The following is a 55,769-nucleotide window of genomic DNA, read 5'->3' on the forward strand; positions in this document are numbered from 1 at the left end:
GCCGTGGATGCCGGCATGCACGAAATGACAGTTGATTCCAAACCGCTGCAAAAGGTCGAGGCCGATGGCCAGATCGATACGATCGACGCCGGTACCGAACGGTTTTCCGTAACTGCGGACAAGTCGCGAAATGTCAAAAAGAACACGCGGCGTTTCGATCGAAAGAGGCCGCATTGAAAGACGATACATGGATGCCTACACGTCGCAAATGCTGTTCAAGGGGCGACCGGAACTCTCTTTGGGTTCCCACTTGCGCCACTTTCGCACATTAAAGCGGTATGGTATAGGCCGCCGTAACTGAAACGGCGGTGGCACTTCATAGGCATTGCCTGAAGCTTTTATCGTAAGCCAGTATGGTGAAATTTGTCGCAAGAACTCATTGATATTATTCGCTCCCAAGCAGCGATCCCGCTCTCGTGGGTTTCAACCCGTAAAGATCAGAATTATCTCAATCTGGGCGACGCGCTGTCTCCCGTCATTGTCTCCATGATGTCGGGTTTGCCAGTCAAGCATGTCGCCACGAAGACGAATGCGGTGAGACTGGCGGCAGTTGGCACGATCGGCCATATGTTCGCCGGCGGCAATGTTTCCTTCTGGGGAACCGGCACCTCTCCCAACGCCAATCCCAATCAATCGGAACAGCCGAAAATCCCCTATGTCCGGCCTGCCGGCACCAAGTTTCATGCCTATGCAACACGGGGGCCCTTCAGCCGGCGGGTTCTGGTGCCCGAGGCAACTGGCCCGGCTGTGTATGGCGATCCCTTGTGGCTTCTGCCGCGCTTTCACGAGGCGCCGAAGGAAAAAACCTACGAACTCGGCGTCATTCTGCACCTGTCGGAACTGGCAGACCGCGAGCATGAAGCGCATCCAAAGGCGGACACCAAGCGCCACATCATCGAGGGCGATGACCGGCAGACCGTGAAGCTGATCAACACGGTAACACCTGTCTCGATCGCCGCCTTGAGAGAAAGGCTCGACGAGATCCTGGCTTGCAAGCGGATTGTATCGACAAGTCTTCATGGCATGGTGTTTGCGGAATCCTACGGCATCCCCTGTCTTTATTTTTCCCCGCGATCCACAAAAGCCGGACTGGGCCGCATCGATCTGACGCTCGAAGAGGGCCTTGATCTGCGATTTGTCGATCTTTACCGCGGCCTTGGCCAGGATCATCTGGATGTCTGGTATCAGCCGCGCAGCCGGCAAACCGATTGGGAAGCGTTGATCCAGACGATCGATCGCGTCTGGGAACAGAAATATCTCGACGAGGATCCACTCATCGAAGCCTTTCCATTGCCGTCCGACATGCTGGAAAAAGGCCCGACCGGTAGCGCGTTCGATCATCCATTGATCCGCGCCGTGCCGGTTGGCCGGGAGCCCAACATTCTCGAACGCGCTAAACTTGGCCCGCTTTCGCGTATTTTCCGGCGCACGCGCTAAAAGGTGGTCGTATCCATGGGGTTGAAAACAGTAAAGCGCTTGCTGCGCTGGGAAACCTCGCCAGCAGCAGGTGCGCTGACCAAGGGACGATCCACGGCCAAACGGGTACGGCTGTCCTGGGTCTGGACCACCAAACAGCATCCGGATGCAAACCTTGGCGATGCGTTGAGCGCAGTCATGGTATCGGCGATGTCCGGCTTGAAAATAGAGCCGGCAGCTTTCGATCATTCTCAGGAACGAATAGCTGCAGTCGGCACGATCGGTCACGCGCAGCGTGGCGGAAAGGTGCATATCTGGGGCACCGGCTTTGATCTCAATCGCGGGCCGACCGGCGCTGTCGGTGCCTATCAGCTCCCCGAAGAGACCGCGCTGGTCGTTCATGCCGTCAGAGGAAAGCAGACGGCGGAGGGCCTGCGCAGGCTTGGCATCGACGTGCCCGACATTTTCGGCGACCCGGTCTGGTTCCTGCCGCGCATCTTTCCCTTTGCCAATCTTCAGAAAAAATACGAGCTGGGCGTCATCGTTCATATTTCGGAACTGGATGAGGCAACGGCGAAAGCCAAGGTTCGCGAAAATCTCGTCCGCTACAATATACCGCCCGAACTTTCCGGAAATATCAAAATAATCAATACCTATACCGGTGCCAACCTTTCCGGCATGCGCGACAAGATCGAGGAAATCGTTTCCTGCCGCCGCATTCTTTCCACCAGTCTTCACGGTTTGGTCATTGCTGAGACCTACAACATCCCCTGTGCCTGGTTCTCAACAAACCGGGGCGAGTCCGGTTTTCTGCCCATCGACGGGTCGCGGGCGATCGATCATCGCATGATCGATTTCTATGGCGGCGCAGGGCGGGATTCGGTCTTGAGCTACCTGCAACCGCTTCATGAAGCGACGGACTGGGAAAAGGCAATGGCATTTGTCGATACGCATTGGCAGCCGCTCGATTATACCGGAGAGGCGCTTTTTAACGCGTTTCCGCTGCCGCGCGCGGTTCGGTTCGAGGACAAAGTCTGGGACTGCTCACCGGAAGTGTTGCAAAAAAATCGTTATTGATGAGTCATCGATGATGTTGTGTGTCGCCTTTAACTCAAACCTGCTCTTTCGTCGGGCAATGTCATTGTCTGCGGGCAGCCGGTGCGATATCCAAAACAGAATCGGAAATTGAGTTTGAAAATGGGCTTGGATACGAGTCGGCAGTACAGGGTTCCCATGGGGCGTTTGAATACATTCACCAGACTTTCGTTGGCTGCGTTATGCGTTGCGTTGTCGTCCTGCACGATGCCAAGCTCCGGGCCAAGCGCGAACAAGATCCAGTCGGGAGCCAAAGAGACGTATGCCCCCTACACGCTGATCAATGTGAACCCCAACGTCGTTTCGGCCCTGGACCAGAATCTGGACCAGCAACTCGCCGTCACGCTGGGAAACAGCAGGAAGCGTAGCTCGGCGCTGATTGGCGTTGGCGATACGGTGGCGATTTCGATCTGGGAAGCGTCCCCTGACGGCCTGTTCTCCAGTGGCGCTGGCCGCGGCGGTGGAACTCAGATACCGGAACAGCCGGTTTCGGAAGCCGGAACCATCAGCGTTCCCTATGCCGGCGTTATCCAGGCGGCAAACCGGACCCCGGACCAGGTCAAGGAAGCCGTCGAGAAGGCCCTCATCCGCATGGCCGTTCAGCCGCAGGTGCTGGTCAGCGTCGTCAAAAACGTGTCCAATACCGTCACTGTGACCGGTGAAGTGGCCAGCAGCGGGCGAATTCCTCTGTCCCCGCGTGGTGAGAAATTGCTGGATGTCATCGCCATAGCGGGCGGTCCGCGTATGGAATCCCACCAGCTTTCCGTGCAGATCACGCGCGGCAGGCGGACGGAAACCATACCGATGGAACGTCTGATTTCCGACCCGACCGAGAACATCTATGTGCAGTCGGACGATGTCGTGGCGCTGATCCGCCAGCCCCGGAGTTTTACGGTGTTTGGGGCATCGACCGCCAACGCATCGGTACAGTTCGACGAATCGCAGCTTTACCTCAACCAGGCGCTCGCCAAGGTCGGTGGCCTGAACGACGAACGGGCCAATGCCAAGGGTGTGTTCATCTATCGGACGGAATCAACAAAGCTGCTTCGCCGCCTGATGCCGGAAAAGGATTTTTCCTCCTACGGCCCGACAGCCAACGTTATCTATCAGGTCGATCTGACCGATCCGAGCGGCTTCTTCCTGTTGAAAGGGTTTACGCTGCGCAATCGCGACCTGATCTATATTGCAAATTCGTCACTTGCCGAAGTTCGCAAATTTGCAACTCTGGTGAGTTCGACGGCAGCACCGATCGCGCAGGCGGCTTCGGTTTCAAACACATTGTCTGATTTGGGACGATAACACTTTAAAAGGCGTGTCATCTCAAAGCTGCCCAGTTGTCGTGTTTAAAGCTCCGTCGGCCATGCCGATGGAGCTTCTCGTTTGGTGGACTTTTTCGGGTTGCAAATCCATGCTATGAGGCTGTCTCAGAGCATACGAGGCTCGATTCAGGAGATGAAGTTTGAAGGACATGTCCGGGGCGGCAAAGCTCGACAAATCGAAAGCACGCTCGGACGATAGCGGCGCGCTGGTTCTCAGGCTTGATGAAGTGCGGCCGGCGCGTCAGCAGCCTGGCGCCGCGCCGTCTGTTCTGCCGAAGCAATTTCCGCGCAAGACGACCATAATCTACAAATCCCAGCGCATAACCGGCATGGTCGCCAAGGCAAAGGGCGGCATTTCCAGTACGGCGGTTTCGTTCTTCCTCATGGTCGTTTTGCCGACGATCATCGGCGCGCTTTATTTCGCCTTCGTGGCATCACCGCAATATATGTCCGAGTTCCGTTTCTCGGTGCGCCCGACGGACGGCAGCGCCATGGCGTCCAGTGTGGCTGCGGATGCGGCACTTGCCATGTCGAACAGCTATATCGTCTCCGACTATGCCTTGAGCCGCGATGCGGTCGAGGCGCTGGAAACAAAGATCGGATTGCGGGAACTCTATTCCGACGGCAGCATCGATGGCTTGTCCCGCCTCCCTGAAGGCGCGTCGCTCGAAAAGCTCGTTGCTTATTGGCGCAAGCGCGTTTCGACCAGCTACGATATCATGACCGGTATCAACGTCATCGAAGTCACCGCCTTTTCGCCCCAGGACGCCCATAAAATTTCCGTCGCTTTGCAAGCTCTGTGCGAGCAGCTGGTGAACGACATCTCCGAGAAGGCGCGCCAGAGCCAGATGGCTTTCTCAAAAGGCGAGCTTGACCGTTCCGAGGCGCGTTTGAAAGAGGTTCGCCAGAGCGAAACGGAATTGCGGTCTGGTCAGAAAAGCATCGACATCAGAAAAGATGCCGAAGGTAAAATCGTATTGAACAATAAATTGCGCGGGGATCTCTCTGAGCTCGAAGCGCAATATTCGGCCCTGTCGAGCTATATGGATCCCACCTCGCCGCGCCTGACTGTTCTGAAGAACCAGATTGCAGCGGCACGGGAGCAGATCGCCAATCTGCAGACGCAGATATCGAATGCCGATGAGACGACACCTGGCAGCATGGACGATGCCCAGAGAATTACGAAATATGATCAGTTGCAGACCGATGTGGACATTGCGACGAAACTCTACACGTCATCTCTGACAAACTACGAACAGGCGCGCATGCGCGCCAACAACAACCAGACCTATCTGGCGACCTATGTCCAGCCGGGCATTGCGCAGATCGCCTCCTACCCGCGTGTTTTTGTCGATACGCTTCTGGTTTTTCTGTCCGCCATCGGTATCTGGGTGGTCCTGACGCTGATCTACTACAGTATCCGTGACCATGCTTGATCAAGGTGGATTGGAACTGAGGCTGCGTCCATGAATACAATCGCGCTCGGTGTTTCCCGGCAGATGCGGATCGTTAGCGCGCTGACGATCCGCGAAGTGCGGCTGCGCAACAGCAAGCATGCATTCTCGCAGCTGTTCGACCTGCTCGAAGCTGTCGTGTTCATCGTTGCCCATTTCATCATTTTCACATTTCTTGGACGGCATCTGCTGATCGGGGACAGTCTCCTGCTGTTCATCACGACGGGTATTCTTCCCGTTCTGTTCTTTCGAAGCATCAGCATCCGGACGGCCTCTGCGCTGGAGGCGGCAAAAGCCGTGACCAGCATCCCCTTTATTGAGGCCATCGACTACGCTATTGCCCGCGCTTTTGTGGAATTTCTATCCTTTACGATGGCTTTCATCGGCTTCTTCGCGCTGATCGCCACGTTCGATCTGTCGCGTTATGCCGTGCCGTACAATCCGATCGCGCTTGTGCAATTCATTATTCTGATTTCGTTTTTTGCGTTCGGAATCGGCTTGATCAATTCTTTCCTGATCTTCCTGTTTCCATTGTGGAAATTCATCTGGGGCATGTTTTCGCGCGTTCAAATTTTCTTTAGCGCCGTGTTTTTCATACCGGAATATATGCCGCCGCAGGTCAAGAATATCTTGGCCTATAACCCGATCATGCATCTTGTGGGACTATTTCGCACCGCATTTTATCCCACCTATCCCACTCATATGCTGTCGCTGACCTACGTATTCGGGTGGACCTGTGCAGTTATGATCCTTGGTCTGGCGCTTGAGAGAACGCTTCGCAATCATCGTGCCCACGGCCATTGAGCCCGCGAGCTGGGTTCAGTGTGTATACTTAATATAGTTTACAGCGCTGACATGATCCGCCGGGCAATGCTGCGCTATCCAAACGGATAGAGGATGCGGCCAATCAGCCGGAACTTTGGATTGGACACTTCCCGGAAGAACAGGATCGGGTCCTGCCGGAACCATTGTGCATCATGGTTGTTTCCGATTTTCGAGATGATGAACGCCAAGGGCGGCGTCAGCAGATGTCTCCAGCCGAGAATGCCGTAAGGTCCCCATGCCCGCCATGGCTGACCAAGCCGGAGCGGTCGCCGCGCAGGCTCCGGCTCCTGTTTTTCCTTAGTGAAGTGCCGCGATATTCCATCTACCGTTTCCTCAAACGAGACGTTCGTTCCACTCACGGGGTCGAAATACCGGGGGTATAGGAGATAGGCACCCGCAAACAACGCCTCGATGCTGAGGTTCCGGCCACGGCGCTCGTTGGGCTGGCGATCATCCGTCAGTCCCCAGCCGGCATAGAATGGGCATCCATAGACAGTGACTGTCAGGCCTCGAAGCAGGGCCTCGAAGCCGGCGAGCGATGTGATCGTGTAGACATGATCGATCGTTTCGAACGCCTGGCCCATGGACAGCGGCTGCGCGATGATCTGGCAAAGATGCTGGACATCCCTTGGATTGGATTGGGCGAGGCGTATGCGGTTGAGAATATCCGGGTGGGGTTTGTAGATGATCTGAGCGCCGGGATTTTCGTGGGCCGCAAGGCGCACCAGGTCGTTGTTGGTGACAGAGGAGAGACATCCAAACTGGATCGATGCGTCATCCTCGACCTGGCCGATCACCAGGATGCGCTTTGTGGATTTTGGGCCGTAGAGGTGATCGATATCGACGCTGGTATCGCTGTTGTATTTGCTAACGCCGGTTTCGAGCAGAAAGCGGATACCGGCGGCTGCCCGTTCCAGAAGCTCCGGTGCGCCCTCGAAATCATAAGTGCATAACAGCCGCTCCAAATCGGAGGGCTCTCGGCAATCGAAATATGCCGTGCGCTGGTCCAAGGCGAGAGACAAGGGCGGCGTATAGCTGGCCGTGGCCACGACCGAACGGATGAACCCATCCTCGATATAGAAGACAGGAATTCCATGCTCTGCCGCAAATGGCTTGAGCTTCTGAGGCGTGCGCAGGCTCCAGACGAAAATCTGCGGATTGTCTTCAAGAAGAATGCGGGCAGCCCAGTCTTCAAAATCGGGTTCGCTCACATACATCGGAACGAAAATAAAGCTGCGGTCCGGAAAATAGCGCTGGAAAATATCCTGCTTCCACTCATGAATGTGGAAGGCGTACGTCGTGATTTTTTTGATAGGGAGAGAACCCCCGTCAGCTACCTGGCTTGACGGTTGCTCTGAACCTGAAGCCGCACCTTGGTGCTGCTCAGACAAGGACATTTGCTCGCGAGGCCATGTTCGGAACTCCACCTCTTTTAGGAGCAGGTTGAACGGCTAACCCGCCCACCAAGCCCTGCATCGTCACATCAAACGACACCGGCGCGCAACAGATCGTGGATGTGAAGGATGCCGCTTGGGGCGCCATCGTCATCCACCAGGAACAGAACGGTCACCTTCTGTGCCTGCATGATTTCCATTGCGGCACTGGCCAATATGCTGCCTTTGATGACACGCGGGTTGTGCGACATGACGGTATCGACGGTCTCGACCAGCAGATCGTGCGACATATGGCGGCGCAAGTCGCCATCGGTAATCACGCCGGCAAGCTTGCCCGCCTCGCCGGTAATGCCGACCACGCCGAAGCCTTTCGACGACATCTGGATGATGGCGTCGCCCATCGGGCTGCCGAGCGGCAGGAGCGGGATCGCATCGCCTTCATGGGCCAGTTCCTGCACGAGAAGCAGTTGAGAACCGAGCTTGCCGCCGGGATGGAATGTCTTGAAATCCTGGGCGGAAAAGCCGCGCCGCTCGAGAAGTGCGATCGCCAGGGCATCGCCCACGGCCAATTGCAGCATTGCAGAGGTGGTCGGCGCCAGACCGTGCGGGCAGGCTTCCACCACTTTCGGCAGGGTCAGGGCGACGCTGGAATTGCGCGCCAGCAGGCTTTCGGCATTGGACGTGATCGACACGACCGGAACATTGAAGCGCTTGGCATAGGCCAGCATGTTTCCAAGCTCGACGGTTTCTCCCGACCAGGACAAAAGAATGAGAAGATCCTCAGAGGTGATCATGCCGAGATCGCCATGGCTGGCTTCGGTCGGATGCACGAAATAGGCGGATGTGCCAGTCGATGCCATGGTCGCTGCGATCTTGCGGCCGATATGGCCACTTTTGCCGACGCCGGAGACAACCACACGGCCCCGGCCGCCGGCAATCAACTCAACCGCATCAACGAGGCTGCGCGAAAGCGCTGGATCGTTGGCAAACTGGGTTGCAAAGGCATTGATCCCGTCAACCGCCGTGGCAATCGAGCGCCGCAACGATTCAAGGACAAGACCTGCCTGCGGAGGGTTCGTATCGACTTGCCTAAGACCCATGCTATTACTCCAAAACCAAAACGGGGCATCCGGTTTCAACCAGAGCACCTCAGATCAAACCAAAAAGGCGGATTTGCGCTCTTTATTGGTAAAATTGGCAAAATCGTCAAGCCTGCAGGCCAAAGCTGTGGGTATATGGGTCAACCTGCCCGCTGCGTGATGATTTCATCGTCGCCAACGCCGATCTGGCCGGGATTGTTGACGAAGGCTTCCAGCGTCATCGTATCGAGAATATCGGCGATGGCATCGCGCACTGTCGTCATCGACCGGCGCACTTCGCAGGTGTCGGGATCGTTGCAATCGTCGCAGACTTCATAGGCCGTGCGACTCGCACAGCGGATCGGCGCCAGGGGGCCGTCCAGCGTGCGTACAACCTGACCAATGCGGATTTCGGAGGCCGGGCGCGAGAGCGAGTAGCCGCCGCCAGGCCCTTTTTTCGAGCGGAGAATGCCGGCATTGCGCAGTTCCAGCAGGATCGTATCGAGAAACTTCTTCGGGATATTGTTGCGGGTGGCAATCTCGGTAATGAAAGCTGTCTCACCCGGATCGAGCCGCGCCAGATCGACCAGCGCTTTCAATCCGTATTTTCCCTTTTTGGTCAGCATCGCAGTTCGCTCTTTTTACAAACAGGCACTGAAAACAGCGCCTATCTGCTGATTGCCCTCATATAATCCGGCATATCACAAGAGAAGCCGGGCCAATATACCGATTTAGGGAAAACATGGCCAAACTGCGGTTTTCATGGATATTTGTGGCTTATGCGACCGCCAATGCGGCTGGAGTGTCCTGAACCCGCAACATTGCCCGCCGCGAAGCCTGCCCTGAGATCAACTGGCGCACTGCCGCCCGCGCCTCGTCGGCGGACCGGAAATGCCGCGAATCAAGATCCCAGACGTGATATTTCACCGCGACAAACTTCAGCCGGCCCGCATCCGGGACCACAACACCGACGGCTTCGCCGCCAAATTCTATTACCTGCTTGCTCATGGGAAAGCGCTCCTACCACGCCTTGGCGCGGATCATTCAAATCGTGCAACATTCAAGGAAAAGACTGCGTCGAGGTCACATTCGCCAGGTGCGAATGCAAAGGTCTTTCGTTGTGCGACAATGGGAATGCGTGCCCCGGAAAGTCGCGATGCGGGCGTTGTCAAACATGGCTCTCTCCTTCGGCAAGGCCCGGCAGGATGCTGTCCGGGCTGGTTCAAGGTCTCCGCTCCGGCTCTTGCCATCTGCGAACAACCACAAGATAGGATAGACCACAAATTTAGTCAATTAAATTTGGCTACCCGCGCAAAATAATACTAGCTCAGTCGTTATTTCTGGCATGTGCAGCAAGGTGTGTTCCCGAAGTAGGATATCCTAGAATGAAAATCTACTTTCCAAGAAGACCACGCATCGCGTTCATGGACTTATGTAGGCGCATCATGAGACAAAAAAAGGGCGGCCGGAGCCGCCCTTTCGATTTTTTGTGATCCGGTCAGTTCTTGGCGAGTTCGGTGCCGGGCGCGCGGGTTGATTCGCGTTCCTTCCACCAGCGGCTGAGGAACAGCAGGATCGGGCCGCCGATATAGATCGACGAGGTCGTTGCGACGATGACGCCGAACACCATCGGCCAGGCGAATGGCTTTACAGGGTCGCCGCCCCAGATCGCCATCGGCAGCAGCGAAGCGAGAATGGCGACCGACGTGAAGATGCATCGCATCACCACCTGGTTGATCGACAGGTCGATCAGGTCGGAGAACGGCATCGACTTGTACTTGCGCAGGTTTTCACGCATGCGGTCGTACACCACCACCTTGTCGTTGACGGAATAACCGATCAGCGTCAGCACGGCGGCAATGGCCGTCAGGTTGAAGTCGATCTGTGTCAGCGCAAAGAACCCAATCATCTTCGTGATGTCGAGAATCAGTGTCACGATCGCACCCACGGCGAAGTGCCACTCGAAGCGCCACCAGATGTAGAACAGGATCGCCACCATCGCGAGACCGACTGCGAGGAAGCCCGAGCGCGCAAGTTCCGCACTGATGGTCGGTCCGACCACTTCCGTACGCTCGAAGGACGCACCCGGGATGGCCTGGCTGACGGCTTCCTTGATTGCGTTCAGCGCCACGGTCTGTTCCGCTTCGCCGCCCGGCTGACGCTGGACGCGGATCAGGACGGCTTTGCCCTGATCGAAATCCTGCAACGCCACTTCACCGATGTTCAAGTCCTCAAGCTTGGGCCGAAGGGCTGCAAGATCGAGCTGCGCCTCGGACGTGGCTTCGACCTGAATACCACCGACAAAGTCGATGCCGTAGTTGAGGCCTGGCGTGAAAAACAGCACGACGGAGCTGATCGACAGGAACGCCGACATGCCGATGGCAACAAAACGGCCGCGCATGAAGGAGAAGGCCGGGATGGCCGGAACCTTGCCAAAGATCGAGTGAATTTCGATCTTCTTCAGCTTCTGGCGCACGACCATTTGATACATCATCAGGCGCACGACGGTGATCGACGTAAACATCGAGATGACGATACCGATCATCATCGTGATGGCGAAACCGCGAACCGGTCCGGTACCGAACATGAAGAGCAGGATCGTGCCGACCAGGGTCGTCACGTTGCCGTCGACGATTGTGGCGAAAGCCTTGTTGAAGCCGACATCCAGCGCCTTCATGGCGCCGGCACCGGCCGCCGTTTCCTCGCGGATACGGGCGTTGATCAGAATATTGGCATCCACCGCCATGCCGATACCGAGAATGATACCGGCGATGCCGGGAAGCGTAAGCGTCGAGCCGAGCATGCCGAGCACGGCGATCGTCAGGATCGTGTGCAGGACGAGACCGATATTGGCGATGACGCCCCAGGATGTGTAGAGCACCAGCATCATCACGACGACGAAGGCAAAGCCGGCAAGACCGGTATAGATGCCCATGCGGATGGAGTCGGAGCCGAGGTTCGGGCCGACGGAACGTTCCTCGATGATGGTGAGCGGAGCCGGCAGGGCGCCGGAACGCAGCAGTGCGGACAGAACCGTTGCTTCCTGAGCGGTGAAGTTACCGCTGATCTGGCCCTGGCCGCCGGGGATCGGTTCGTTGATGCGCGGCGCCGTCAAAACCTTGCCGTCGAGCACGATGGCGAAAGGCAGGCCGACATTGTCGCGGGTGATTTCAGCGAACTGACGCGCACCCTGGCTGTCGAAGGTGAAGGAAACGATGGGTTCGTTGTTCTGCTGGTTGAAACCGGCCTTGGCATCGGCGAGACGCTCGCCGGAAATCGCCACACGGCTTTCGACGGCATATTTCGCGCCGTCATTGGTCCCCGGCAGGATATCGACGCCGCGCGGCGGCGTGGTGGTGTTCGGATCGACCGATGTATCGACCATGTGGAAGCTCATCTGCGCGGTCGAACCGAGCAGCTGACGCAGGCGTGTCGGGTCTTGCAGACCGGGCAGCTGGACGAGAATACGGTCGGAGCCGACGCGCTGGATCAACGGCTCGGCAACGCCGACCTGATCGACGCGGCGGCGAATAATCTCAAGGCTCTGATCAACGGCCGCCGTCATGCGTTCGTTGAGACCAGCCTCCGTCTGCCGGATGGTGATCGTGTCACCGGCGGTGCTGACGTCGATATCGGAGGTCGATGTACCGAAACCGAGCGTGCCAACCGGGGCTGCCAGTTCCTGGATTTTCGGCATCACCTTGTCGCGATCAGCCTGTTCGGGAATCTTGACGGCAATGGAATCGCCGGCAATGCGGGCCGAGGACGTCGGCAGACGCTCGGTGCGCAGCGCGCCGCGGATATCGTCGAGCAGCGTGTTGAGACGCGCCTGGCGCAGGCCAGCCGCATCTACTTCCAGAACGAGATGCGAACCACCCTTGAGGTCGAGGCCGAGCGTGACCGGCTTGACCGGCAGGAAGGAAGCATATTGCTGCTGGACGGAGGCCGGCAGCACGTTGGGCAGCGCCGCGATGATCCCGAAGAGGGTAATCGCGACATAGGCCAGAATGGCCCATTTCGAAGTGCGCATGTTGAGGTTCCATGATAGCCCGCTTTCCTCAGACTATGTCAGAGGACAGCGGATGTGTGCGTAAAGGAAAATATGCGCTGACGCGCAAGAACTGTCAGCAAGGACAGCGATCAGGCGTTTAACGCCGGAGGGCCGCGCGCGCGGGCGATATCGCCGGGAGCGCCTGTGATGACCGCATCGGAAAACGCTGCAATCGGCATGCTGCCGTACGATACGGCGGCAACGAAGACGGGAGCGGGAAGAAGAAAAGGCCCCGGCCCGCCCGGCGAAGCCTTGCCGTCGGCACGGTCCGCTGTAAAGCGCAGATCCGCCACCGGAAAGGCACGCACAGCATGTCGCGAAAGGGCCGTGTCGGACGTGCCGCTTTCCGGAATGGAGAAATTTCCAGCGCTTTGCTGCGTGGAGAACCGCGACGAAAACCCTTGGGCGGACGCGACGAACTGCATGGCAATGGCCGCCGCCAGAATCCACAGCACGGCAAAAAACTTGCCTGCCTGGTTCCGGTCGATGCTGTTGCCATTCATGCCCATAGAGGACATCGTCCTTCCCGTTGGCGTGCCGTTTTCACGGCAAATCACCGAATGCACGCCGATTCAGCGTGCAAGCGGGCCTAAAAACCATCGCCCGCTGCCAAAGTCAAATCTTACCATCAGGCAGGCCCGTTGAACATCCTCAACCCCACCGCTTTCACGCCGTGACGCCTGCCGTGCGCGTCTGGTGAATTTCGATCAGCGAGGGCCCGCCGCGCTTGCGGGCTTCAACCAGTGCGGCCGTCAGATCGCTGGCCTTGGAAAGCCGTACCGCCGGGACGCCATAGGCGCTGGCCGCAAGCAGGAAGTCGGGAGCCGATGGCTTGACGCCTTCCGGGGTGATGCCGGATTCGACCATGAAGCTCTCGATCTCCTGATAGCCGTCATTGTTCCAGACGACGAAGATGACGTTGGCGTTGATATCGGCTGCCGACCCCAGTTCGGCCAGCGAAAACTGGATGCCGCCATCGCCGACGAGGCAGATGACCGGCTTTTGCGGATCGGCCACGGCTGCGCCGACAGCGGCCGGCGGCGCATAGCCGAGTGCGCCAAAACCTGTCGCCGAATTGAACCAGCTCTTTGCCCTCGGCGCATCGCAGTAGAGATTGCCGGCATAGACGGCTTGAGTGGAATCGCCGACGATGACGCAGTCTGGCAGAGCCTGATAGATCGCATCGATGACGCCGATTTCGGCCCGCATCTTCGCCGTCAGCTCCGCCAATGCCGCCTTGCGGGTTGCCGCCGCGCGCTCGGCACTCCGCGCTGCCGGTTTTGCCGTCAGAAATACCAGAATACCGGAGATCGCAGCTTTGGCGCCCGACAGGATCGACAGGGCCGCATGCGGGCCGCGCGCCAGCTGGGCAGCGTCGATATCGGTGCGGATGAGGTTGCCGAGGATGGGGAAGCCGCCATCGGCATACATGTCATAATCGGTCTGGCCCATCTCGGTGCCGAGCGCGATCACCAGGTCGGCATCGGAAATCAGCGCGCGCACGGCCTTGAGGCTCGGGCTTGCCGGGACCCTCAGCGGATGGCCGGCGAGCATGCCGCGCGCATTGACGGTCATGACGACGGGGGCGCCGATGCGTTCGGCCAGTTCCTGGATCTCCGCTTCCGCCGTGATCGCGCCGCCACCGCACAGGATGACTGGCCGCTGCGCATCGCCGCAGAAAATGGCGGCCTTTTGCAAGGTTTCCGCATCCGCCCTCGGCCGGGTTGCCGTCGCCTGCCGGAGCGGGGGTGCGGCGATGCGGGCCGTCATCACATCCGTCGGGATTTCGATATGGACGGGGCCGGGCCTGCCGGAGGTGAGAATGGCGAAGGCGCGCTCGACCACCGGGCCGAGGTCGGCCGGATTGAGCAGGGTCTGCGAATAAAGCGCCAGCGTCTTGATCATGCCGTGCTGGTCCGGCAGCTCGTGCAGCAGGCCGCGGCCATGGCCGAGCGAATCACGCCGATTGACGCCCGAGATCACCAGCATCGGGATCGAATCCTGGCGCGCCTGCGCCATGGCCGTAATCGTATTGGTAAGCCCGGGCCCGGTGATGACCAGGGCCACGCCGGGCTTGCCGCTGACGCGGGCGTAACCATCGGCCATGAAGCCGGCACCCTGTTCGTGGCGTGGCGTTACATGCCGGATCTTTGAAGCGGCAAGGCCGCGATAGAGCTCGACCGTGTGGACGCCGGGAATGCCGAACACCACCTCGACGCCATTGGCTTCCAGGAGATCGACCAGCACCTCGCCGACGGTTTTCAAGGTTTCGCTCATGCGCGGCGCTCCTTCGGCGTCTGCAGCCGGATCGCCAGCTTGGTGATGCGCTGGCAGGCTTCCTGGATGACCTCGTCCGGCACCGTCAGGCTGACGCGCACGAAGGAGGCTGCCTCGTTGCCGAACGATGCGCCGGGCATCACGGCGACATGCTCCTGCTCCAGCAGCATCCAAGCGAAAGCCTCGCCCGTCAGGCCGGTGCCCGCAACATTGATCAGCGTGAACATGCCGGCTTCGGGCGGCAGCGGCACGATCCCCGGCACGTTCGAAAGCCCCTCGACGATCAGGTCGGCGCGGGTCTTGTAGGATGCGCGCATGGCGGCTGACGTGCCGATCTCATGGGTCAGCGCATAGGCCGTCATATCGGCGATGAAAGGCTGGACGCCAAACAGCATGGTCTCCGACACCGGCAGAAGGCGGCTTGCAAATTCAACAGGGCCGACAGCCCAGCCGCTGCGGAAACCAGGGGCAGCGTGCGACTTGGAGATCGACGAGACGACGATCGTGCGCTCGGCAAGCTGCGGATCGTCGAAGGGCGAGGCGAACGGACCGTTGAAGATCAGCTCCTCATAGACTTCGTCGCAGACGATCCAGAGATCGTGCTTGCGGCAGATGCCGCCGATCGCCCTGATCTCGTCTGCCGTCAGCACCGCACCGGTCGGATTGTGCGGCGTGTTGAGCAAAAGCACGCGGCATTGCAGCGTGATCGCCTTTTCGAGATCGTCGGCCTGCATGTGAAACCCATGCTCGGGCTTCAACGGCACGGTAACACGATGGGCGCCGGCCGCCTGGATCACGCCGTCATAGGTGGCATAGAGCGGATCGCCGACCAGGACGCCGTCGCCAGCCTCGACCAGCCCGAGCATGACGGCGAAAAGCGCGGTCTGGGTGCCTGGAAAGCACAGCACGTTCTGCGGCGTCACGTCGGCGCGGCGCTTGGCGTAGCGGGCCGTCAGCGCATTGACCACCGAGGGTTCGCCACGGCCGTTGGAATAGCGGTATCGCCCGGCATTCATCGCGCGCTGCGCCTCGGCCAAGAGCGCGGCATCCGGCGGCATGTCGGGTTCGCCGATCGTCAGCTGGATGACCTCCGTGCCGCTTGCCTGCATCTGGCGGGCGCGGATGTGCAGAGCCCATTTTTCCGATCCGAGATCGGCCAAGCGGTCGGTGATCGATGAATAGCGCATAGGGGGTCTCCTACCCTCAGTCAAAAATCGTGTTCGTTCCCGCCGAACGGCAATCCCAGCAGGGCCTCGCTCGACGACACGGCGATGGCCACAAGCTCGGCCTCCTCGAAAAGCTCGCCCGCAAGGCAAGCCTCCAGCCACAGCCCGTCTATCATGCCATTGATGGCAATGGCGTGGCGGCGGCACTCGGCTTCGCCGGAAGGCTTGCCCTGTGCCCTCAGAAAATCGCCGATCAAGCCCTGCAAATCGTTGCGGAAACCGAGATAGCCTTCGCGGTGGATGGCGGCGAGCTCCGGATCGAGCCGCACCTGGCTGATAAACGATGCCCAGAGCGACAGGCTGCGGTCATTGGCGACCGGGGCTGTCAGGTTCAGCGTGATGAAGCGCTTCAGCCGCGTGCCCGGATCGCCGGTGACATCCGTTGCCTTGGCGGCGAAAGTGGCCAGAACCGAACGGTAGGCCTCCTCCACCATCTGGTCCTTGGAGGCGAAATAATGCCGCACGAGGCCGGCGGTGACGCCGGCCCGGATGGCGATCTGGCGGACGGTCGCACCGCGCAGGCCAAGCTCGGCAATCGTATCGAGGGTTGCCTCGATCAACTCCTGCCGCCGCTCCCCCTCCGGCGCGCGATGGAACGTCCGGCGGTTCATGCAGCCCGCCGCAGGACCGGCCGGGTCAGGCAGGTCGGGCCGCCTTCGCAGGCAATGCACAGCGCGTCGGCCTCGAAGGTCTCGACCTTGCAGCCCGCCGCTTCCATCGCAGCCTTGGTCTTGGGAAAGCCGGCAACCATGATCACTTCGTTCGGGCGGACCGGCAGGACGTTAAGGCTCAGACCATTGCTGGCATGGAACTCGTCGGCCGGCGCCTCGATCAGGGTGATGCCCCATTCCTTCAGGAGCTGATAGAAGGCGGCCGGCAGGAGCGGCGCAAACACCAGCGCCAGATCACGCGACAGCGGGCTCATCACCGACATCAGGTGCAGGCAGGCCTCCTCGCCGTGCCAGAGCGGCAGGTCATAGCCAAGCACGGTGATCCCATGCGGATCGAGCATCTCTGTCAACTGGGCGATGCCGTCTTCATTGGTGCGCACGCCACGGCCGACGACCAGCGTCTCGGCGTCGAGCCAGATGCAATCGCCACCTTCGACGGTGCCCGGCGCAAGGATGCGGCCCAAGATCGGAATGCCGGCCGCCTTGTAGGCTGCCTCGTGCAGCGCCGTTTCCTTTTCGCGCAGCGGCTTGCCCATGCGCAGGAGGATGGCGCCGTGGTTTGACATCAAAGAGGGATCATGGGTGAACATGGCGTCGGCAAGCCCGTCGCCCTTGTCTTCCAGCCACAGGATTTCGGCACCGGACTTTTCCACAAGGCGGGCGAATTCGGTATATTGGTGCACCGCCTTTTCACCGTCAAAGGTCGGACCGTAGTGCCATTTCGCAGGATCGGCAGACGCAAGGCTTGCGCCCGGACGCCGCATCAACACGCGTGCCAGATTGGCCGACATCTCCTGCGAACCATATGCCGTCATCATCTACTCCTGTTGGAAAATTGTTCATTAGCGAGGGCTGCCAGAAAAAGCAGCGTCGAAATTATTATACGGTTGAATAATTTCTGCACAAGTGCCACGATGCGTTTCATGGAACAGCGTGACAGGCAAAAATGCCGCACGACAGACAAACAGGGGAACTGTTTTCATGCGTTCAGACGTGGCGACCTGTCTCGACAGGACTGACTTTTCATGACGGAACCAGCCCAGGCGATTGCGGTTACAAACCTCCACAAACGTTTCGGGCCGCTGGAAGTGCTCAAGGGCGTTTCATTGACTGCGAATGAAGGCGACGTGATCGCCATCATCGGCGGCAGCGGTTCGGGCAAATCGACCTTCCTGCGCTGTATCAACATGCTGGAACTGCCGACATCCGGCTCGGTCACGGTGCATGGCGAAACGATCGCCATGAAGAAGGACGGTCACGGCGGGCTAATGCCTTCCGACCGCAAACAGGTGCAGCGTCTGCGCACTCAGCTCGGCATGGTGTTCCAGAGCTTCAATCTGTGGCAACACATGACCATCCTCCAGAACGTCATCGAAGTTCCGGTCCATGTGCTCGGCAAATCCAAGGATGAGGCAACGGCCACCGGCGAAGCGCTCCTGCGCAGGGTCGGCCTGTTCGAGAAGCGCGATGCTTATCCCGCCTTTCTCTCCGGCGGCCAGCAGCAGCGTGCGGCCATTGCCCGCGCGCTTGCGATCCAGCCGTTGGTCATGCTGTTCGACGAGCCGACCTCGGCGCTCGATCCGCAGTTGGTCGGCGAAGTGCTGACCGTGATTGGTGACCTCGCCAAGGAAAAGCGGACAATGATCCTGGTCACCCACGAGATGAAATTTGCGCGCAACGTCGCCAATCACATCGTCTTCCTCGCCGACGGCGTCATCGACGAACAGGGAACGCCGGACGAGATCTTCGGCAATCCGAAATCCGAACGCCTGAAAAAATTCATCAGCTCCATCCACTAAGACCAAAAACCACGAAAACAAAAAAGGGAACAGCATGAAAAAGACGCTCAAAACCATCGCCCTGTCGCTTGCGCTCGGCATCGTTGCCGCCGGTGCCGTCGCTGCCGAACCGCTGAAGGTCGGCTTTGCGGCCGAGCCCTATCCGCCGTTCACCTCGCCGGACGCATCCGGCAACTGGGAAGGCTGGGAAGTGGAGTTTGAAAAGGCGATCTGCGCCGAAGCCAAGCTCGAGTGCGTGATCACGCCCGTGGCCTGGGATGGTATCATTCCGGCACTGACCTCCAAGAAGATCGACATGATCATCGGCTCGATGTCGATCACCGAGGAACGCCTGAAGACCATCGATTTCACCGATAAGTATTACAACACCCCGACGGGCGTCATCGGCCCAAAGAGCGAAACGTTTGAAGCCACGCCGGAAGGCCTGAAGGGCAAGACGATCGGCGTCCAGGTTTCGACTATCCACCAGGTTTATGCCTCGAAATATTTCGGTGAAAATGGCGCGACCGTGAAGGAATACCAGACGCAGGACGAAGCCAATAACGACCTCGCCGCCGGCCGTCTCGACGCCGTTCAGGCCGATTCCATCGCACTTGGCGCCTTCCTGAAGAGCGACCAGGGCAAGGAATGCTGCGACTTGAAGGGCATGGTCAAGGATGACCCGGCCATCCTCGGCGCCGGTGTCGGCATCGGCATCCGCAAGGGCGAAGACGAACTGAAAACCAAGCTGAACGCCGCCATCAAGGCGATCCGCGCCAACGGCACCTACGACACGTTCTCGAAGAAGTATTTCGACTTCGACGTTTACGGGCAGTGATGCGCTGAGCGCCTGCGGAGGGCTCACCCCCCCTCTGTCGGCGACGCCGACATCTCCTCCTCAAGGGGGGGAGATTGACCGCATCTACTGTGCGTCCACGACAACGAAGCCGGTGCGGGAAAAGAATGATCTCCCCCCTTGAGGGGGAGATGTCACGCAGTGACAGAGGGGGGTGATGCCACAGACGCAGAGCTCCCGGTAAAGAGGACCCATGGCCGATCCCGTATCCTTCATAAACTGGAGCCTTCTGGCATTGGAGCCGCCCGGCTGGGGCGGGGTGTTGCTGCGCGGCCTTCTCAACTCCATCGAGATCGCCATCGGCGGTTATGCGTTCGGCCTTTTGCTCGGCATCGGCGGCGCCTGCGGCAAGCTCTATGGCGGCCCGATCACCCGCGATCTGATGGAATGCTATACGACCATCGTGCGCGCGGTGCCGGAACTGGTCCTGATCCTGCTGCTCTATTATGCCGGAACCGATGCGCTCAATTACGTGCTTGGGCTCGTGGGCATCGGCCAGGTGGACATTAGCGGGCTGGTCGCGGGCATCTTCGTCATTGGCGTGGTGCAGGGCGCCTATACGACCGAGGTGCTGCGCGGCGCCATCAAGGCGGTGCCGGCCGGGCAGATCGAGGCGGCGCGCGCCTATGGCATGTCTCCGTTCAAGGTCATGACCCGTGTCACCCTGCCCGCCATGCTGCCCTATGCCATTCCCGGACTTTCCAATCTCTGGCTGATCGCCACCAAGGATACGGCGCTGCTGGCCGTCGTCGGCTTCTCCGAACTGACGCTGGTCACGAGGCAGGCGGCCGGATCCACCAAGGCGTATCTGCTGTTCTTCTGTGCCGCAGGCGTGCTCTACCTGATGCTGACCCTCATTTCCGATCTCATCATCCGCTTCATCGAGCGCCGGGCCCGGCGCGGTTTCGTGGAGCAATCATGAGCGAGACCCCCGCCACCGACGTCACCACGCATGCCATGGCAATCACGCCGGAAGACCTGCCGACGGCTGCAAGTTTTTTCAAGCCGCACCGCATCGTTCTCCTGGCGATCGCAGCCGCTTTGATCTTCTGCATCGTCTGGTTCATGCGCTGGGACTGGATTCCGCAATATCTGCCGCGGCTCGGCTATGGCATCATGATCACGCTGGCCATGCTGTTCAGCACGTCGATTTTGGGCTTTCTCTTGGCCGTACCGCTCGGACTGGTGCAGGTGACCGGTCCCTGGCCGCTGAAAGCGCTGGCGAAAGGGTTCTGCACCGTCGTTCGCGGCACGCCGCTTCTGTTGCAGCTCTGGCTTCTCTATTATGGGTTGGGCTCGCTGTTTCCGCAGTTCCCCGCCATCCGCCAGTCGTTCCTGTGGCCCTATCTACGCGAATCCTGGCCCTATGGGGTGGCGGCGCTGACGATCTCCTTTGCAGCCTATGAAGGCGAGGTCATGCGCGGCGCCTTTGCCGGCGTTCCGGCCGGCGAAATCGAGGCGGCGCGAGCCTATGGCATGAGCCGATGGACGCTGTTTCGCCGCATCTGGCTGCCGCGCGCCATTCACCGGGCATTGCCGACGCTGAACGGCGAGACCGTGCTGCAATTGAAGGCGACGCCCCTGGTTGCCACAATTACCGTCATCGACGTCTATGCCGTGATCTCCAAGGTCCGGCAGGATACCTACATCACCTACGAGCCGCTGCTGCTGCTTGCGCTGATCTACATGTGCCTGACCGGAATCCTGGTCGTCGCCTTCCGCTACCTCGAAAATCGCATACCAACCCGTGGTGCCTGATATGACTGTCAATGTGAACCTGACCAACTCCATGCCTGAACTGGTGGCCATCCGCCGCGACCTGCACGCCCATCCGGAACTGGGGCTTGAGGAGGTCCGCACCTCCAATTTCGTCGCCACATGCCTGGAAGGCCTTGGCTACACGGTGACACGGGGCCTCGCCAAGACCGGCCTCGTCGCCACGCTGAAGAACGGCACAAGCAACCGCTCGATCGGCATTCGCGCCGACATGGATGCGCTGCCCATCTTCGAGGAAACCGGCCTTGACTACGCCTCGAAAACCCCCGGCCTGATGCATGCCTGCGGCCATGACGGCCACACGACCATGCTTCTGGGTGCGGCCCGCGCCATTGCCGAGCGCAAGAATTTCGACGGTACCGTGCATCTGATCTTCCAGCCGGCGGAAGAGAATTTCGGCGGCGCCAAGATCATGATGGACGAAGGCCTGTTCAATAAATTCCCCTGCGACGCCGTGTTTGCGCTCCACAACGAGCCGGGATTACCGTTTGGCCAGTTCGCGCTGCGCGAAGGCCCGATCATGGCTGCGGTGGATGAGGCACGGATCACCGTTCATGGGCTGGGCGGTCACGGCGCCGAACCGCAGGAAACCGCAGACCCGATCGTCTGCGGCGCCTCGATCGTCATGGCCCTGCAGTCGATCGTCTCGCGCAACATCCACCCGATGGACCCGACCGTCATCACCGTCGGCTCGTTTCACAGCGGTTCGGCCAGCAACATCATTCCCGAACGCGCCGAAATCGTCGTCGGCATCCGCTCCTTCGATCCCAAGGTGCGTGACGAACTGGAACGCCGCATCCGGCTGATCGCCGAAAACCAGGCGGCAAGCTACGGCATGCGGGCAAGCGTCGATTATACCCGCAGCTACGACGCGACGATCAACCACAAGGCGGAAACCGATTTCGTCCGCGATCTGGCGATCCGTTTTGCCGGCGCCGACAAGGTCGTCGATCTCGAGCGCGCCTTCATGGGCAGCGAGGACTTTGCCTATATGCTGAAGGACCGGCCGGGCACCTATTTCTTCCTCGGCTCCAGCGTCACCGGGAATGAGAAATCGCTCCATCACCCCGGCTACAATTTCAACGACGACCTTTTGCCGGTCGGCGCCGCGTTCTGGACCGAGCTGGCGGAAGCCTATCTCGCCCGGACCTGACATTTCAAAAAAGAAAAAGCCGCAGGAAGGGACGTTCCTGCGGCAAGTCGGGACAGTGTAGGCACGTCCATCGCAAGGTGCGATCCATCAAATTTCCGGGCCTGCACGCGGCGGCAAAAGCTTTGACCGGCGGTGCAGCCCATCAAGATCGAAGCCTGGCAAAGGCGCTGATGTCATCATGCAACAGGGCCGTCCGGCAGGTTCCGTTCTTCGATAACTAACCATAGCCGCCAGCGTTTGCGGCACACTTAAGCGAACCATTAAAATTTTACCGATGCCGCGTTTCGAGACAATCCCTCCCGCATTATCCGATCCGTGACGGTGCGCATACATAAGGCCTGCCGGATGCAACTATGCCGCAGGTGGAACATTGTCGCAGTGTGACATCATGGTTGCGCCGATGTCATTGATTTCCAGCGCTATTGGCGCAGACTATGGCCCAGGGGTCCAGCGTCATGCTCATCCGCCACGACGGGGACAAACCGTGGCGGTGGAGAAACCAGGAGACGGCAGCCAGACCCTCGAAAGGATTGTACCGTGTTCGAGAGTTTTGACGCGACGTTGCTCGCCCGTATTCAATTTGCCTTTACAGTGTCGTTTCACATCATCTTCCCAGCCTTCTCCATCGGCCTTGCGAGCTATCTCGCGGTGCTGGAGGCCCTGTGGCTGTGGAAGAAAGACCAGGTCTATATGGATCTGTTCAATTTCTGGAAGACGATCTTTGCCGTGGCCTTCGGCATGGGCGTCGTATCGGGCATCGTCATGTCCTACCAGTTCGGCACCAACTGGAGCGTGTTTTCCGACAAGGCCGGGCCGGTCATCGGTCCTCTGATGGGCTATGAGGTGCTGACCGCCTTCTTTCTCGAGGCCGGCTTCCTCGGCGTCATGCTGTTCGGGCTCAACCGCGTCGGCCCGAAACTGCATTTTCTTGCCACCTTTATGGTCGCCTTCGGCACGCTGATCTCTGCCACCTGGATTCTTGCCGTCAATTCCTGGATGCAGACGCCGGCAGGCTTCGGCATGAACGAGGCAGGACAGTTCATTCCGCTCGACTGGTGGAAGGTGATCTTCAATCCTTCATTCCCCTACCGCCTGGTGCATATGGTGCTGGCCGCCTATCTCACCACCGCTTTCGTGGTCGGCGCCGTCGGCGCCTGGCATCTCTTGAAAAACACCGCGCCGCGCCGCTCGCGCACGATGTTTTCGATGGCCATGTGGATGGCGACGATCGTTGCGCCGATCCAGATCATGGCCGGCGACTTCCATGGCCTGAACACGCTGGAACACCAGCCGGTGAAGGTCATGGCGATGGAAGGCCATTTCGACAGCCATCCCGATGGCGCGCCGCTGATCCTGTTTGGTATTCCGAATACGGCGGAAAAACGCATCGACTACGCGGTCGAAATCCCGAAACTCTCAAGCCTGATCCTCAAGCATGACCTGAACGCGCCGCTTGCCGGCCTCGATACCATCCCGGACAATCTCGAGCCGCCGGTCGCCGTCGTCTTCTGGTCTTTCCGGGTCATGGTGGGTATCGGGTTTGCCATGCTCGGCATCGGCCTGTGGAGCCTGTGGTGTCGCCTCAGGGGCACGCTCGACAGCAGCGACTGGCTGCATCGGGCAGCCGTTACGATGGGGCCCGCCGGTTTCGTTGCGGTCCTCGCCGGCTGGATCACCACCGAAGTCGGCCGCCAGCCCTACACGATCTACGGCCAGCTGCTGACGGCGGACTCGATCTCACCGATTGCAGCCCCGGCCGTCGCCGCCTCGCTGATCGCCTTCATCGTCGTCTATTTCTTCGTCTTCGGCGCCGGCACCTTCTACATCCTGCGGCTGATGAAGCGCCTGCCGCGCGATCCGATGCCCGATCTCGACGACGGGCCGATCAGAACCTCCGGCATCATGCCGGGACCCGCGACCGGACACACCCATGGGAGCAGCCATCATGGTCATTGATCTTCCTTTTGTCTGGGCCGCCATCATCGCCTTTGCGGTGCTCGCCTATGTCATTCTCGACGGTTTCGATCTTGGCGTCGGGATCCTCTTTCCGTTCTTTCCGGAAAAGCGCGACCGCGACGTGATGATGAACTCCGTCGCCCCGGTCTGGGACGGCAACGAGACCTGGCTGGTGCTTGGCGGCGGCGGTTTGCTCGCAGTCTTTCCGCTCGCCTATTCGGTCATCCTTTCGGCCCTCTATGCGCCGATCATCGCCATGCTGCTCGGCCTGGTCTTTCGCGGCGTTGCCTTCGAATATCGCTGGCGCACCCGCCGCGGCGAATTCCTGTGGAACTGGGCCTTTGCCGGCGGCTCGATGATTGCGGCGTTTGCGCAAGGGGTGGCGCTCGGCGCCCTGGTGCAGGGCATCCCGGTTGCAAACCGCGCCTATGCTGGGGCCTGGTGGGATTGGCTGACGCCGTTTTCCATCGCCACCGGCTTTGCCATCCTGATCGGCTATGCACTTCTCGGCTCGACCTGGCTGATCCTGAAGACCACCGGCGATCTCGCTGAAAAAGCCCGCAAGGTGGCGCTGCGCACCTGCTTTGCCACGATCGCCGCCATGGGCATCGTCAGCCTGTGGACGCCGTTCCTCGAACCCATCTACCTGGAACGCTGGTTCAGCTGGCCGACGGCGATCTTCAGCGTCATCGTGCCGGTGCTGGTGCTCGGCTGCTTTGCGCTCCTGCTGATCGGCATCCGCGCCAAGCGTGACGCGCAGCCGTTTCTGGCGGCACTCGGGCTGTTCGTGCTCGGCTTTGCCGGCATCGGCATCAGCTTCTACCCCTATATGGTGCCGCCATCGGTGACCATCTGGGATGCCGCAGCGCCGGATTCCAGCCTTGCCTTCCTGTTATGGGGCGCGGCCTTCCTGGTCCCGATCATCCTGATCTATACCGGCTATGCCTATTGGGTGTTTCGCGGCAAGATCGATCCCGAGGAGGGCTACCACTGATGCCAAGCGAAAACAGCGTCGCAAAAAAGCTCCTGTGGTTCGTCGGCCTGTGGTTGCTCGGCGTGCTGACCGTCACGATCATCGGCTTTGCCATCAAACTCTCGCTCGGCGCCTGACGCGCCGGGTTCGCCATCCTCGATGCAAAGCTTCGCTCAAGTTTCCCGCGCTACCTCTAAAGCACATATCAGCAGGCAATGCCTTCCGCTGCGAGACAGGACCGCACCCTCCTTGGTGCAGAAGGGACTTGCCTGCTGATGTGACCAGCCTTCAGGAAGCGCCGCTCGCGGTGGCGCCCGGGCGGCGACCGCGATACGCACGAGGCAAGCCATGACCAAACTCTCGATCTGCATTCCCGTGGAAACCGCCGCGCCGGACGTTTTGGCGCTGGTGGCGATGCTTCTGGAAAAGCAAAGCAACGATTTCGAGATCGTCATTGCAAAGCCGGCGGATGTCGCGCTCCCAAAGGGCGTCGTCGAGCTTGCAGCCGGCGGCGCCAATATCTCCATTGCCGATGCAGCCGCCGGTGCGGCCCGCCAGCATCTCTGGCGCCAGGCGGCTCAGGCTGCCAAGGGCGACTGGGTGGCGCTGATCAATCCATCGGACATCGTTGAAAGCGATCTCGCCACGATGGTCGCCTTTCTCGAAACCACCTCGCCCAATGTCGATGCGCTTGCGTGGAATGCTTTCCAGATCGACCGCCATGCCGAACCCGGCAAGGCAAGCTCGATTGCCATTCCCGCCAATTACCATATCGAGACATTCGACAAGACCGCCATGCTGAAGGCTTTTTTCTATTGGGAAAACAGCCTGAACGTGCCGAAAATGCCTTTCGGCCTCTATCACGCCGCCATCCGGCGCTCGCTGCTGGACGTGCTGTTGCAATTGCCTGAGCCGCAGGACTGGTCAACGCCATCGCCGCAATATGAATGGGCGGCCAAGGTGCTTCTGTTTGCCAATGAGCTCGCTTTCTGTGCCCGGCCCATGTCGGCGATCGACATCGTACCCCTTGCCGCCCAACCGCCGCTTCACCCCTGGAATTTCCCTTTCCATTCCGGCATCGGCCTTGCCGGTGCGGTGGCAGAGGTCCAGTTCCATGTCCTGCGCGAACTCGATACGCCGTGGTCCGGCGCCAGCGAAGCCTTTGTGCGGGCACTGATGATCGACTGCATGATGGAGACGGACCGCGAGGCCTTCAAAACCAAGGGCAATGCCTATTTTGCCGCGCTGCAGGCGTTCGAAGGCGGCCATCTCGCACCGGTCTTCCGGCCGGAATATCATGAGATCCGGCAGAGGGATGAACGGCGCGGCCTGCATGACGGCGTGCTGCTGATCGACCGGTTTATCGCCGGCGCCCGCGACGCCCGGGAATTCTACAGAACGGTCCGGCTGATGCTCGCGCCGATCGGGCTGATCTGCGGCGGCGCGCTCTATACCAAGGACAACAGAGCCGCATGACCGAGGCCGCGCCGAGAATTTCCTATACACGGCCTTCGATCACCGAGCTGGAGGTTGCCTACGCGGCTGACGCCGCCGCCAATGGCTGGGGCGATCGCTGCTACGACTATATCGTCCGGTTCGAGGACGGTTTCCGCCAGCATCTCGGCGCCGCCCATGCCATCGCCACATCCAGCTGCACCGGCGCCATGCATATGGGCCTGAGCGCACTCGGGATCCGGCGCGGCGACGAGGTGATCCTCGCCGACACGAACTGGATTGCCACAGCCGCCCCCATCGTCCATCTCGGTGCCACGCCGGTCTTTGTCGATATCCTGCCCGGCAGCTGGTGCATCGATCCGGCCGAGGTCGAGCGCCACGTGACGCAAAGAACCAAAGCGATCATCGCAACTCATATCTACGGCAATCTCTGCGACATGGACCGGCTGCTGGATATTGGCCGCCGCCACGGCATCCCGGTGATCGAAGATGCTGCCGAGGCGATCGGGTCGCAATGGCACGGCCGGCGCGCGGGATCGATGGGAACCTTCGGCACTTTCTCCTTTCACGGCACCAAGACGCTGACGACAGGCGAAGGCGGCATGTTCGTGACCAGCGACAGCGCCCTTTACGAAAAGGTGCTGACACTCAGCAATCATGGCCGCGCCCGCAACCAGAAAAAACAATTCTGGCCGGATGATATCGGCTTCAAATACAAGATGTCGAACATCCAGGCCGCGCTTGGCTGCGCCCAGCTCGAGCGGGTCGAAGAGCTGATCGCTCGCAAACGCGCGATTCTCGCGAGCTATGCAGACAAGCTGAAAGTCTATCCGGGCATCAGCCTCAACCCCGAAAATGCCGGCACCATCAACGGCGCCTGGATGCCGACGGCCGTGTTCGATCGCGATACCGGCATCACCCGCGAACTGCTGCAGCAGGCATTCGCTGCGGCCAATATCGATGCGCGCGTTTTCTTCCACCCCTTGACGAGCCTGCCGATGTTTGCGGAGCGGCGCGAAAACCGGCATGCCTGGGATATCCCGGAGCGCGCCATCAACCTGCCGAGCTATCACGACATGACCAAGGCGGAGATCGACCGCGTCACCGACGTCATCGACCGCGTCACCGACGTCATCGACAGCCTGACCAGCAGCCGCATCACGGGCAAACCACCGATGGCGAAATCCGCCTGAAACACCGGCGCAGTCCGCCGCCTCCCACACGGCCTCAGACGGCCGCCTTCACCGACAAAGGCAAGTCCCATGACGACAACCGACGACCGCCAGGAGTTTGAGGCCCATAAAGAACAAATGTGCCTGGCGCTCGGCAGGGACACACAGGTTTTCAGGCAGTCGATCGATACGATGATTGCGCTCGATACCTATGACTATTCCTACCTCTGGAGCTGGATGGGGGTTCCAATCATTCAGCTTCCCGCCGATATCATGGCGACGCAGGAAATCATCTGGAACACGAAGCCCGACATCATCATCGAGACCGGTGTTGCGCGCGGCGGCTCGATGATTTTCATGGCGTCGATCCTGGCCATGACCGGCAACGACAAGGCCAAGGTGATCGGTGTCGATATCGACATTCGCGCACATAACCGCGAAGCCATCGAGACGCATCCGATGGCCAGCCGCATTGCGCTTATCGAAGGCGGCTCTGTCGATGACAGCACGCTCGATGCCGTGCGCGATCTGATCCCCCAAGGTGCACGGGTGATGGTGGTTCTCGACAGCGATCATTCCTATGGCCACGTCCTTGCCGAATGCCGCGCTTACGGTCCGCTGGTGACGCCGGGCTGCTACCTCGTCGTTGCCGATACGGCCGTTGGGCATGTGGGCGAGGATCAGTCTCCGAAAAAACGCTCAAAGTCCTGGTTCCGCGGCAATGATCCACTGACCGCGCTCAACGATTATCTGAAGGAAACAGACCGTTTTGAGGTCGATCCGGTCATCAACGGCAAGCTCGTTCTTGCCTCATCGCCAGGCGGTTATTGCGTCCGCCTGCCCGATCCGGCCTGACCACACACGCCACACAGACAAAGAGTCTTGCGCCATGCATCGGCACCGCGCAAGCCGCTTTGCACTTGACGTGGAACGCCAATAGAAGCTTCAGGCCAGCACGATCTTATCGATCCGGCCACCGATCTGCGCGCCGATATAGAGGTTTTCATAGCATTTGGCCGGGAAACCGGCTTCCCTCATATGAAAGGCGGTCTGGTCGATGTCATAGTCGGCCCGGCGCAGCTCGATCCGCCCGTTCTCATAGGTGGCAAATGCAGCGCGCGGATCGCCGTCGCGTGGCTGGCCAACGGCGCCGGGATTGCAGAAGGTCTTGCCGTTCACGTCAAGCAGAACCTGCACATGCGTATGCCCGGCAAAGAGCGTTTCGGCCCCGGTGGGAATATCCGTTTCTGCGATCGCATAGAGATACTGATCGACCGGATCCTGCCAGCCACCGTGGACGAAACAGGTCGAGCCGTCTGTTATGGTGGACCGGGACTGGGCGAGCCATGCGACCTGATCCGGCGTGATGATACCGCGCTGATACTCGGTAATATCCGACACCAGCTTCGAGCGGGGGCAGCCCTCGCCGCTGACGATATAATGATCGTGATTGCCGAGGATGTTGACGATCCCCCTTCGGCGCAGCAGATCGACGCATTCGCCCGGCTGGGCATAGTAACCAACGACGTCCCCGAGCGAGATGATGGTCTTGCATCCGAGCGCATCGATCTTTTCAAGCACGGCCTTCAGTGCGGGAAGGTTGCCGTGAACATCCGAAATGATCGCAATCATGGTGCCACAAGGTCTTCGTAATAGCGCCAGCCACGGCCGGGGCGGATTTTGGGCGTTTCGGGTCTCTTGCCGTGCAGATAGTATTCAACTGACATCGCCGCCTCGTTATAGCCGAAGGCGGCACGCAGGGACGTGCTGCTGGAAAAGCGCGGGTTGATCTCCAGAAGATAAGGCGTTTCGCCATCCATGCGGAACTGATAATTGGTCGGCCCCACCGGCTTGAAGATTGCCGCCAGCCGGGTCACCATGTCAGTCAGCACTTTGTGATCGACGACCTCGGCATATTGCGTGTTGCCGGCGACAGACAGTTTCCGGCGAAAAATGATCGGCGGCAGCGCGGTGCCATCGCCAAAGCCGAAAGCGCCGACGGTGAATTCCTGCTCATCGCTGCCGATGAATTTCTGAATGAGAAACGCGTCCTTGCTCTTGCGGCTCCAGTAGTTGAAATCGTCCTCGTCATGCAGGACGGCGATGCCGCGCGAACCGTTGCCCTGACGCGGCTTCAGCAAAAGCGGGAGGCCGAGTTCCCGGGCACAATCTGTCCAGCCCGCTCCGAGCCGCGCCGGAATTGCCGGCAATCCGAGCCGTTCCAGTTCCAGGCCGAAATCCCATTTATCCTGCGCCAGCTCGATGACCCCGGCATCATTGAGCACGATGCGCGCATCGAGACCGGCAAAATCGGCCCGGTTGCGGCTGAAGAACAGAACGTCGAGTTCGAGCCCTGGCAGCACGAGATTGACGGCCTCGTCGGTCAGCAGGTTTTTCCAGAAATCGAGATAGGCGCTCGAACTTTCGTCAACAGCGGGCTTGGCAAAGAACGCATCGCACCAAAAGGGGCCAATACCGCAGGGGTCGCGATCCACACCGATGATCCGCACCGACATGCCTGACAGCCGCAGGGACCGGATGATCCCCTGCCCGATCAGCGCGCCGACTGCCGTCACCACAACGGTGATCGTTTCGCCTGACTTTTTCACGGCACTGTTTGGCATATCATTGCCTAGCCTATCATCGTCATTGCAGCTGGCCTTCCATCAGAAGCGCCACGCACAGATCCGGAAAATCGATGCCAACGCGCAGCATGGCATCGAGATTTTCCTTGAAATCGGGAAGGGTCTTCAAAACGCCGAGCGGCAGGGGTTTGAGGTAGATACCCTCTTCCAGGCTCACCGCATAACCATGGCTCTGCATTTCATGCTTGAGCGTGTCCCGGCAATATTGGCGTTTGTGGCCGAAGGCGTGGTCATTGGCATTGAGGCTGTAGATATCGTCGATCTTGCCAAGCTCGACACCAAGCCGCCGGTTCATCGATTTGGCATTGGGAACAGCCACGAAGATGCGCCCGCCCGGCTTCAAAAACGTCTTGAAGCGCTCCAAGAGCATGCCCGGATCATCCACATGCTCGAGAATGAAGCCCATGACGATGACGTCGAACCGCTCGTCGGTTTCAAATTCCTCGAAATAGGAGAAGACAACTTCACCCTTGAAGTCCGGGCTTTTCGTCTTGAACTGATCGATGACGAATTGCGAGCCTTCGATGATGACGTGCCGCTCGCAGGCAGCGTTGAACAGGCCGGGCGTAAAGCCATGGCCGATCCCCAATTCGAGGATGGAGCCAACCGAACCGAAGCGGCGGATGATGCGCTCCGGGTACCAGTTGAGGATGAGATCATTTTCGATCGCCGTTGCGGCATCCGGACGGTACTCGGTTGCGACGGCATCGAGATTTTCTGTCTTCATTGCGTGAATTCCTTCCAACCGACAGTTCCTGAATGAATCATGGCAGCGCCCTGCGCACCACAATTGGCTATGAGGTCCAAAGCGGTCACATACGGCGTGAAATCGCCGTGCAGTTGCGGATACGCCGTGCGCTGATAGTGCATATATTCCACCGCGATACCCCGCTCCTCGAAAAGCGCGTGGTTCAGATAGGCGCGAGCGCCGTGCCCGGTGACGTAGACATCTCCTTGAAGATGACCGACGATGTCGCAGACCCGCTCGCTGCTGGCACCAGGGACAGGCAGCGTGTCCGAGGATAAAAACTGCGTCTTGTCCAAACCGAAATAGCGGGAAAGCTCCAGCATCGACCGGCGCGATACATCCGCAACCGTTGCGGCTTTCCCGGCAAAGACGCGATCGACGACATCAAGCATCTCGTCGCGAAACGGGGCCTTGCGATAGGCCTGGCGCAACATTTCGCGATGCTTGCCACGCCAATCTGTCCTGCTGTCCAAAAGCACCTCGTCTATGCGCTGGCCCAGATGGTAGTCGCGCAAAGGCAGCGTCATCCAGCCTGTACCGTTGACGCCCTTGATCTGAACCCGATTGCTGAAACTGCCCTTTGAATATTGCACATCGTCGTAGTGAACGAAAACATCCGCCAGGCGAATCTGCTCAAGCAGACCCACCCAGGGAAAGTACATCGATTGTGAGATGACGATGGTCCGGCTCATGATCCGTTCAAATATTGTGCGCATGGCGCCGACATATGCGGCCATCATTGGGATCCGCAGACAGGGCCATCACAGATCCTATCGCCGAAGGCTTTCGTGGGGCTGCCTCACGCTGCCTTGAACGTCTCGTGCGATTTAAAGGTGAGTTCGTGCATTGGCGCGACCACCTGCTCGACCAGCTGATAGAGCTCCATCGGCGTCTCGACCCCACCGATCTCCTCATCCATCAACAGCATATCGTCGGAAATGCCCGTGAAGAAGCCGGTGTCGGGGCGATGGATATAGTCCACCGGCTTGAAATCCTTAAGATATTTGCCGCCTTTCCAGCGCGCGAAGACGGCTCTGTATCCATCCGCGATGGTTTCGTAAGCCGCACGATCATCCATCATGCTGCAGCTCAGGCCGCAGGCTTTTGCAAAATTGGCTTCCCAACCGGCGATCGGCTTGTAGCCGTACGTCGTCAAAAACCAGTTCTGCACCTGGGCGATGCAGGCGGCCAGCCCCAGAATCGATGGAAAGGGAAACGCCTTCATATGCGGGTCTTCGTCGATATTCCGGCCCGATTCGCTCATGAACAGTGCGTTGCGCTCCTTCGCGTTGGCGAGTTGCGTCAACTTGGCGGAATTGCTCTCGGCGCAGGATCCCAGCACCGAAAACGGCCGTTCCGAATAAAAAAGATGCTCTGCCGTGACGAGAACCTTGCAGACATTTTCGAAATCGACCGTCGGATATTCGGAATATTTGCCGCCGAAACGGCCCTTGATCTTGTTCATCACCTGCATGGAGACGGCGCCGTGATAGAAGCCGAACGCCATGTTGGGTGTCGCCTTGTCGCCTTTCCAGGAAAAGAACTCCCGGTAGAGCGCGGCGCGCGGGATCTTGTGGACGCCGGTTTTCAAGGGAACGGAGACATTGCAGCGTTTTTCCCGGTTGCCCGGCCAATTATAGGTCAACCGGCTCCAGACCATCACATCGACCTTGGCATATTCGGCCTGCGTGCGTGCAATCAGGTCGGCGACATCGGGGTCGGCATAGTCGTCGTCGCCGATCATGCAGACGAATTCGCCGGTGGCGGCCTCGACGCAACGGTCCCAGTTTTCGACCATGGACAGGACGCGGTCCACCGAAGGCAAGTATTTGACCCGTGGATCGCCCAGAATATCCTGCATGAAACCGTTCATGATCCCGGCATCATCGGAATTATCGGCAAAAACATATTCGACATCCGTGCGCAGGTTGATCAACTGGCTTCTGATCGTTTCCTGGAAATACCGCTGGCGGTTTCGCGAGGGCACACAAATCGTCAGTTTCGGCTGGGCGAACATGAAGTTTCTCCGTTTGCCGCAGACTAGCGGCGAAGGCTTTTGCGAGGCTTGCCCGCGGCCCTTTGACATCGGCTCCGGTTTTCGGCTTTTCACGGCGCCGGTGGCTTGGTAAGCAGCGTGCTGATGCGGTCTTGCGATGCGCGCAAAGCCGCCAGGAAGACATCCGGAGACCAGCATGCACAAACGTCCGGCAGACTGCACATCGATGAGCGAGATCCGCGTCGAGATCGACCGGATCGACCAGGCATTGATGGCGCTCTTTCAGGAACGCTGGGGCTATATCGGCCGCGCGGCCGAGATCAAGAAACCGGCAGGGCTCAAGGCCGACATCCCCTCGCGCGTCGATGAAGTCCGGCTGAATGCCCGCCGGAGCGCGGAGGCGGCGGGGCTGGATCCGGATTTCTACGAAGAAATCTGGGCGCGGCTGATCCGGCATTCGATCGCGCACGAGCAGGATATTCTCGGCGAAAGCGGAAAATAGCCGCGCTCAACCGGTCTCGACGTTGGCCGCGTCGGCCTTCTTGACCGGCATTTCGGCAACGACATCGGGCAAAACGGCATGGGTGCCGTCTGCTACGGGTGCACCGTCAGTTCCGGCACTGCGGTCACGAACTTGCCACCCCAATCGCTGATATACGAAAGTTGCTGCCTGATTTCGGCCTGAAGGTTCCATGGCAGTATCACCACTCTTTCCGGTTTTTCAGCTTTTAGAAATTCTTCCGTAACGATTGGAATACGGCTTCCGGGAAGCAGGAAGCCCTGCTTGGCCGGGTTCTTGTCGACGACGAAGGCAAGCAGATCGGGTTTGACGCCGGAGAAATTGATCAGCGTATTGCCCTTGGCGGCTGCGCCATAGGCTGCGACTTTCAGGCCTTTTTGCCGGCTCTCGATCAGGAATGTCAGGAAGCCATCGCGCACGGTTTGCGCCGCCGCCTGGAAGCCGGTGTAGAAGGCATCGTCCAGCATGCCCGCCGCCTGCTCCTCAGCCAGCGTGGCCGCGACCGCTGCCGTCACGATGTGGGTGCCGGTATCGCTGCGCTGCGCAAACACCCGCAGGCTGCCGCCATGCCATGGCGTCGTCTCGACATCGAAGACGGACAAGCCGTTCGCCTCAAAAACGCGGTTGACCGCTGTCAGCGACAGGTAGGAATAGTGTTCGTGATAGGCGGTATCGAACTGCGCCTCGCGAACCATGTTGAGCAGGTGCGGAAACTCGAACGTCGCGACCCCGTTTTCCTTCAGCAGCCGCGCAAAGCCTGCGACGAAATCGTTGATATCGGGCACATGCGCCAGCACGTTGTTGGCAGCCGTCAGATCGGCGGAACGGCCTTGCGCAGTCAGCCTTTCGCCAAGTTCGGCGCCAAAGAATTCCTCGACAATCTCGATGCCCTTCGCGCGCGCTGCCGCCGCCGTGCTTGCCGTCGGCTCGATGCCCAGGCAGCCAATGCCGCGCGCCTGCGCATATTGCAGCAGATAGCCGTCATTGGCGGCGACCTCGACGATATGGGAGGTCCCGTTCAGGCCGAAACGGGCCTGCATATCGGCGACATAACGTTTGGCATGATCAAGCCAGGAGGTGGAAAACGAGCTGAAATAGGCATAGCTTGAGGAAAAGAACGTTTCGCGATCGGCAAAATCCTCGGTCTGCACCAGGCGGCATTCCCGGCAGCAGCGGATCACCAGCGGATACCAGAGTTCCGGCAGGTGGTGCGCATCGGCATTGACATAGGAATTGGACGGCGGCGCGGTGCCGAGATCCAGGAAGGGCACCATATGCGCTGATCCGCAGTGGCGGCATTTCATGCGGCGATCCCCCGATAATCCGGTGATAGCAGCGTGTGCGCCTGATCGCGCGGCGACAGGTTGACGACCGGCAGCGGCCAGCCGATGCCAAGTGCGGGGTCCTGCGGATTGAGACCGCCCTCTGACGCCGCCGCATAGGGCTTGGAATGGGCATAGATCATGCGCACATCATCAGTCAGCGCCTGGAACCCATGCGCAAAACCTTCGGGGATCAGCAGCGAGCAGGCATTGTCTTCCGACAGTTCGACGGCGAAATGCTGAAGGAATGTCGGCGATTGCGCCCGGATATCGACGGCGATATCGAGCACACGGCCGCGCGTACAGGTGACGAGCTTGATCTCGGCATGGGGCGGGTGCTGGAAGTGCATGCCGCGAACCGTGCCCTTGTGGCGCGTACCGGTTTCGTTGAGCTGGGCGATATGCCCCTGCCAGCCAAAGGGAACAATATCCTCTTCGCAAAACAGCCGCGACAGGAAACCCCGGTCGTCCGACAGGGTTTTGCGGCTGATGACGGCAAGCCCCTCAAGTGGCGTGACATGCGCCGTGAACCGCGCGCTCATCCGGCCGCCCGCAAAGGTTCGTTCCGGACGGTAAGCCCGGCAAAATCGCGGATGTCGGCAAGGCACAAATCCAGTGCCGCCTGCCCCTCGCCTTGCGATCTGTACCATTCCATGGTCCGCTTGACGGTTTCCGCGAGCCGCCAGCGCGGCTGGTAGCCGAGATCGGCGCGCGCCTTGGCGCTGTCGAGCACCAGATAACCGGCTTCATGGGGCCCGTCCGTCCCGTCGCCCAGCACCATCGCGCCGCCGCCGAAATGCCGTTCCGCCATTTTCAGGACAGAGCCGACGGAGGCCGCTTCGCCGTGATCCGGGCCGAAATTGTAGCTCTCGATGCCATCTGGCGCCTGCCACAGGCGCTCGGCCAATCCCATATAGCCGCCGAGCGGCTCAAGCACGTGCTGCCAGGGGCGCACGGCGCGCGGGCGGCGGACCTGCAAGGTGGCGCCGTCCTGCCAGGCCCGCACCGCATCGGGGATGAGCCGGTCCTGCGCCCAGTCGCCGCCGCCGATGACATTGCCGGCGCGTGCCGTGGCAAGGCCGATCCTGCGGGGTGCAAAGAACGAGGCGCGGTAGCTTGCCGCGACGATTTCCGCTGCCGCCTTGCTGGCGCTATAGGGGTCGTGGCCGCCGAGCGGATCGCTCTCCATGAAGGCAAGGCCGTTCTCGGCATTGTGGTAGACCTTATCGGTGGTCACCACCACGATCGAGCGCACATCTTCTGAGACCCGCAGGGCGTCGAGCAGATTGGCCGTGCCGATGACGTTGATATCGTAGGTCTCGGCCGGATTGCGATAACCGGCGCGCACAAGCGCCTGGGCAGCCAGATGGAAGACGATCTGCGGCTTGGTTTTCAACACATGATGCGTCACGGCATCGCGGTCGCGAATATCGATAATGCCGGGGCCGTCCATGCCGCCGCCGAGCAGACGATGCAGCGACGGCTCTGTCTGCGGCGCAAGCGACAGGCCCGACACGTCGGCGCCCAGTTCGCGCAGCCACAGCGCCAGCCAACTGCCCTTGAAGCCGGTATGGCCGGTCACCAGAACTCTTTTGCCGCGCCAGAATTCGTTCATCATCGTCATCACCAGGTTTTCCAGGGTGGGGCGCCGCTCTGCCACAGGTTTTCAAGATGGTTCTTGTCGCGCAGGGTATCCATCGGCTGCCAGAAGCCTTCGTGGAAATAAGCCTGCAACTCGCCGTCTCGGGCCAATCCCATCAGGGGATCCCCTTCCCAGCTTGAATGATCCGCATCGATCCGGTCGATGACGCGGGGGGACAGCACGAAGAAGCCGCCATTGATGAAGCCGCCCTCGCCTTCGGGCTTTTCGATGAAGCCCTGGACTTCGGTGCCTTCCAGCTGCAGGGCGCCATAGCGCGCCGGGGGGCGAACGGCGGTCACCGTGGCCTGCTTTCCGTGGCTCTTGTGGAAGGCGATGGTCTTGCCGATATCGACATTGCCGACACCGTCGCCATAGGTGAAGCAGAAAGCGTCGTCATCCCTCAGGTAGGAGGCGACCCGCTTCAACCGGCCGCCCGTCATCGAGTTTTCGCCGGTATCGACCAGCGTCACCCGCCAGTTTTCCGCGCTCTGGCGATGAAATTCGATCGAATTCTGCGACAGGTCGAAGGTGATGTCCGACATGTGCAGGCCGTAATTGGCGAAATATTCCTTGATCACATAGCCTTTGAAACCACAGCAGATGATGAAGTCACGCACGCCATGGGCGTAGTAGAGCTTCATGATATGCCACAGGATCGGCCGGCCGCCGATCTCGATCATCGGCTTAGGCTTCAGATGCGTTTCTTCGGCAATGCGCGACCCCAGGCCGCCGGCGAGAATGACAGCTTTCATCCGCCCCTCCGCTTAAACGCCAAGACGATCGCAGGCGGAACCGGCGATGGCTGGGCGGGAGGGCGCAAAATTGCTGTTTGCGAGCGGCCGGACAGACTGGAGACGAAGCGCCACCTTTGACTGCAGAGCCCTAGGCCTTGCCGTCATAGGGTTTTTCAAACGCAAAAGCTCCATCATGCTCCGGGTCCAGTCAGCCTATTCTGACCGGCACTCTAGAGCGTGAAGCTGTCGTCAAACTGGAGCGGCGGCCGGATTTGCCGATGGCGCCCCGGCCGAAGCCGCCGAGGATGGCTCACATGCACTCTTTCAGAAGGAATTCTTGCGCATCAGATGCAATTCCCAATCCAGCGCACTGCGGATGATGCCGTTCAGATCGTCATATTGCGGTACCCAGCCAAGCTCCTGCTTGGCCAAGGCCGGGTTGGCGACGATCATGGCGGGATCACCGGCGCGGCGCGGCGAGAAGGTGACGGGGAAATCCTGCCCATGCACCTTGCGCACCGCATCGAGCACTTCGAGCACCGAGAAGCCATGACCGTAACCGCAATTGGCCGCCAGCGAACCGCCACCGGCGCGCATGCGCTGCAGCGCCTTCAGATGCGCCTGAACCAGATCCCAGACATGGATATAATCGCGCACACAGGTTCCGTCCGGTGTCGGGTAATCGGTGCCGAAGACGCTCATCGAGTCCCGTTTGCCGAGTGCGGTTGCGCAGGCAACCTTGATCAGATGCGTGGCGAGCGCCGACGACTGGCCGCTGCGGCCTTTCGGATCGGCACCGGCGACGTTGAAATAGCGCAGGGCCGTATAGGTGAAGGCATGGGCGGCAGCCGTATCGCGCAGCATGATCTCCGTCATCAGCTTCGACGACCCATAGGGCGATTCCGGCTTGAGGTTGACGCTTTCGGTCACAGGCTCCAGCACATCCGGCGTGCCATAGACGGCCGCGGTCGAGGAAAACACGAAATAGGGAATACCGGCTTCGACGGCGCTGGCGATCAGGCTGCGCGATTTGACCGTGTTGTTCTCGTAATAGCCGAGCGGATCGGCCACCGATTCCGGCACGACGATCGAGCCGGCGAAATGAATGATGGAATCGATTTCATTGTCGGCAAAGATCTGCTGCATCAGCGCCGTGTCGGCAATATCGCCTTCATAGAAACGGGCCTCAGGCGCGATTGCCCAGCGAAAGCCGGTCGAGAGGCGATCGATGACGACGACCTGTTCGCCGGCATCGAGCAATGCCCAGACCATGTGGCTGCCGATATAACCGCCGCCGCCCGTTACCAATACTGCCATTGCCTGCTCCTGCGCTGTTGAAGTGAGCGGGATAAAACCCGTTCGCGGCGCGATTCACAAGGATTATGTGCAGGAACTGATTGCGGGGCCAAGGATCAGAGCGCGGCGATATAGCCTGACAGCCGTTCTGCGGCGATGGCGATCTGCTTGGGATCGCGCAGGAAACAGGCGCGCATGAACAGCGATCCGCCCTCGCCGAAGGCTGTCCCCGGCGCCAGGCCAACCCCGGTCTTATCAACGATATCGAGCGCTGCGCGGCGCGCATCGGTGACGCCATCGATCTTCAGGAAGGCATAGATCGCGCCATCGGGCTTCAGCGTCTGCACCCGGTTGGTGGCGATCAGCGCATCGCACAGAATTTCACGCGAGCGCGATGCCTTGGCGACGTTTTCGGCAACGAACGCATCGCCCTGGTCCAGCGCCGCCACGGCACCCGCCTGAATGAACTGCGCCACGCCCGATGTCGAATATTGAATGAGATTTTCCAGCACCTGGCCGATCGCCGGCGGTGCCACGATCCAGCCTGCCCGCCAGCCGGTCATCGACCAGTTCTTCGAAAACGAATTGACGAACAGGATGCGCTCGTCGTCTTCCATCACGTCGAGGAAGGATGGCGCGCGATCGCCAGTGTAGGAATAGAGCGCATAGATCTCGTCGGCCATGATCCACAGGCCATGTTTGCGGGCGAGCGCCAGAATGGCCCGCAAATCTTCCCGCGTGGCCGTCCAGCCGGTCGGATTGGAGGGCGTGTTGACGAACAGCGCCTTGGTTTTTCCGGTGATCGCCGCTTCCAGCCTGCCGATGTCGAGCTGCCATTTGCCGTCTTCGAAGCTCAGCGGCACCGCGACTGCGCGCACGCCGGACAGTTCGGCGCTGGCGGCAAAATTCGGCCAGGCCGGTGTCAGGAAGACCATCTCGTCGCCCGGCGAAGTCACCGCTTCAATGGCGAGCTTGATCGACTGCATGCCCGAACCGGTGACGTAGAAATTGTCGGACGACAGGGTTTTGGAAAAATGGCGCTGGTAATAGCGCGACAGCGCCTCGCGCAGGGCCGGGATGCCGCGCTGCCAGGTATAGAAGGTCTCGCCGGCCTTCAACGAATCCTGGGCTGCCTGGGAAATGAAATCCGGTGTCGGCAGGTCCCCCTCGCCGACCCAGAGCGGAATGAGCCCATCGCGTCCGCGCGCATAATTGACCAGTTCGACGATGCCGCTTTCCGGGGCGGACAGGGATCGAGGGCTGAGGCTGGCAAGTATGGTCATCGGCGGGCTCCTGTTGGCCCGCCGCTTCTAGCTGTTTTTCACATCACGATCACGCGATATTCGGTGACGGATTTATCGATTCTGGTGATGTATCGAACCCGCCTGAAGACCGCGCAACGCGTCCTATACGCGCTGCGTTTTCAGCAGGTCGCGGATTTCGGTGAGGAGCTGGACGTCCACCGGCGGCGGTGCTGCCGGCTCTTCGTTCTTCTGCTTTTCGAGAGAAGCACGCATCCTGTTGACGGCCTTGACCAGCAGGAAAATGATCCAGGCGAGAATGAGGAAGTTCAGCACTACGGTCAGGAAGTTGCCATAGGCAAAGACAGCGCCCTGCTCGCGCGCGGCGGCAAGCGATGTCGCGGTCACGGTGCTGGAGAGCGGGATGAAGAAATTAGAAAAATCGATGCTGCCGATGATCGCGCCGACGATCGGCATGATGATGTCATTGACCAGCGAATTGACGATCAGCGTGAAAGCCCCGCCGATGATGATACCGACGGCAAGGTCCATGACATTGCCGCGGGCAATAAATGCCTTGAATTCATTTATCATTACTCTCTCCTTGTCTTTGGCCTTAAACCAGCTGTGTCAGCCTGTTCTGACGCAACCGGGTACAAACCGGATGCTAGCCGAAATCGAAATCATGTAAATCATGCGATCAAAAATAGCGTGGCGTGGCCTATCACGATTCGATGCGGAAAGAGCCGCCGTTTCTTTGACTTAAGGCTTAGGCGGACCCGATTTTCTTCCCCCTCGTCTTGTCCTATGCTTCACACGGGAGAAGGAGGAGACATGCTCTCGGGCTCGATCATTTTCGCTGCCGCCTTCGGCTACCTGCTGCTGCTGTTTGCAGTGGCAAGTTATGGCGATCGCAAGGCCTGGAAGGCCGCACCTGCGGGCAAGGGCAGGCCGCTGGTCTATGCCTTGAGTCTTGCGATCTATTGCACGTCCTGGACCTATTTCGGCGGCGTCGGGCTTGCCGCCGAGCGCGGCCTCGAATTTACCGGCATCTATATCGGCCCGATCCTGATGTTCACCATCGGCCTGCCGGTGATCCGCCGCATCATCGCGCTTGCCAAGGCCGAAAAGCTGACCTCCGTTGCCGATTTCATCGCCGCGCGCTACGGCAAGAACCCGATGGTTGCGGCCATCGTCGCGCTGATCTCGCTGGTCGGCGCCATCCCCTATATCGCATTGCAGCTGAAGGCGGTCTCCAGCTCGGTCTCGGCACTGGTCGATACCAGCGGCTACGGCATCGGTTCGGGGCAGGACTTCATCGACCTGCCGCTGCTGGTCACGCTCTTCCTCGCCTGCTTCGCCATCGTCTTCGGCACGCGCCATACCGACGCGACCGAACATCAGGACGGACTGATCCTGGCGATTGCTATGGAATCGGTGGTGAAGCTGCTCGCTTTGGTCACGGCCGGGATCTACGTGGTCTTCTTCCTGTTTGACGGTCCAAGCGACCTCTGGGCCAAGGCGCTGGCCAACCAGCAGGTGATGACGGCACTGCACTACCAGACGCCGCTGCCGCGCTGGATCCTGCTCGTCGTCCTGTCCGCCTTTGCCATCATCATGCTGCCGCGCCAGTTCCATGTGACGGTGGTGGAAAACCGGACGGAAAAGGACCTGCGCACCGCAGGCATCCTGTTTCCAATCTACCTCGTCGCCATCAACCTGTTCGTGCTGCCTGTGGCGATTGCCGGCGTGCTGACCTTTGCCGGTACCGGCGATGCCGATCTCTACCTGCTGACGCTGCCGCTGGCGGCAGATATTCCGGTGCTCACCATGATCACCTTCATCGGCGGGTTTTCTGCAGCGACGGCTATGGTCATCGTCGCATCTGTCGCGCTGTCGATCATGATTTCCAACGACATCATCATGCCGGTATTCCTGCGGCGCAACCTGATGGGCCGCGGCGGCTCGCAGGATGTGGCCGGTACCCTGCTCAATGTCCGGCGCACGGCGATTTTCGTGGTGCTGCTTTTGGGTTACGCCTATTACCGCTCCGCCGACATGAGTGCGGGGCTTGCCTCGCTTGGCCTGCTCGCCTTCGCCGCTATCTCGCAGATGGCGCCGGCTTTGTTCGGCGGTCTCGTCTGGCGCCAGGCCAATGCCCGCGGCGCCATCGCCGGGATGACGCTCGGATTTTTCGTCTGGGCCTATCTCCTGTTTCTGCCCAGCCTCGGCGGACCGGACAATTCGCATGTCGCGGCAACCGTTCTCGGCTTTCTCTTCCCCTTCACCACCCTGTTTTCCGGCGCCGACGCCGATCCACTGGTCAATGCCTCGGCGCTCAGCCTGCTGGTCAACGTGATCGCCTATGTCGTCGGCTCGCTGACGCGCGCACCAAAGCCGCTGGAGCGGCTGCAGGCCGGCGTCTTCATCCGCCGCAAATCGCGCAGCGAAAAAGCCTTTCGCGGGCGCAAGACCAAGATCACCGTGCTGGATCTGAAGACCACCATCGCCCGCTATCTCGGCCAGGAAAGGATGCAGCGCTCCTTCCAGACCTATGAGCGCCAGACGGGCCGCTGGCTGGAGGATCATCTGCCGGCCGATATGGGGCTGATCCATTTTTCCGAACAGCTGCTCGGCAGCGCCATCGGCTCCTCGTCCGCACGTCTCGTTCTATCGCTCCTGCTGCAGCGGCTGGACGACACCTCGTCGGACACGGCCTGGCTGCTCGATCAGGCATCTGAAGCGCTGCAATACAATCAGGACATGCTGCAGACCGCACTCTCGCAGATGGACCAGGGCATCGCCGTCTTCGACAGCTCCAACAACCTGATCATCTGGAACCGCCGGTTCCGCCAGCTGCTCGACCTGCCGGAAAGTGCCGGACAGGTCGGTTTTCCGCTCGCAGACATCGTTTCGATGCTGACCCAGCGCGGCGATATCCGCAAGGATGACGGCAAGCGGCTGATTGCCAATTTCCTGACGCTCGACAAACCCTTCCTGCTCGAACTGTCAGGCGGCGCCCGCATCATCGAGGTGCGCACCAATGCCATGCCCGACAAGGGTATCGTCACCACCTATACCGACATTACCCATCGCGTGGCCGCCGACATGGCGCTGAAACAGGCAAACGAGACGCTGGAACTGCGCGTTGCCGAGCGCACGGGAGAACTCACCCGCGTCAACAAGGAAGTCGCCGAGGCGCGCGCCGCTGCCGAAGAGGCCAATATCGGCAAGACACGCTTTTTTGCCGCTGCCGGTCACGATATCCTGCAGCCGCTGAATGCCGCCCGCCTCTACTCGTCGTCGCTGGTGGAACGTCTCGGCGAATCGGAAAACAGCGCGCTGGTGCAGAATATCGATTCCTCGCTGGAATCGGTGGAGACCATCCTCGGGGCCGTTCTCGATATTTCGCGGCTCGATACCGGCGCCATGAAGCCGCGCCTGCAATCGGTGCCGCTCAACGACCTCCTGCGGCGGATCGAGACCGATTTTGCGCCGGTTGCCCGTGCTGCCAACCTCAAGCTCACCGTCATGCCGACATCGCTCACCGTGCGCACCGACCCCAACCTGTTGCGCCGCCTGGTGCAGAACCTCGTTTCCAACGCGATCAAATATACGCTGACGGGCAAGATCCTCGTCGGCGTGCGGCGCGAAAACGGCAATGCGGTCATCCAGGTGCTCGATTCCGGTATCGGCATCCCCGCGTCCAAGTTCCGCACCGTCTTCAAGGAGTTCGCCCGCCTCGACGAGGGCGCCAAGACCGCCTCCGGACTTGGCCTTGGCCTGTCAATCGTCGATCGCATTTCGCGCGTTCTCAATCACAGCGTCGATCTGCAATCCAAGCCCGGCAAGGGCACCCGCTTCCGCGTCACCCTGCCGATCGACCGGACGGCTGCGGGCAGCGCCCGGATCACGCCATCCGATCCGATCCGCACCGTCGAGCCGCTGCATGGCCTGCGTGTCCTGTGCATCGACAACGAGCCGCTGATCCTGGAAGGCATGAAACTGCTTTTGGAGGGCTGGGGCTGCCGCGTGACGACCACACCGTCGCTCGATGTCTGGCAGCGCAGTTTAACCGCTCAAGACCTGCGCCCCGACGCGATCATTGCCGACTATCACCTCGACGACGGCACCGGCATCGACATGATCCGCGCCATCCGGCTTCATTCCGGCACCGATATTCCGGCACTCCTGGTCACCGCCGACCGCTCCCCCGAAGTGCGCGCAAGCGCCGAGCGCGACGGCATCACCTTGCAAAACAAACCCGTCCGCCCGGCCTCGATGCGCGCCTGGCTGACGCAGCTGTCGGTATCGATGAAGGCGGCGGCGGAATAAACAGTATTGAATTATAGTGAAATTGCTATATTCGTATTGATATGACGTCGGACGATGCGATCGATATTAAAGAGGTGCTGTTCCTGTCGCCGCGTGTCGAAGAGGACTACCTGGCGCACCCGCTGAAGTGATTGAAGCATTCGATGCGCGGATAACCGCAGTCCAGAACCTTCGGCGCCTGCCCGCAAGACATCACCAGGCGCTATCGGGGAATGCGAAGGGATCGAAGAGCTCCGCGTCTTTCACGACAGCAACACATACCGGACATACTACCTTGCGGCCTACGACGAGGTAGTGATCCTGATCGACGCGGGCATGAAGAAGTCGAAACAGGGCGGCGAGATTCCGGTAGAACAGGTTGTCCGGCTGTTGGAGAGAAAACGTCAGGCAGACCAGTTCTATACCCGAAATCGGGTGTTGCTGCGCGAACGTTACGACGCACGGCAAAGACGAAGGCAATCGGAATAGGCTCAAAGACAATGACGGATGCAGCAGCTGGACCAACCAAATTGGGAAGCGGGAACTATCTCAAGGACCGCGGCTATAGTGACCCCGCAGAAATGCGGGTCAAATTCCTGCTTTCAAACGAGATCGCTGTCGCCGTCGAAGACAAGGGCTTGAGCCAGAAGGCGGCTGCGGAACTGACCAATCTGAAGCAGCCCGATATATCGAGAATCGTCAACGGCAATGTGGGTGACTATTCCGTCTGGAGGCTGATGCGCGCCCTGTCGTTGCTCGGCAGGGACATCGTTATCGACATCCATCAATCGAACCAGGAGCGTGGTGATATCAACACGCATATCGCGCCGGCAAAGCTGGCGACGGGACGTTAAGCCGCCACAGCCGAAATCTTGCCCAGTTGAATGACCGCCTGCGTGCGGCTGTCGACATTGAGCTTGAGCAGGATGGCCGAGACATGCGCCTTGATGGTTGCTTCGGAAACGCTGAGTTCGTAGGCGATCTGCTTGTTGAGCAGGCCTTCGGCGAGCATCCCAAGCACGCGCGATTGCTGCGGGGTGAGCGTCTGCAAACGGTGCAGAAGGGCGGCCACTTCCGGCTCGTGCTCCATGCCGCGCTGGAAGCCCGGCGGCGTGAAGATATCGCCGGCCATGACCGTGTCGATCCCTTGTCGGATTTCGTCGATACCTGCGGATTTGGACAGGAAACCGGAGGCGCCGAGTTCGAGTGCGCGCTGGATGGTGGCCGGATCGTCATGGGCAGAGACGATCATGACGGGCAGGCTCTGGAACTCGGCACGAAGCGCAATCAGCCCGGAAAGGCCGCTGACACCCGGCATGGTGAGATCCAGCAGCATCAGGTCGGCCGATGGATTGCCGATCGCCGCTTGCCGCGCGGAGGTGAAATCGCCGGCCTCGATGATCGCCGGATTGCCCGGCATGCCGCCCAGCGCCTGGCGCATGGCGCCGCGAAACAGCGGGTGGTCATCCGCAATGATGATGGTCAATCCTGATGTCATGACGCTCCCTCCCCAGAGCCTGGCCCGAAGGCCTGCCACGGCGGAAAAATCCTCCAATTCTTCCGCAGTGACGTCCAGATCCGGTCAGGTCTTTTGAGGCACGTCCTCCGTCTTGTCCGACGGCGGCTTGTCCCCGCTTTCCAGATCTTTCACAATTCCCATGAAACTGCGCATCATTCTTTCCATGACGCCCATCGTCTGGTCAATCTCTTCCTTGGTCGGAAGCTTGGGTTTGAGGCCCAGCGTGCCGTCGGAGGCGGCTTTTTCCAGGGTTTCGACGCGCTTGGTCAGCAAATCAAGCTCCAGCTCGAAGGCCGTTCGCTCGTCGGCCGCCATGCGGCAGACGATATCGCCGTCCTTTTCCTGGCAGAGCGAGACCTCGCCGGTCTGCGTATCCAGCCGCGCGATACCGCTATCGGTCTTCTGCATGGCATAGCGCCCGGGCGCCGGTTCCTGCGCCGCCACGGCAGACGCCGCAACCATGCCGCCAAGGGCTATTACCGGCATCAGCATCCTGTTCATCGCATTCTCCTTGATCGACATTATACGGCGCCCGTCAAAAATCAGGGCCGCGTCACGCTTGCCGGTGGACATTTTCAAAAGATTGCGGCAATCCCGCAATGAGATCGTCCACAGTTCCAGGAAACGCCGGCATGAGCAGCATTATCTATAAAATCGTTCCGGCAACTCTATGGCAGGATACGCGCGCAAGCGGAGAATTCAAAGGTACTGCGATCGATCTGACCGACGGTTTCATTCATTTCTCGACTGGGGACCAAGCACAGGAGACCGCTGCACGGCATTTTGCAGGGCAGGACGGCCTGCTGCTGGTTGCGGTCGATGGCGAAAAGCTGGGAGAGGCGCTGGTTTACGAGACCTCGCGCGGCGGTGCTTTGTTTCCGCATCTCTATGCCTCCCTGCCGCTTGACGCGGTCATCTGGGAAAAGCCGCTGCCGCTCGATGCCGATGGCGCCCATGTCTTTCCGGAGCTTGACCAATGATCGATATGTTCCAGTCGCTGGCCCGCCGCGGCCTTTTCCTGCTCGATCCGGAGGCGGCGCACGGCCTGTCGATCAAGGGGCTGAAGACCGGCCTCGTGCCTGCCTGTGCTGCCCCCGCCGATCCACGTCTGGCGCAGACCGTCGCCGGTCTCTCCTTTGCCAATCCGGTCGGCCTTGCCGCAGGTTACGACAAGAATGCAGAGGTCCCGGAAGCGCTGTTGCGCCTCGGCTTCGGCTTTACCGAGATCGGCACTGTGACGCCAAAGCCGCAGGCCGGCAACGACAAGCCGCGCATCTTCCGGCTGGTGGAGGACGAGGCCGTGATCAATCGCCTCGGCTTCAACAATGAAGGCCATCAGGCAGCGCTCCAGCGCCTGAAATCCTGTGCCCGGTCCGCAATGATCGGCGTTAATATCGGTGCCAACAAGGACAGCGCCGACCGCATTTCCGATTATGTCACCGGCATCCGCACCTTCTATGGTGTCGCCCGCTATTTCACCGCCAATATCTCTTCACCGAACACACCGGGCCTGCGTGACCTGCAGGCGCGCGAAAGCCTGTCGGCCCTGCTGTCTGCCGTTCTTGCGGCGCGCGATGAGGAAGCGAGGAAAGCTGGCATCCGCGTACCGGTCTTCCTGAAGATCGCGCCGGATCTGACCGAGGAAGGAATGGACGATATTGCTGCGGTCGCGCTCGACCATGCGCTTGACGGCCTGATCGTCTCCAACACGACGCTGTCGCGCGAGGGGCTGCGCGACCAGCAGCAGGCCAGGGAGAGCGGCGGTCTTTCCGGCAAGCCGCTGTTTGAAAAATCCACGATCGTGCTGGCGAAGATGCGCAAGCGCGTCGGTGCCGATCTGCCGATCATCGGGGTCGGCGGTGTCTCGTCGGCCGAAACGGCTGCGGAAAAGATCCGCGCCGGCGCCAATCTCGTCCAGCTCTATTCCTGCATGGTCTATGAGGGGCCGGCGCTGGCTGGCAAGATCGTGCGTGGCCTATCTGCCCTCTGCGACCGCGAAAAGCTGGCCTCGATCAGCGATATCTGCGGCAGCCGCACGGAGTATTGGGCTGACAGAAGCGCCTGAGCGGTCAGCTTGTAGAGAGCACCATGGCCCAATAGGGCCGGTTTCCAGACGCCGGGTTGCGCATCACACCAACGCCGAGGCCGCTATAGTTCGGGCCCAGCATATTCTCCAGATGCTTGGGCGAGTTGAACCAGGCGGCGTAGGCCCTTTCGGCGCTGTCCTGGCCCATAGCGATGTTTTCCGCTGCCGGAAGCCCCACGCCGCCGTCCTTCATGCGCGACAGGAAACTGTCGCCCAGGCCGATCAGATGCGACATCTTTCCGGCCTTGGCCATGCGGGACGCCTGCGACAGGGCCGCTTGCGCCGCCGCCGGATCGCGCACCAGCGGCTTCAGACCCTTCTGTTTTCTCAACGCATTGATATAGCCGAGCGTCGCATCCGTCTGATCGCTGCCATCTCCGCTCGGGGTGAGCTTGGGCGTGCCGCAACTGGCGAGAAGGCCGAGCGATAAAACCGCGCCTGCGCGCAGGAAGGTGCGGCGGGAAGCAAGGACTGTCTGATCGTGCATGTTACCGCCGGTAGCTGAGAATGCGCAGGATGATGAAGACCGGGATCACCACGGCGGCACCCAGGAGCAGATAGTCGCCGACGCGGCCAAGGGCTGCAAAGCCCGAATGCCAGAGATCGAGAACGAAATCGCGCACCGTGTAGAGGATGCCATAGGGCGTCCATCCAAAAACCGCCATGACGAAGCCGACGATGATCGAGACCACCAAAAGCTTGACGAGGACCCGAAGGGGCGAATCGCCCAGAAACCTGTTCACTCCATCGGCCATGGCCCATGATTCTCCTGTTTTTCTTCACATAGGCCGCCATGGCCCTTGCTGCAAGCTATCGATACCGCCGTTAAATCGCCGCTTGCCATTTCCATACTTGCGCGCCACAAGCGCTTAAAGCCCAAGCCCGTCACACGCGGCGCGCAATCGAGACCCGGAATCATGATGCTCAACCAGCTTTCCTCCGGCGATCTCATTGCCGACCGCCGCGCCGAATATGCGCATATGCTCGCCGATAGCGGCGATCATATGGACGCGGCCGACCTAATGACCCAGGCGCTGGAGCTTGCGCCCGACTGGGCGGCCGGCTGGTTCCGCCTCGCCGACTATGAGGAGAAATCCGGCCGCAAAGAGGCAGCCATCAGCGCCCTCAAAAAAGTTCTGACGCTCAATCCGGAGGATATGTTCGGGGCCGGTTTGAAACTCGCTCTTCTCGGCGACTCCGAAGCTCCCGGCCAGCCGTCGAGCCTCTACGTGGCGCAGCTGTTCGACGACTATGCCGGCCGCTTCGACAAGGCGCTTGTCGAAAAGCTCGACTATCGCGTTCCGGAAAAGCTGGAGGCTCTGATCGCTGAACATGCGGGCAGCATGCGGTTTGCCGATGTGGCCGATCTCGGCTGCGGCACCGGCCTGTTTGGCGAGCGCATCCGCGCCAGGGCGGACCGTCTGGAAGGCTTCGACCTGTCCGCCAACATGCTGGCAAAGGCACAGGAAAAGAGCCTTTATGATCACCTTGCCCAAGCCGATCTTTCGCTGCCGCCGGAAACGTCCGGGCTATTTTCCGGCATGGCGGAGCACCGCGCCGATCTGGTCAGCGCCGCCGATGTGCTGATGTATCTGGGCCGCCTCGACAGCGTCTTCGTCATCGCTCTACAGCTGATGGGACGCGCAGGCCTGTTTGCTTTTTCCGTCGAGGATGCCGGTGTAGAAGGCGATTTCATTTTGCGTCCATCGCTCCGCTACGCCCATTCCGAAACCTATATCCAGGGCCTCTGCAAGCGCTTTGGACTCGAGATCGTCGCTGCCAGCAAAACACCCATTCGCAATGATGGCGGAAAACCTGTCCTTGGCATTCTGTTCCTTACGCGAAAACCAGCCTGAACGCAGTTTTCTTGCGAAGTTAAAATAGGTCAGTATTGCTTACATATTTCGCTTGATTGCGACGGGCAGAATCCCGATAATTGCTGCACTGCACCCAGCCGTGAATATCAGAACGGTTGCGAGCGAACCTGCATTTTCATTCCATCCCAACATCGCCGTCCGGGCTATCCGGGCGCGGCCTGGCCATCTTCGGAGAGTGTGACATGAGCATTATCAATGCCCTTGGCTTCTGGAATACCAGTGCTACGCGCCATACGCCGGTCGAGGATGTGCAGGGTATTTTTTCGGGCAGCCTGGTCGCTGCCCTTGGCCTTTACGTGCTCGCCAGCGCCGGTCTCCTGACGGGCAGCACCGCTGGTGTCGCCTTCCTCTTGCATTATGCGCTTGGCATCAATTTCGGCCTCGCCTTCTTCGTGCTCAACCTGCCGTTTTTCTACCTGTCGTGGAAGCGCCTCGGCATGGCCTTCACCGTGAAGACCTTCATTGCCATCGCCATTACCTCGGTCCTGACCAACCTGCAGGGTGATGTGTTCCAGATCGCCAATATCCACCCGGCCTGGGCGGCGCTGCTGGGCGGCGTTCTCCTGGGTTTTGGTGTCCTGGCGCTCTATCGCCACCGCGCCAGCCTTGGCGGCGTCGGCATCCTCGGCATTTATATGCAGGAGCGGTTCGGCATCCGCGCCGGTCTTGTGCAGCTTGCCATCGATCTCTGCGTGCTGGCCGCCGCCTTCTTCGTCACCACGCCGCCGGTCGTGTTCTATTCGGTACTGGGCGCAGTCGTGCTCAATCTGTTCCTGACCATCAACCACCGCTCCGACCGCTATATCGCTTTGTAAAACGCGCGTCCTCCAGGCGGAGGAGACGCCGCGTGCAAAGCGAGGTGACGAGGGGGCCGATGCGCATTCGTCAAACAATGCGCCGCGCCAATGCCAGGGCAGCACCGGCCGCCTCCTCGTCCAACCTTTCATTCCTAATGAAGTGAGAGCGGGACAAGCTCTTCCCGCTCCCCGGCGCTGCACCTGTTGCGGATGCGCAGCCCCGTAGCCGTTTTGCCGGTCAGGCGGCCTTTGCCACCTTATCGACCGGATGCTGCGAGCGGAAGCTGACGGCCAGCCGGTTCCAGACGTTGATGGCGCCAATGGCAACCGTGATGTCGGTGATTTCCGCTTCGGAAAAATGCTCCTTCAGCGCATTGAAGACGTCGTCCGGCGCGCCGGTCTGGGCAATGTTGGTGACGGCATCGACCCAGCCAAGCAGAGCCCGCTCGCGGACGTCATAAACCGGCGATTCACGCCAGACGCACAACAGGTTGATCCACTGCTCGCTCAGGCCGTCATGACGGGATTCCTTGACGTGCATATCGACACAGTAGGCGCAGCCATTGATCTGCGACGCGCGTAGCTTGATCAGGTGGATGAAACGGCGCTCAAGGCCGCTCTCCTGGACATACTGCTCCAGAGCAGCGACGGCCTTGTAGGCAGCAGGCGAAACTTTGGCGAAGTTGAAACGCGTTTGCATGGGTCTTCTCCTGTGTTGATGGCTCAGCGAGCCGTTTTGCGCTCATGAAGTTCAAGGAAGGCGCAGCCTCTTGCTGCGATCGATCCGTCGTCGATTTCGGCCAATTGCACGCCGAGATCGGCAATTGTGGTCTTGGCCAGTTCCGCCCGGTAGACGCGCTCGGCCCTGAGCATAGTGGCCGAGATATTGCAGGGCTTGGAAAACAGGTGGTTGCCGACGGGGTTCGGCCCGCGCTGGCGGATTTCATTGCAGCGGAAGGCCGGGGCCGGGCCTTCGACGGCAAGCACGATATCGAGCAGCGTGATCTTCTGCGCCGGACGCGCCAGCCGGTATCCGCCCTTTGGGCCCGGCACCGTATCGAGAATACCGGCTCCCGACAGAGATTGCAGATGCTTGAGCAGATAACTGGTGGAGACGCCATGAAACTCGGCGATTGCGGCGGCCGACAGGACCCCGCCTTCGGACAGGCCGGACAGCATCGCCACGCTGTGGATTGCTTGCTCGACCCCGTCACCCAGCTTCATCGCCTTGCCTCCGCCTTCTATCGTGGATAATTTATATCCATGATTATTCCGGCCGTCAAGCGGGGAAATCCGTCACAGCGCTTGCGTTCGCAAAACCTGAGGATAGAAGAGCAGGAAACTGGCGACGGGGACTATGACGATGATGGCAACACCTGCAAAATCGGCCTTTGCGGCCCTGATGAATTCGAGCGCCGAGCGGCATTCGATCGCCGACGACGCGCAGGGCGTGATCTCCGGCAGCATGCTGTGCGTGCTCGGCATCACGCTGTTTTCCAGCGCCGGACTGTTAACGGGCGGCACGCCGGGCATTGCCTTTCTCGTCCATTACGCGACGGGCTTCAGCTTTGGCGCCTGCTTCTTTGCGGTAAACCTGCCCTTCTATTACCTCGCCTTCCGCCGCATGGGGCTTGCCTTCACGGTCAAGACATTCATCGCTGTCGCAATGACCTCGGCCATGTCCGAAGTGCTGCCGCGTGCGCTGGGGATCACCCAGATCGATCCGCTGATCGGCGCCCTGTTCGGCGGGCTTGTGGTCGGTGCCGGCCTTCTCGCCCTTTTCCGCCACCGCGCCAGCCTGGGCGGCGTCGGCATTCTGGCGCTCTATCTGCAGGATCGTTTCGGCTGGCGGGCAGGCTTCATCCAGCTCGGCTTCGACGGGGCGATCGTTGCCTGCTCGTTCTTCCTCGCCAGCCCCTTCATCATCGCCTGTTCGATCGCGGGCGCCGTCGTCATGAACGTCACCCTGGCGATGAACCACCGCAAGGACCGCTATATCGCGATGTGAGGACGCCAAGGCGTCGTGCTCCGCCAGGGGGCGTCGAGCCACCCGGGAGGACCGTCCAAAACGTATCCTATCCGTTCATGCTGTCCGGGCCGGGATCGCCACCGGCGGCGGCAATCGACATGCGGCGCAGATAATGGGCCCAGCCCTTTGCGTGATTGGCACGTTCCTTCTCGTCGGGCAGGCCGCTATGGGTGAGCCGCACCAGCGTGCCGCCGTCCTTCTCGATCAGGTCGATTTCGATCAGGCCGGATTCCGGCGGCACCGTGTCATGGCCGTCCCAGCCGAAACTATAGGCCAGGCGGTGCACCGGGATGACCTCGGTAAACTGGCCTCTTGCAGTCTGCCGGTCGTTCATGCTGAGCAGATAGATGCCGCCGGGATGCGGCTCGATCGTCGCCGAGGTGCCCATCCAGCGCAAGATCTTGTCGGGATCTGTCAGAAACGCAAAAACCGTTGCCTGCGGCGCGGCGATCTGGATTTCACTGTGAAGCGTTTCCGTCATCGGGATGTCCTTCCAGTCTCACATTCAGGCCGCAATCTAAGCCGAACTGCCTGTTGCGCAAGATGCAAAATCTCGTGACAGCAGGCAGGCGCCACGGCATGATGGCCACTATGCAACTGCCGTCTGCTCTCTCTTTCCTCGTCGATACCGCGATCGACATGCCTGATGGCGATGCGTTCCTGACGGCGCTGGCCGCACGGCTTGTTGCCGATGGCTTGCCGCTGACGGGAGGCGCGCTGACGCAGGCAGCACCGCATCCCGTCATCGAGCGGCGCATCTGGCTCTGGCGGGCGGATACCGGACGGGTGATCGAGGCGCTGGGACTGACGGGGGCCTTTGGTCCCGCCGTGGTCCAACCCGCTGATATCGGCCGGAGCGATATCGCGAAGACTGCCATCGCCAGTATTGACATCGCCCGTGCTGACATCGCACAGACTTGGCTGGCAGGCCTCGGCACCCCCAGCATCCAGGAGGAGGCCGCCGGTGGCGCGACGCTCGCCTGGTCGGCAGACCGGCCATTCACCCCGGATGAGGCAGACCTTTTACGCGAAGTCGCACGCTTTGCGGCAGCGCCGCTTGCCGTGCTTGCCGCCCGCTCGACGCTCTCGGCGCTTTTGACGACCTATCTCGGCCGCCGCAGCGCCGCGCAGGTTCTGGCCGGACGTTTGCGGCGCGACCCGGGAGAGACGATCCGGGCTGCCCTTCTGTTTGCCGATCTGCGTGGCTTTACCGAATTATCGGAGACCACGGACGCAAAAGAGGTGATCGTAGCGCTCGACGCCTGGTTCGATCGCGTCGCGGGCGCCGTCCATGCCTTTGGCGGCGAGGTGCTGAAATTCATCGGCGATGGGGTTCTGGCCATTTTTCCGGTCGGAGAGCGTGGCGCGACAGCCGCCTGCGACGCCGCTTTGCGCGCGGTGTCCGCCGCACGCGCCGGAATGGATCACCTCGATAAAGTCCGCTCTGCGCAAGGGCAAAAACCCCTCACGTTCGGCGTGGCTCTTCATCTCGGCGATATGCTGTGGGGGAATATCGGGACGGCCGACCGGCTGGATTTCACCGCCATCGGCCCCGCCGTCAATCTCGTCAGCCGGCTGGAGGGCCTCTGCCGCCCGCTCGGATGCACGGTGCTCGTCTCCGGCGCCTTTGCGGCGGAAACGACGCAGCCGCTCAATCCTCTCGGCGATCATAGCCTGCGCGGCATCGCCGCACCCTGCGCGGTGTTTACGCCGCAGCGGTAACTAATGACACTTAACCGTGTGGCCGGAGGGCGCGCTGCTACAGTCCGTCGTGTTTTTTCAACTGATCGATCGCGCTCAGCGCATCATAAGGAGACCAGCCCGCATCGACGGCGGCTTCCACCAGCTTGGTTTCCACTTCCTGCTCCAGCCGCTGATAGAGCGGCTCCAGCGCCTCCTGAACCGTCAGGATATGCTGATCGGGCGGAATGATGGTTTTACCAGATGCGGAGGATGGCATGCCCCTCTCCTTCTTGATTTGGCTTGAATTTGGCCTCTTTGATTCCGGCAGAATTGTTCCAACGCCGGGACTGCGGAAATGTTCCGGCGCAAGCCGCCATATTTTTGACGGTCACCGAAATCCTTGCCGGTGGCGCAATGCATTGCCCGCTATTTCAAAGGGCTCTCTTCAAATCCGCATCATTTGATCTACATTTGTTCGCGTGAACCAGATCGATTCCATCCCGCGCGCCAGGACGCAAATTCTCCTGCCCCCGCCCTTCCTGCGCTGGTTTGCGGAAAAGGGCTGGCAGCCGCGTGCGCATCAGCTGGAGCTCCTGTCCCGCGTCCAGGGCGGTGACAGCATGTTGCTGATCGCACCGACCGGTGCCGGCAAGACGCTGGCCGGTTTCCTGCCCTCCCTGGTTTCCCTCACCGAACGTGGAAAGATGCCGCCCGGCTCGGCCTTTACCGGCATCCACACGCTCTACATTTCGCCCCTCAAGGCGCTCGCCGTCGATATCGAGCGCAACCTGATGAAGCCGGTCGGCGATATGGGGCTGCCGATCCGCATTGAAAACCGCACCGGCGATACGCCATCCGCCAAGCGCCAGCGCCAGAAGCTCAATCCGCCCGATATCCTTTTGACCACGCCGGAACAGGTGGCGCTGCTTCTCGCCAATGGCGAGGCAGAGCGCTTCTTCAAGGACCTGAAATATGTCGTCCTCGACGAGTTGCATTCGCTGGTCACGTCCAAGCGCGGCCATCTTCTGTCGCTCGGTCTCGCCCGCCTGCGCCAGCTCGCACCCGCCATGCAGGCGATCGGCCTTTCCGCCACCGTCGCCGACCCGATGGACCTGCAGCGCTGGCTTGCACCCCAGAGAGAGGGCGAGGATAATCATGCCGGCCTGATCACCGTGACCGGCGGGGCAAGGCCGGAAATTTCCATCCTCTCCACCGAGGAGCGGGTGCCCTGGGCCGGGCATTCGGCAGCCTATGCCATCGGCGATATCTACCGGGCGATCGGCGAAACCAAAACGACGCTTCTCTTCGTCAATACCCGCAGCCAGGCCGAACGCGTCTTCCAGGAACTGTGGACCATCAACGACGACAATCTGCCGATCGCGCTGCATCACGGC

57 protein-coding genes (2 of these 57 cut by a window edge) are annotated in these 55,769 nt (G+C 60.3%); 26 read left to right on the forward strand and 31 right to left on the reverse strand.

Going from position 1 to position 55,769, the window contains the following annotated elements:
- Positions 1-189: the start of a glycosyltransferase family 1 protein gene (locus ASD32_RS01395; RefSeq protein ID WP_060636102.1), read on the reverse strand. Its footprint begins 981 nt before the window's first position; only the first 189 of its 1,170 coding nucleotides appear in the window; it begins with the start codon at positions 187-189; the stop codon falls past the left edge of the window.
- Positions 190-498: 309 nt separating this feature from the next.
- Between ASD32_RS01395 and ASD32_RS01400 the strand changes: the two genes are divergently transcribed.
- The 5 genes from ASD32_RS01400 (at position 499) to ASD32_RS01420 (ending at position 6,088) form a co-directional block, all read left to right on the forward strand.
- A complete protein-coding gene (locus tag ASD32_RS01400; protein WP_162252617.1) occupies positions 499-1,437 on the forward strand; it encodes a polysaccharide pyruvyl transferase family protein in 939 nt (312 codons plus the stop codon).
- Positions 1,438-1,452: 15 nt separating this feature from the next.
- Positions 1,453-2,493: a polysaccharide pyruvyl transferase family protein gene (locus ASD32_RS01405; protein WP_082546585.1), complete on the forward strand. Its 1,041-nt coding sequence runs from the start codon at positions 1,453-1,455 to the stop codon at positions 2,491-2,493.
- Between the two features lie 81 nt (positions 2,494-2,574).
- Positions 2,575-3,810, forward strand: coding sequence for a polysaccharide biosynthesis/export family protein (locus ASD32_RS01410; protein ID WP_156382997.1), 1,236 nt, complete (start codon positions 2,575-2,577; stop codon positions 3,808-3,810).
- A gap of 160 nt (positions 3,811-3,970) precedes the next feature.
- Positions 3,971-5,266, forward strand: a complete 1,296-nt coding sequence (locus ASD32_RS01415; protein ID WP_060636106.1) for a hypothetical protein — start codon at positions 3,971-3,973, stop codon at positions 5,264-5,266.
- A gap of 96 nt (positions 5,267-5,362) precedes the next feature.
- Positions 5,363-6,088 carry a hypothetical protein gene (locus ASD32_RS01420; RefSeq protein WP_244490062.1) on the forward strand — a complete coding sequence of 242 codons (726 nt, stop codon included), beginning with the start codon at positions 5,363-5,365 and terminating at the stop codon, positions 6,086-6,088.
- Positions 6,089-6,162: 74 nt separating this feature from the next.
- Here ASD32_RS01420 and ASD32_RS01425 read toward each other — a convergent pair whose 3' ends face one another.
- From ASD32_RS01425 to ASD32_RS01470, 10 genes are all read right to left on the reverse strand, one after another.
- A complete protein-coding gene (locus ASD32_RS01425) occupies positions 6,163-7,326 on the reverse strand; it encodes a capsular polysaccharide biosynthesis protein (RefSeq protein ID WP_244490063.1) in 1,164 nt (387 codons plus the stop codon).
- A gap of 266 nt (positions 7,327-7,592) precedes the next feature.
- Positions 7,593-8,603, reverse strand: coding sequence for a KpsF/GutQ family sugar-phosphate isomerase (locus ASD32_RS01430; RefSeq protein WP_060636109.1), 1,011 nt, complete (start codon positions 8,601-8,603; stop codon positions 7,593-7,595).
- A 140-nt stretch (positions 8,604-8,743) separates the two neighbouring features.
- Positions 8,744-9,208 carry an Rrf2 family transcriptional regulator gene (locus ASD32_RS01435; protein ID WP_060636110.1) on the reverse strand — a complete coding sequence of 155 codons (465 nt, stop codon included), beginning with the start codon at positions 9,206-9,208 and terminating at the stop codon, positions 8,744-8,746.
- 151 nt (positions 9,209-9,359) lie between these two features.
- Positions 9,360-9,590, reverse strand: a complete 231-nt coding sequence (locus tag ASD32_RS01440; RefSeq protein ID WP_060636111.1) for a hypothetical protein — start codon at positions 9,588-9,590, stop codon at positions 9,360-9,362.
- Positions 9,591-10,080: 490 nt separating this feature from the next.
- The gene (gene secD / locus ASD32_RS01445) at positions 10,081-12,612 is read right to left on the reverse strand and encodes a protein translocase subunit SecD (RefSeq protein WP_060636112.1); all 2,532 of its coding nucleotides are present in this window, start codon (positions 12,610-12,612) and stop codon (positions 10,081-10,083) included.
- A 110-nt stretch (positions 12,613-12,722) separates the two neighbouring features.
- The gene (locus ASD32_RS01450) at positions 12,723-13,151 is read right to left on the reverse strand and encodes a hypothetical protein (protein WP_156382998.1); all 429 of its coding nucleotides are present in this window, start codon (positions 13,149-13,151) and stop codon (positions 12,723-12,725) included.
- A 148-nt stretch (positions 13,152-13,299) separates the two neighbouring features.
- Positions 13,300-14,910 carry a 5-guanidino-2-oxopentanoate decarboxylase gene (locus ASD32_RS01455; protein WP_060636114.1) on the reverse strand — a complete coding sequence of 537 codons (1,611 nt, stop codon included), beginning with the start codon at positions 14,908-14,910 and terminating at the stop codon, positions 13,300-13,302.
- Complete coding sequence (locus tag ASD32_RS01460; protein WP_060636115.1) at positions 14,907-16,097, reverse strand: pyridoxal phosphate-dependent aminotransferase; 1,191 nt, start codon at positions 16,095-16,097, stop codon at positions 14,907-14,909. The genes ASD32_RS01455 and ASD32_RS01460 overlap by 4 nt, the downstream gene beginning before the upstream one ends.
- A gap of 20 nt (positions 16,098-16,117) precedes the next feature.
- The gene (locus tag ASD32_RS01465; protein WP_060636116.1) at positions 16,118-16,747 is read right to left on the reverse strand and encodes a TetR family transcriptional regulator C-terminal domain-containing protein; all 630 of its coding nucleotides are present in this window, start codon (positions 16,745-16,747) and stop codon (positions 16,118-16,120) included.
- On the reverse strand, positions 16,744-17,622 hold the full coding sequence (locus ASD32_RS01470) for an arginine deiminase family protein (RefSeq protein WP_060636255.1): 879 nt from the start codon (positions 17,620-17,622) through the stop codon (positions 16,744-16,746). The genes ASD32_RS01465 and ASD32_RS01470 overlap by 4 nt, the downstream gene beginning before the upstream one ends.
- Before the next feature lie 210 nt (positions 17,623-17,832).
- Here ASD32_RS01470 and ASD32_RS01475 point away from each other — a divergent pair, with 210 nt between their 5' ends.
- From ASD32_RS01475 to ASD32_RS01520, 10 genes are all read left to right on the forward strand, one after another.
- The gene (locus ASD32_RS01475; RefSeq protein WP_060636117.1) at positions 17,833-18,606 is read left to right on the forward strand and encodes an ATP-binding cassette domain-containing protein; all 774 of its coding nucleotides are present in this window, start codon (positions 17,833-17,835) and stop codon (positions 18,604-18,606) included.
- 34 nt (positions 18,607-18,640) lie between these two features.
- Positions 18,641-19,423 carry a transporter substrate-binding domain-containing protein gene (locus tag ASD32_RS01480; RefSeq protein WP_060636118.1) on the forward strand — a complete coding sequence of 261 codons (783 nt, stop codon included), beginning with the start codon at positions 18,641-18,643 and terminating at the stop codon, positions 19,421-19,423.
- Positions 19,424-19,634: 211 nt separating this feature from the next.
- Positions 19,635-20,363, forward strand: coding sequence for an ABC transporter permease (locus ASD32_RS01485; protein ID WP_060636119.1), 729 nt, complete (start codon positions 19,635-19,637; stop codon positions 20,361-20,363).
- Positions 20,360-21,199, forward strand: a complete 840-nt coding sequence (locus ASD32_RS01490) for an ABC transporter permease (RefSeq protein WP_156382999.1) — start codon at positions 20,360-20,362, stop codon at positions 21,197-21,199. Before ASD32_RS01485 ends, ASD32_RS01490 begins: the two co-directional genes overlap by 4 nt.
- A 1-nt stretch (position 21,200) precedes the next feature.
- Positions 21,201-22,370 carry a M20 aminoacylase family protein gene (locus ASD32_RS01495; protein WP_060636120.1) on the forward strand — a complete coding sequence of 390 codons (1,170 nt, stop codon included), beginning with the start codon at positions 21,201-21,203 and terminating at the stop codon, positions 22,368-22,370.
- Between the two features lie 537 nt (positions 22,371-22,907).
- Positions 22,908-24,326: a cytochrome ubiquinol oxidase subunit I gene (locus ASD32_RS01500; RefSeq protein ID WP_060636121.1), complete on the forward strand. Its 1,419-nt coding sequence runs from the start codon at positions 22,908-22,910 to the stop codon at positions 24,324-24,326.
- A complete protein-coding gene (gene cydB / locus ASD32_RS01505; RefSeq protein ID WP_060636122.1) occupies positions 24,316-25,320 on the forward strand; it encodes a cytochrome d ubiquinol oxidase subunit II in 1,005 nt (334 codons plus the stop codon). Before ASD32_RS01500 ends, cydB begins: the two co-directional genes overlap by 11 nt.
- 327 nt (positions 25,321-25,647) lie before the next feature.
- Positions 25,648-26,775 carry a hypothetical protein gene (locus tag ASD32_RS01510; protein WP_060636123.1) on the forward strand — a complete coding sequence of 376 codons (1,128 nt, stop codon included), beginning with the start codon at positions 25,648-25,650 and terminating at the stop codon, positions 26,773-26,775.
- On the forward strand, positions 26,772-27,947 hold the full coding sequence (locus ASD32_RS01515) for a DegT/DnrJ/EryC1/StrS family aminotransferase (RefSeq protein WP_060636124.1): 1,176 nt from the start codon (positions 26,772-26,774) through the stop codon (positions 27,945-27,947). The genes ASD32_RS01510 and ASD32_RS01515 overlap by 4 nt, the downstream gene beginning before the upstream one ends.
- A gap of 69 nt (positions 27,948-28,016) precedes the next feature.
- On the forward strand, positions 28,017-28,781 hold the full coding sequence (locus ASD32_RS01520; protein ID WP_060636125.1) for a CmcI family methyltransferase: 765 nt from the start codon (positions 28,017-28,019) through the stop codon (positions 28,779-28,781).
- Positions 28,782-28,871: 90 nt separating this feature from the next.
- Here ASD32_RS01520 and ASD32_RS01525 read toward each other — a convergent pair whose 3' ends face one another.
- The 5 genes from ASD32_RS01525 to ASD32_RS01545 all read right to left on the reverse strand — a co-directional run bounded on the left by ASD32_RS01525 (position 28,872) and on the right by ASD32_RS01545 (position 33,336).
- Positions 28,872-29,558, reverse strand: a complete 687-nt coding sequence (locus ASD32_RS01525; protein ID WP_060636126.1) for a metallophosphoesterase family protein — start codon at positions 29,556-29,558, stop codon at positions 28,872-28,874.
- Positions 29,555-30,550 carry an ATP-grasp domain-containing protein gene (locus tag ASD32_RS01530; RefSeq protein WP_060636127.1) on the reverse strand — a complete coding sequence of 332 codons (996 nt, stop codon included), beginning with the start codon at positions 30,548-30,550 and terminating at the stop codon, positions 29,555-29,557. Before ASD32_RS01530 ends, ASD32_RS01525 begins: the two co-directional genes overlap by 4 nt.
- 22 nt (positions 30,551-30,572) lie before the next feature.
- Complete coding sequence (locus tag ASD32_RS01535; protein WP_060636128.1) at positions 30,573-31,298, reverse strand: class I SAM-dependent methyltransferase; 726 nt, start codon at positions 31,296-31,298, stop codon at positions 30,573-30,575.
- A complete protein-coding gene (locus tag ASD32_RS01540) occupies positions 31,295-32,011 on the reverse strand; it encodes a WbqC family protein (protein WP_060636257.1) in 717 nt (238 codons plus the stop codon). Before ASD32_RS01540 ends, ASD32_RS01535 begins: the two co-directional genes overlap by 4 nt.
- A 107-nt stretch (positions 32,012-32,118) precedes the next feature.
- Positions 32,119-33,336 (reverse strand): glycosyltransferase, encoded by a 1,218-nt coding sequence (locus tag ASD32_RS01545; RefSeq protein WP_060636129.1) that lies wholly within the window; start codon positions 33,334-33,336, stop codon positions 32,119-32,121.
- A 175-nt stretch (positions 33,337-33,511) separates the two neighbouring features.
- On the opposite strand from ASD32_RS01545, the gene ASD32_RS01550 reads away from it, so the two are divergent.
- Positions 33,512-33,817, forward strand: a complete 306-nt coding sequence (locus tag ASD32_RS01550; protein ID WP_060636130.1) for a chorismate mutase family protein — start codon at positions 33,512-33,514, stop codon at positions 33,815-33,817.
- A 92-nt stretch (positions 33,818-33,909) separates the two neighbouring features.
- Here ASD32_RS01550 and ASD32_RS01555 read toward each other — a convergent pair whose 3' ends face one another.
- The 7 genes from ASD32_RS01555 to mscL all read right to left on the reverse strand — a co-directional run bounded on the left by ASD32_RS01555 (position 33,910) and on the right by mscL (position 40,664).
- The gene (locus ASD32_RS01555) at positions 33,910-35,139 is read right to left on the reverse strand and encodes a class I SAM-dependent methyltransferase (RefSeq protein WP_060636131.1); all 1,230 of its coding nucleotides are present in this window, start codon (positions 35,137-35,139) and stop codon (positions 33,910-33,912) included.
- The gene (locus ASD32_RS01560) at positions 35,136-35,699 is read right to left on the reverse strand and encodes a dTDP-4-dehydrorhamnose 3,5-epimerase family protein (RefSeq protein ID WP_060636132.1); all 564 of its coding nucleotides are present in this window, start codon (positions 35,697-35,699) and stop codon (positions 35,136-35,138) included. Before ASD32_RS01560 ends, ASD32_RS01555 begins: the two co-directional genes overlap by 4 nt.
- Complete coding sequence (gene rfbG, locus ASD32_RS01565; RefSeq protein WP_060636133.1) at positions 35,696-36,781, reverse strand: CDP-glucose 4,6-dehydratase; 1,086 nt, start codon at positions 36,779-36,781, stop codon at positions 35,696-35,698. The genes ASD32_RS01560 and rfbG overlap by 4 nt, the downstream gene beginning before the upstream one ends.
- A complete protein-coding gene (gene rfbF / locus ASD32_RS01570; RefSeq protein ID WP_060636134.1) occupies positions 36,781-37,551 on the reverse strand; it encodes a glucose-1-phosphate cytidylyltransferase in 771 nt (256 codons plus the stop codon). The genes rfbG and rfbF overlap by 1 nt, the downstream gene beginning before the upstream one ends.
- 306 nt (positions 37,552-37,857) lie before the next feature.
- Positions 37,858-38,850 carry a UDP-glucose 4-epimerase GalE gene (galE, locus tag ASD32_RS01575; RefSeq protein ID WP_060636135.1) on the reverse strand — a complete coding sequence of 331 codons (993 nt, stop codon included), beginning with the start codon at positions 38,848-38,850 and terminating at the stop codon, positions 37,858-37,860.
- Between the two features lie 95 nt (positions 38,851-38,945).
- Positions 38,946-40,112, reverse strand: a complete 1,167-nt coding sequence (locus ASD32_RS01580; RefSeq protein WP_060636136.1) for a pyridoxal phosphate-dependent aminotransferase — start codon at positions 40,110-40,112, stop codon at positions 38,946-38,948.
- 123 nt (positions 40,113-40,235) lie between these two features.
- Positions 40,236-40,664, reverse strand: coding sequence for a large conductance mechanosensitive channel protein MscL (gene mscL, locus ASD32_RS01585; protein ID WP_060636137.1), 429 nt, complete (start codon positions 40,662-40,664; stop codon positions 40,236-40,238).
- A 240-nt stretch (positions 40,665-40,904) separates the two neighbouring features.
- Here mscL and ASD32_RS01590 point away from each other — a divergent pair, with 240 nt between their 5' ends.
- The 3 genes from ASD32_RS01590 (at position 40,905) to ASD32_RS29945 (ending at position 45,238) form a co-directional block, all read left to right on the forward strand.
- Positions 40,905-44,405 (forward strand): NahK/ErcS family hybrid sensor histidine kinase/response regulator, encoded by a 3,501-nt coding sequence (locus tag ASD32_RS01590; RefSeq protein WP_060636138.1) that lies wholly within the window; start codon positions 40,905-40,907, stop codon positions 44,403-44,405.
- A 204-nt stretch (positions 44,406-44,609) separates the two neighbouring features.
- A complete protein-coding gene (locus tag ASD32_RS30520; protein ID WP_280139398.1) occupies positions 44,610-44,873 on the forward strand; it encodes a type II toxin-antitoxin system RelE/ParE family toxin in 264 nt (87 codons plus the stop codon).
- An 11-nt stretch (positions 44,874-44,884) separates the two neighbouring features.
- Entirely contained in the window at positions 44,885-45,238 is a 354-nt protein-coding gene (locus ASD32_RS29945) for a helix-turn-helix transcriptional regulator (protein ID WP_060636139.1), read from the forward strand.
- On the opposite strand, the gene ASD32_RS01600 is transcribed toward ASD32_RS29945, so the two are convergent.
- A complete protein-coding gene (locus ASD32_RS01600; RefSeq protein WP_060636140.1) occupies positions 45,235-45,882 on the reverse strand; it encodes a response regulator transcription factor in 648 nt (215 codons plus the stop codon). The genes ASD32_RS29945 and ASD32_RS01600 overlap by 4 nt on opposite strands.
- A gap of 84 nt (positions 45,883-45,966) precedes the next feature.
- Positions 45,967-46,404 (reverse strand): hypothetical protein, encoded by a 438-nt coding sequence (locus ASD32_RS01605; protein ID WP_060636258.1) that lies wholly within the window; start codon positions 46,402-46,404, stop codon positions 45,967-45,969.
- Between the two features lie 131 nt (positions 46,405-46,535).
- Between ASD32_RS01605 and ASD32_RS01610 the strand changes: the two genes are divergently transcribed.
- A complete protein-coding gene (locus ASD32_RS01610) occupies positions 46,536-46,883 on the forward strand; it encodes a DUF952 domain-containing protein (RefSeq protein WP_060636141.1) in 348 nt (115 codons plus the stop codon).
- Entirely contained in the window at positions 46,880-47,968 is a 1,089-nt protein-coding gene (locus ASD32_RS01615) for a quinone-dependent dihydroorotate dehydrogenase (RefSeq protein ID WP_060636142.1), read from the forward strand. The genes ASD32_RS01610 and ASD32_RS01615 overlap by 4 nt, the downstream gene beginning before the upstream one ends.
- Before the next feature lie 4 nt (positions 47,969-47,972).
- Here ASD32_RS01615 and ASD32_RS01620 read toward each other — a convergent pair whose 3' ends face one another.
- Both ASD32_RS01620 and ASD32_RS01625 read right to left on the reverse strand, forming a co-directional pair.
- Positions 47,973-48,476, reverse strand: a complete 504-nt coding sequence (locus ASD32_RS01620) for a CAP domain-containing protein (RefSeq protein ID WP_060636143.1) — start codon at positions 48,474-48,476, stop codon at positions 47,973-47,975.
- A gap of 1 nt (position 48,477) precedes the next feature.
- Positions 48,478-48,744, reverse strand: a complete 267-nt coding sequence (locus ASD32_RS01625) for a DUF6460 domain-containing protein (RefSeq protein WP_060636144.1) — start codon at positions 48,742-48,744, stop codon at positions 48,478-48,480.
- Positions 48,745-48,906: 162 nt separating this feature from the next.
- Between ASD32_RS01625 and ASD32_RS01630 the strand changes: the two genes are divergently transcribed.
- Together ASD32_RS01630 and ASD32_RS01635 are read left to right on the forward strand one after the other, a co-directional pair.
- Positions 48,907-49,845, forward strand: coding sequence for a methyltransferase domain-containing protein (locus ASD32_RS01630; RefSeq protein WP_060636145.1), 939 nt, complete (start codon positions 48,907-48,909; stop codon positions 49,843-49,845).
- A 203-nt stretch (positions 49,846-50,048) separates the two neighbouring features.
- Positions 50,049-50,681, forward strand: a complete 633-nt coding sequence (locus ASD32_RS01635) for a YitT family protein (RefSeq protein ID WP_060636146.1) — start codon at positions 50,049-50,051, stop codon at positions 50,679-50,681.
- A gap of 220 nt (positions 50,682-50,901) precedes the next feature.
- On the opposite strand, the gene ASD32_RS01640 is transcribed toward ASD32_RS01635, so the two are convergent.
- Both ASD32_RS01640 and ASD32_RS01645 read right to left on the reverse strand, forming a co-directional pair.
- Positions 50,902-51,363: a carboxymuconolactone decarboxylase family protein gene (locus ASD32_RS01640; protein ID WP_060636147.1), complete on the reverse strand. Its 462-nt coding sequence runs from the start codon at positions 51,361-51,363 to the stop codon at positions 50,902-50,904.
- Between the two features lie 23 nt (positions 51,364-51,386).
- Positions 51,387-51,887 (reverse strand): Rrf2 family transcriptional regulator, encoded by a 501-nt coding sequence (locus ASD32_RS01645; protein WP_060636148.1) that lies wholly within the window; start codon positions 51,885-51,887, stop codon positions 51,387-51,389.
- Positions 51,888-52,029: 142 nt separating this feature from the next.
- Here ASD32_RS01645 and ASD32_RS01650 point away from each other — a divergent pair, with 142 nt between their 5' ends.
- Complete coding sequence (locus tag ASD32_RS01650; protein WP_156383015.1) at positions 52,030-52,671, forward strand: YitT family protein; 642 nt, start codon at positions 52,030-52,032, stop codon at positions 52,669-52,671.
- Positions 52,672-52,738: 67 nt separating this feature from the next.
- On the opposite strand, the gene ASD32_RS01655 is transcribed toward ASD32_RS01650, so the two are convergent.
- Positions 52,739-53,173: an SRPBCC family protein gene (locus ASD32_RS01655; RefSeq protein WP_060636149.1), complete on the reverse strand. Its 435-nt coding sequence runs from the start codon at positions 53,171-53,173 to the stop codon at positions 52,739-52,741.
- A 110-nt stretch (positions 53,174-53,283) separates the two neighbouring features.
- Here ASD32_RS01655 and ASD32_RS01660 point away from each other — a divergent pair, with 110 nt between their 5' ends.
- Positions 53,284-54,414 (forward strand): adenylate/guanylate cyclase domain-containing protein, encoded by a 1,131-nt coding sequence (locus ASD32_RS01660; RefSeq protein WP_060636260.1) that lies wholly within the window; start codon positions 53,284-53,286, stop codon positions 54,412-54,414.
- A 37-nt stretch (positions 54,415-54,451) separates the two neighbouring features.
- On the opposite strand, the gene ASD32_RS01665 is transcribed toward ASD32_RS01660, so the two are convergent.
- Positions 54,452-54,652, reverse strand: a complete 201-nt coding sequence (locus ASD32_RS01665; protein ID WP_060636150.1) for a hypothetical protein — start codon at positions 54,650-54,652, stop codon at positions 54,452-54,454.
- A gap of 202 nt (positions 54,653-54,854) precedes the next feature.
- On the opposite strand from ASD32_RS01665, the gene ASD32_RS01670 reads away from it, so the two are divergent.
- Positions 54,855-55,769: the start of a ligase-associated DNA damage response DEXH box helicase gene (locus tag ASD32_RS01670; RefSeq protein WP_060636151.1), read on the forward strand. It continues 1,620 nt past the right edge of the window; 915 of the gene's 2,535 nt are visible here — the first part of the coding sequence; its start codon is at positions 54,855-54,857; its stop codon lies off the right edge, out of view.

It is taken from the genome of Rhizobium sp. Root483D2 (assembly GCF_001426685.1).
Taxonomy (GTDB): domain Bacteria; phylum Pseudomonadota; class Alphaproteobacteria; order Rhizobiales; family Rhizobiaceae; genus Pararhizobium; species Pararhizobium qamdonense.

What these genes read in the sequence shown, in the direction of transcription:
- ASD32_RS01405 (WP_082546585.1), top strand. Translation starts at nt 1,453, where the DNA reads ATGGGGTTGAAAACAGTAAAGCGCTTGCTGCGCTGGGAAACCTCGCCA.
- ASD32_RS01425 (WP_244490063.1), bottom strand. Translation starts at nt 7,326, where the DNA reads ATGTATGTGAGCGAACCCGATTTTGAAGACTGGGCTGCCCGCATTCTT.
- ASD32_RS01430 (WP_060636109.1), bottom strand. Translation starts at nt 8,603, where the DNA reads ATGGGTCTTAGGCAAGTCGATACGAACCCTCCGCAGGCAGGTCTTGTC.
- ASD32_RS01435 (WP_060636110.1), bottom strand. Translation starts at nt 9,208, where the DNA reads ATGCTGACCAAAAAGGGAAAATACGGATTGAAAGCGCTGGTCGATCTG.
- ASD32_RS01440 (WP_060636111.1), bottom strand. Translation starts at nt 9,590, where the DNA reads ATGAGCAAGCAGGTAATAGAATTTGGCGGCGAAGCCGTCGGTGTTGTG.
- secD (WP_060636112.1), bottom strand. Translation starts at nt 12,612, where the DNA reads ATGCGCACTTCGAAATGGGCCATTCTGGCCTATGTCGCGATTACCCTC.
- ASD32_RS01450 (WP_156382998.1), bottom strand. Translation starts at nt 13,151, where the DNA reads ATGTCCTCTATGGGCATGAATGGCAACAGCATCGACCGGAACCAGGCA.
- ASD32_RS01455 (WP_060636114.1), bottom strand. Translation starts at nt 14,910, where the DNA reads ATGAGCGAAACCTTGAAAACCGTCGGCGAGGTGCTGGTCGATCTCCTG.
- ASD32_RS01460 (WP_060636115.1), bottom strand. Translation starts at nt 16,097, where the DNA reads ATGCGCTATTCATCGATCACCGACCGCTTGGCCGATCTCGGATCGGAA.
- ASD32_RS01465 (WP_060636116.1), bottom strand. Translation starts at nt 16,747, where the DNA reads ATGAACCGCCGGACGTTCCATCGCGCGCCGGAGGGGGAGCGGCGGCAG.
- ASD32_RS01470 (WP_060636255.1), bottom strand. Translation starts at nt 17,622, where the DNA reads ATGACGGCATATGGTTCGCAGGAGATGTCGGCCAATCTGGCACGCGTG.
- ASD32_RS01475 (WP_060636117.1), top strand. Translation starts at nt 17,833, where the DNA reads ATGACGGAACCAGCCCAGGCGATTGCGGTTACAAACCTCCACAAACGT.
- ASD32_RS01480 (WP_060636118.1), top strand. Translation starts at nt 18,641, where the DNA reads ATGAAAAAGACGCTCAAAACCATCGCCCTGTCGCTTGCGCTCGGCATC.
- ASD32_RS01485 (WP_060636119.1), top strand. Translation starts at nt 19,635, where the DNA reads ATGGCCGATCCCGTATCCTTCATAAACTGGAGCCTTCTGGCATTGGAG.
- ASD32_RS01490 (WP_156382999.1), top strand. Translation starts at nt 20,360, where the DNA reads ATGAGCGAGACCCCCGCCACCGACGTCACCACGCATGCCATGGCAATC.
- ASD32_RS01495 (WP_060636120.1), top strand. Translation starts at nt 21,201, where the DNA reads ATGACTGTCAATGTGAACCTGACCAACTCCATGCCTGAACTGGTGGCC.
- cydB (WP_060636122.1), top strand. Translation starts at nt 24,316, where the DNA reads ATGGTCATTGATCTTCCTTTTGTCTGGGCCGCCATCATCGCCTTTGCG.
- ASD32_RS01510 (WP_060636123.1), top strand. Translation starts at nt 25,648, where the DNA reads ATGACCAAACTCTCGATCTGCATTCCCGTGGAAACCGCCGCGCCGGAC.
- ASD32_RS01515 (WP_060636124.1), top strand. Translation starts at nt 26,772, where the DNA reads ATGACCGAGGCCGCGCCGAGAATTTCCTATACACGGCCTTCGATCACC.
- ASD32_RS01520 (WP_060636125.1), top strand. Translation starts at nt 28,017, where the DNA reads ATGACGACAACCGACGACCGCCAGGAGTTTGAGGCCCATAAAGAACAA.
- ASD32_RS01525 (WP_060636126.1), bottom strand. Translation starts at nt 29,558, where the DNA reads ATGATTGCGATCATTTCGGATGTTCACGGCAACCTTCCCGCACTGAAG.
- ASD32_RS01530 (WP_060636127.1), bottom strand. Translation starts at nt 30,550, where the DNA reads ATGCCAAACAGTGCCGTGAAAAAGTCAGGCGAAACGATCACCGTTGTG.
- ASD32_RS01535 (WP_060636128.1), bottom strand. Translation starts at nt 31,298, where the DNA reads ATGAAGACAGAAAATCTCGATGCCGTCGCAACCGAGTACCGTCCGGAT.
- ASD32_RS01540 (WP_060636257.1), bottom strand. Translation starts at nt 32,011, where the DNA reads ATGAGCCGGACCATCGTCATCTCACAATCGATGTACTTTCCCTGGGTG.
- ASD32_RS01545 (WP_060636129.1), bottom strand. Translation starts at nt 33,336, where the DNA reads ATGTTCGCCCAGCCGAAACTGACGATTTGTGTGCCCTCGCGAAACCGC.
- ASD32_RS01550 (WP_060636130.1), top strand. Translation starts at nt 33,512, where the DNA reads ATGCACAAACGTCCGGCAGACTGCACATCGATGAGCGAGATCCGCGTC.
- ASD32_RS01555 (WP_060636131.1), bottom strand. Translation starts at nt 35,139, where the DNA reads ATGAAATGCCGCCACTGCGGATCAGCGCATATGGTGCCCTTCCTGGAT.
- ASD32_RS01560 (WP_060636132.1), bottom strand. Translation starts at nt 35,699, where the DNA reads ATGAGCGCGCGGTTCACGGCGCATGTCACGCCACTTGAGGGGCTTGCC.
- rfbG (WP_060636133.1), bottom strand. Translation starts at nt 36,781, where the DNA reads ATGACGATGATGAACGAATTCTGGCGCGGCAAAAGAGTTCTGGTGACC.
- rfbF (WP_060636134.1), bottom strand. Translation starts at nt 37,551, where the DNA reads ATGAAAGCTGTCATTCTCGCCGGCGGCCTGGGGTCGCGCATTGCCGAA.
- galE (WP_060636135.1), bottom strand. Translation starts at nt 38,850, where the DNA reads ATGGCAGTATTGGTAACGGGCGGCGGCGGTTATATCGGCAGCCACATG.
- ASD32_RS01580 (WP_060636136.1), bottom strand. Translation starts at nt 40,112, where the DNA reads ATGACCATACTTGCCAGCCTCAGCCCTCGATCCCTGTCCGCCCCGGAA.
- mscL (WP_060636137.1), bottom strand. Translation starts at nt 40,664, where the DNA reads ATGATAAATGAATTCAAGGCATTTATTGCCCGCGGCAATGTCATGGAC.
- ASD32_RS01590 (WP_060636138.1), top strand. Translation starts at nt 40,905, where the DNA reads ATGCTCTCGGGCTCGATCATTTTCGCTGCCGCCTTCGGCTACCTGCTG.
- ASD32_RS29945 (WP_060636139.1), top strand. Translation starts at nt 44,885, where the DNA reads ATGACGGATGCAGCAGCTGGACCAACCAAATTGGGAAGCGGGAACTAT.
- ASD32_RS01600 (WP_060636140.1), bottom strand. Translation starts at nt 45,882, where the DNA reads ATGACATCAGGATTGACCATCATCATTGCGGATGACCACCCGCTGTTT.
- ASD32_RS01605 (WP_060636258.1), bottom strand. Translation starts at nt 46,404, where the DNA reads ATGAACAGGATGCTGATGCCGGTAATAGCCCTTGGCGGCATGGTTGCG.
- ASD32_RS01610 (WP_060636141.1), top strand. Translation starts at nt 46,536, where the DNA reads ATGAGCAGCATTATCTATAAAATCGTTCCGGCAACTCTATGGCAGGAT.
- ASD32_RS01615 (WP_060636142.1), top strand. Translation starts at nt 46,880, where the DNA reads ATGATCGATATGTTCCAGTCGCTGGCCCGCCGCGGCCTTTTCCTGCTC.
- ASD32_RS01620 (WP_060636143.1), bottom strand. Translation starts at nt 48,476, where the DNA reads ATGCACGATCAGACAGTCCTTGCTTCCCGCCGCACCTTCCTGCGCGCA.
- ASD32_RS01625 (WP_060636144.1), bottom strand. Translation starts at nt 48,744, where the DNA reads ATGGCCGATGGAGTGAACAGGTTTCTGGGCGATTCGCCCCTTCGGGTC.
- ASD32_RS01630 (WP_060636145.1), top strand. Translation starts at nt 48,907, where the DNA reads ATGATGCTCAACCAGCTTTCCTCCGGCGATCTCATTGCCGACCGCCGC.
- ASD32_RS01635 (WP_060636146.1), top strand. Translation starts at nt 50,049, where the DNA reads ATGAGCATTATCAATGCCCTTGGCTTCTGGAATACCAGTGCTACGCGC.
- ASD32_RS01640 (WP_060636147.1), bottom strand. Translation starts at nt 51,363, where the DNA reads ATGCAAACGCGTTTCAACTTCGCCAAAGTTTCGCCTGCTGCCTACAAG.
- ASD32_RS01645 (WP_060636148.1), bottom strand. Translation starts at nt 51,887, where the DNA reads ATGAAGCTGGGTGACGGGGTCGAGCAAGCAATCCACAGCGTGGCGATG.
- ASD32_RS01650 (WP_156383015.1), top strand. Translation starts at nt 52,030, where the DNA reads ATGGCAACACCTGCAAAATCGGCCTTTGCGGCCCTGATGAATTCGAGC.
- ASD32_RS01655 (WP_060636149.1), bottom strand. Translation starts at nt 53,173, where the DNA reads ATGACGGAAACGCTTCACAGTGAAATCCAGATCGCCGCGCCGCAGGCA.
- ASD32_RS01660 (WP_060636260.1), top strand. Translation starts at nt 53,284, where the DNA reads ATGCAACTGCCGTCTGCTCTCTCTTTCCTCGTCGATACCGCGATCGAC.
- ASD32_RS01665 (WP_060636150.1), bottom strand. Translation starts at nt 54,652, where the DNA reads ATGCCATCCTCCGCATCTGGTAAAACCATCATTCCGCCCGATCAGCAT.